We start from the raw sequence: 55,251 nt of genomic DNA, 5'->3' as shown, positions 1-55,251 counted from the left end.
GATCTGGTTGCCGCCGTTGTCCCACCAGTCGGTGACGCCCTGACCGCGTGCGGTGTTGCGGAAGGCGACCATGCGGGAGATCTCGGGCCAGGCGTGCTGGCACTTCCAGCCGTCCGAGTAACAGGCCTTGACCGTACCGCCGTTGGGCGGTCCCGCGTCGCGGTCGGAGAACTCGTACCCGGAGTGGACGTCGGGTGCCCCGTACGGCCAGGCGAGCATGAAGACGTTGGCGAGGGTGTAGTTGGCGCCGTCCTTGTAGCTGAGGGTGTCGCCGCCGCGCTCGGTGTCGTGATTGTCGACGAAGACGGCGGACCTGCCCGAGGTCATGTACCCCCAGCCCTCGCCGTAGTTCTTCAGGTAGGCGAGCTTCTCCTGGGTGAAGACCCGCTTGAGGTCGCGGGCGTACCGGAACTCCTGCACGTCGCCGTTGCCGAGGTACTCGCTCGGCGAGACGGCCTCGCCCGCGCCGAATATGGCCTCCTGCTTCCAGTACACGCCGGGGTCGCTCAGCCGCGCCTTGATGGCGGCGAGGTCCCCTGCCGGCATGTGCTTGGCCGCGTCGATCCGGAATCCGTCGACGCCGAGCGAGAGCAGGTCGTTCAGGTAGGCGGCGATGCGGCTGCGCACGTACTCCTCGCCGGTGTCCAGGTCGGCGAGACCGACCAGTTCGCAGTTCTGTACGTTGCCGCGGTCGCCGTAGTTGTCGATCGGCGACCGGCAGTCGTCCATGTCGGCCCCCGAATAGGTGCCGGGGTAGTCGTACTTGGTGTACGACGAGCCGCCCGTGCCGGTGCCGGACCCTGCGGACATGTGGTTGATCACCGCGTCGGCGACCACCTTGACGCCCGCCGCGTGGCAGGTGTCGACCATGTTCTCGAAGGCCGCGCGGTCACCGAGCCGACCGGCGATCCTGTAGCTGACCGGCTGGTACGAGGTCCACCACTGGCCGCCCTGGATGTGCTCCTGGGGCGGCGAGACCTGCACGAACCCGTAGCCGGAGGGGCCGAGCCGGTCGGTGCACGCCTTGGCGACCGAGTCGAAGCGCCACTCGAAGAGGACCGCGGTGACGTCCTTCTGTCCCGGCGGGGCCGCGTCGGCCCGCGGGGCCGTCGCGAAGAGACTCCCCAGGACACCCACCGCGAGGGCGAGCGTCGCGGCAACAGGTCTGCGGCTTCTGGTCGTTGGACCGGACATGGGGCCTCCAGGGCAGGGCGGGGAGACGATGAGGGGAGTGCAGTTTCTTGCAGATTTAATCTGCAAGAACTTGCGAACCGGGACGGTATGCGTCCCCGGGACCCTGGTCAACCCTTCTCGCAGCGCCCTTGTCAGTGCGCCGCCCGCGCCCGATGACGGCGCACCGCGTCGCGGTTGGCGCACCGGTGGGAGCAGTATCGGCGGCGGCCCGTGCGGGACGTGTCGGCGAAGATCATGGCGCACTCGGTCACGTCGCACCGCCGCAGCCGGTGCATGCCGCGGCCCACCAGGTGCAGTGCGGTGCCGACCGAGAAGAGGGAGAACAGCAGGGCGCCCAGCGGCTGTCGGTCGTCGCGGTAGTGCAGGTGCCAGCCGTCGCCCGCGTGGTCGGTCAGCCGGGGGTAGGCCGCGGCGGCCGCCATCATGCCGTTGACCAACCGGGCGCGCTCGTGCTCGTCGGTGGCGTCGACGACCTTCTCCCAGGCGTCGAGCGCGGCATGGGCGCGGTCCAGGTCGCGCGGCGTGACCGGCCGCTCCAGCGTCAGACCGGCGGCGCGACAGCGGTCCGCGAGCTCCTCGGCGCTGGTCGGACGGTGGTTGGCGAGGTCCGCCGCCAGGTTCACGGCGTCGCCGCCGTAAGGGTTGAGGTGCATGAGCTCATTACATCAGGCTGATCGTCATGACAGAGCCCACCGGACACCTGTCCGCCCCTTCGACGACCGCCCAACTCCCCCGCGACCACAGCGACATACACCGGGCCACGAACGGTGTACGCCAGGCCACGGAGGACGACCTCCAGGAGCTGGTACGCCTACGGGCCCTGCTCTTCGAGGACTTGGGCGGCGAGTACTTCAACCCCGCCTCGGTGGGCGACGACTGGCGTCACGCCCTCGCCGCGGTGCTCAAGCGGAAGCTCGCCGCGGACGACGCGCACATCGTGGTGGTGGACGGCGAACACGGCCTCGCCGCCTGCGGCATCGGCACGGTCGAGCAGTGGTTCCCCGGCCCGCACAACCTCAACGGCCGTGTCGGGCACGTGATCGGCGTCGTCACCGACCCCGCGTACCGCAGGCGCGGGCACAGCCGGGCGGTCATGCGGGCGCTCCTCGACTGGTTCCGCGTGCGGGAGGTCTCCCGCGTGGACCTGTACGCCTCCCACGAGGGTGAACCGCTCTACCGCGACCTGGGGTTCGTCGACCACCCCGACCCCGCGCTGTTCTGGCGCCCGTGAGGGGCGAACGGCCGACGCCGGTGTCCGTGCCCGAGCCGACGTCGGCGACCGCGTACCGCTGGGTCGTCCTCGGCACCGCCACCTTCACCCAGGCCGCCGCGGCGTTCTTCGTGCAGGGGGTCGGCGCGCTGGGCCTCCACTTCCAGCGCGATCTGCACCTCGGCACGGCGCAGCTGGGCCTGCTGCTCTCGGCGGCTCAACTGGTGCCGCTGGTGGGGTTGTTGGCGGCCGGTGAACTGCTCGACCGCTACGGCGAGCGCTGGGTCGTCGGGGCGGGCGCGTGCGTGGTCGGCGCGGGCCTGCTCGTGGGCAGCGCGGCGCCGGGGTACGTCCCGCTGCTCCTGGTGATGCTGGTCGTCGGCGCGGGGTACAGCACCGTCCAGCCCGGCGGCAGCAAGTCGGTGGCGTCGTGGTTCGACCCGTCCCGGCGCGGGCTCGCCATGGGCGTCCGCCAGGCGGGGCTGCCGCTGGGCGCGGCGCTCGCATCGGCCTCGCTGCCCGTCCTCGCCGAGCGGTACGGGCTGCGGTCCGCTCTCGTGGCCGGCGGGCTCGTCGCGCTGCTGGGGGCCGCCGCCTTCATGGCCTTCCACCGCAGGCCGCCCCACCATGCCGCTCGGCCCGCCCGAGGGCCGCGCGTCCCGCTCAGGACGCAGCTCCGCGAGCGGCTGCGAATGGTCCGCGAACCGTCCATGGCGCGGATCATGCTGTCCGGCACCAGCCTGATCTCGGTGCAGTACGGCGTCGGCGTCCTGACCGTGCTGCACCTGCACGGGACGGCGTCTGTGGACGCGGGCACGGCGGCCCTCGTCCTGATGGCCGCGCAGGGGGCGGGCGTGGCGGGGCGCGTCTGCCTGGCGGCCCGGAGCGACCGCGGCACCTCGGGGCGCTACGCCTCCGTCAGGGTGTGCCTCGTCGCCGTGACCGCGGGGATGGCCGCGCTGACGACACCCCTGGGCCACTCCCCCACGGCGGCCTGCGGCATCTTCATCGGGCTCGGCTTCTTCGGGCTCGGCTGGTACGGCCCGTGGGTCGCGTACGTCGCCGAATCGGCCCCGCCGGACAGGACCGGGTTCGCGCTCGGCCTGGCCATGTCCGTCAACCAGGTCGCCATCGTCCTCGTGCCGCCCGCCCTCGGCCTGCTCGTCGACGGCACGCACAGTTTCGCCCCGGCCTGGGGCGTCCTGTCGGCGCTGACGGCGGCGGCGCTCGTCCTGACGTTAGATCCACGGTCACCAGGGCACCCGGGCTCACGTACGCAAGAGCACGCACAGCAGTACGTTTGAGACACGCACGGCAGTATGTGTGGGACATGTACTGCAGTACGTGTGAGACGCGGTTGGCAGCACATGTGAGACACGCACGGCAGTGCGTGTGAGAACGGCCAGGAAAGGGAGATGACCCCCCTCATGCCCATGCGCATCGCATTTCTCGTGGCGCCCGAGGGCGTCGAGCAGATCGAGCTGACCGAGCCCTGGCGGGCCGTGGGCGACGCGGGCGGCGAAGCCGTGCTGGTGTCGACGCGGCCCGGACAGGTGCAGGCCTTCGACCACCTCGACAAGGCGGACACCTTCCCGGTCCAGCAGGTGGTCGACGAGGCCAGGGCGATCGACTTCGACGGGCTCGTGCTGCCCGGCGGCGTCGCCAACCCGGACAACCTGCGCCTCGACGAGCGGGCCGTGGCCTTCGTGAAGGAGTTCTTCCACCTTGGCCTGCCGGTCGCGGCCATCTGTCATGCCCCGTGGGTGCTCGTCGAGGCGGACGTGGTGCGGGGGCGCACGCTGACCTCGTGGCCGAGCCTCCGTACCGACATCCGCAACGCGGGCGGCACCTGGGTGGACGAGCAGGTGACGGTCTGCGCCGACGGCTCCAACACCCTGATCACCAGCCGCAGGCCGGACGACCTCAAGGCGTTCTGCGAGGCGGCCGTCGCGGAGTTCGGCACGTCGACGGACCGGGCGGCACGCTGACCTGGGAGAGGGCGCCGCTCCCTCCCCCGGCACCCCGGGACTCCCGGTCAGCCCGGCAACGGCCGGTCCGTGACCACTTGCTTCATGACCAGCGTCGAGTTCAGGCGCTGGACGCCCGGCAGCTTGGCGAGCGTCTGGTCGTAGAGCTGCTGGAAGGCCGCGAGGTCGGCGGTGGCGACGCGGAGGAGGTAGTCGGGTTCGCCGAACAGCCGCTGGGCCTGGATGACGTGCGGGACGGCCGCCACCGCCGTCTCGAAGGCCTCGACGGTGTCGCCGTCCTCCCAGCGCAGCGTGGCGAAGACGAGGGCCTCGAAGTCCAGGCCGACCGCTGCCGGGTCGACGACGGCGCGGTAGCCGCGGATCGCCCCGGCCCGCTCCAGATCGCGTACCCGCCGGTGGCACGGCGAGACGCTCAGCTTCACGCGCGCGGCCAGCTCGGTGACGGTCAGACGGCCGTCCTGCTGAAGCTCGGTCAGAATTTTCCGGTCCAAGGCATCCATGGAGAAGATTTTCCCCCAGATCATGCCGCCCCCGAGTAATTACGGGAACACTTTCGGGCGGATCATCCCTAGCCTTCCCTCTGCACATCCGAGTGGGACGCAGAGGGAACGATCGATCATGGACACGGGCACGTTGGCGGCATTTCTGGCAGTGGACCTTCTGCTGGTGTTCACGCCGGGGGCCGACTGGGCGTACGCCATCTCGGCCGGACTGCGGGAGCGGTCGCTGGTGCCCGCGGTCGGCGGCCTCGTGGCCGGGTACGCCGGGTACACGCTGCTGGCCGTCGCCGGGCTCGTGGTGATCGTGGCCGGCTCCCCGACGCTGCTCACCGCGCTGACCGTCCTCGGCGCCGCCTATCTGATCTGGCTCGGCGTGAGCGTGCTGCGCCAGCCCGCGGCGCCGCAGGCCTCCGGTGAAGCGCTGGCCGCCTCCCGCTGGCAGATCGCCTTCAAGGGGGCGGGGATCAGCGGCCTCAACCCGAAGGCGCTGCTCCTGTACTTCTCGCTGTTCCCGCAGTTCATCCACCCCGCGGACGGCTGGCCCGTCGCCGCGCAGACCGGACTGTTCGGCGCGCTCCACATGGCCGCCTGCGCGGTGGTCTACCTCGGTGTCGGCGCCCTGGCGGGCGCCGTGCTCAGGACCCGGCCCGCCGCGGCCCGCGCCGTCACCCGCGTCAGCGGTGCCATGATGATCGTCATCGGCGGTTTCCTGCTCGTGGAACGCCTCGCCTGACGCGAGAACGCAACGACGCGAGGCGAGACGTGGAAGAGGTGGCACAGCCAGCGGACGAAGCCGTACGGGCGCGAGCGGCGAGCCGCCCGCCCGGCTCGAAGTCACACAGATAGCCCCGTAGCCCCGGCAGAACGGCTGCTTCGCTTCCACACCGGGGTGACCCCAGTGCCGTCGCCGACAGCGCGGGTGGGTACGCGACCTTCACGCTCCCCCGAGGACAGCTCCGTACTCACCGCCGAGTACAAGATCAACCTCTGCGCCCCGACCGCACCCTGACTGTGCGCCAACCACAGATGGGCACCGCTTGTGGACCGCGGCTCGATGTGAGGGGCATCACGCGTGTCACACGGGCACCGCCTAGGACTTCCCTCCCCCCGAGCACAGGATGTGCCCATGAACATAGGCATGGACGTGGGCATAGCACTGCCCCAATACGGCACGCACGCGCTGCCCCACGCGATCGGCGGGTTCGCCAGGGCCGCGGAGGACGCCGGCTTCGCCTCCCTCTGGACGGGCGACCGTTCCCTGACCCCCGTCGAACCCAGCGACCTGTATCCGGGCCACACGCCCGAGAACCCCTATCCCCCCGAATACAAGACGTTCCTCGACCCGTTGACCGTGCTGACCGTCGCCGCGACGACCACGACCCGGGCGCGCCTCGGCACCAGCACCCTCAACGCCCCCTGGTATCCGCCGATCCTGCTCGCACGCACCCTCACCTCACTGGACCGGATCAGCGGCGGCAGGCTCGACGCGGGGCTCGGCCTGGGCTGGATGCGCGATGAATACACCGCGGTCAACGGGGAGTTCGGCAAGCGGGGTGCGCATCTGGAGGAGATCCTCGACATCCTCGAGGGCTTCTGGACCGAGGAGGAGTTCGAGCACGCGGGTCCGCACTGGACGATCCCCCGTTCGTACGTCGGTCTGCGCCCCGCCCAACAGCCGCGCCCGCCCATCTACTTGGGCGGATTCGGCCGTGCCGCGATGCGCCGCGTGGGGCGGCGGGCCGACGGGTGGGTCGGTGTCGTCATGCCGCCGCAGGTCCACGCCGGACTGTGGGACACGGCCCGGCGCGCCGCCGAGGACGCGGGGCGGGACCCCGACGCACTGCGGCAGATCCTCCGCCACAACCCGTCGCCGGGAGCCACGGCGGAGCAGATCGCCGCCGTCGTCGCCGGGATACGTGACTCCGGCGCGGACGGGGGCTTCATCGATCTGCAGCAGTGCGTGCGCGAGCCGGACGAGGCGCTGGAACTCGGCATCAAGGTCCTCGACCTGCTCCGCTGAATTCGCCCTGGCCACCCGACAGCTCAACACCTCAACGACTCAACGACTCAACGACTCAACAGGCAGATGAACGGCGTCAGTTCGAGGCGCTCGACGACGCCGTTCACCGGTGGGCGGCCAGCACTGCCGCGAGGCCCTCTTGCAGGTCCTTGACGAAATACTCCGGAACTTCCAGCGACGGGAAATGTCCCCCGTGTTCGGGCGACCTCCACCGGACGATCCGCCGGTACCGCTCCTGTGCCCAGGGACGCGGACACTTCTCGATGTCACGGGGGTACATGGTGATCGCCGACGGGACGTCGACCCGAAGTTCGGGGTCCAGCGAGTTGTGGCTCTCGTAGTAGATGCGGGCCGCCGACGCGCCGGTCCGCGTCAGCCAGTACAGGGTGACGTCGTCGAGGATCCTGTCCCGGGAGATCGTCTCGAACGGGCTGTCCTCGGTGTCCGACCACTCGGCGAACTTGTCGAGGATCCAGGCGAGAAGCCCGACCGGAGAGTCGACGAGCGAGTAGCCGATGGTCTGCGGCCGGGTCGCCTGCTGCTTCGCGTACGCCGCGCGGCGGCCCCAGAAATCGCGGGTCTCCTCGGCCCACTCCCGCTCGACCGCGGTCAGCCCGTCCGTGGTCAGACCGGGCGGACCCTCCGCGAACGTGGTGTGGATACCGAGCACGTGCGCCGGGAACCTGCCGCCGAGGACCGTGGTGATGTTGCCTCCCCAGTCGCCGCCGTGGGCCAGGAACGTGCCGTATCCGAGCCTTCCCATCAGCTCCACCCATGCGGCCGCGATCTTCTCGGTTCCCCACCCGGTCGTGGCCGGCTTGTCGCTGTATCCGAAGCCCGGCAGCGACGGGGCCACGACGTGGAACGCCGGCGCGTCCGCGTCGTCCGGATCCGCCAGCTCGTCCACTACGTCGATGAACTCGGCAATGCTGCCCGGCCAGCCGTGCGTCAGGATCAGAGGCGTGGCGTCCGCGCGCGCGGATCGACGGTGCAGGAAGTGGATCCCCAGACCATCGATGGTCGTACGGAACTGGCCGATCCGGTTGAGCCGCTCTTCGAACGACCGCCAGTCGTACCCGGTGCGCCAGTAGTTCACGACGTCGACGAGGTCGGCGAGCGGAACGCCCTGATCCCATCGGCGGGGGCCGGGCGCGGCGCGCCGGACCGTCTCGGCCTCCGGCAGTCGCGCCGCGGCCAGGCGCGCGCGCAGATCGTCGAGGTCGGCGTCCGATGCGCGGACTTCACATGCTTCCACGTCTGCTTGCACGTCCGCTTGCACACCTATTCGCATGTCTGCTTGCACGTCTGCTTGCACGTCTGCTTGCACGTCGCCGGTTGGACGGGACATGAGACCTCCTGGCCGTCGCGGAACCGGCCGCGACCCATCGCGAACCGGCATAGACGGTTCTAGCAGCCCTCCGCGCCACGCGGCAACCGGCTAAGGTGGTTCCATGCGTGCTGCGTTCCCTGACTTCCGCCTCGGTACGGTGCTGGCGACCAGCTTCACGGGGACGCTGTCGGAGCGTCATGGCGACGCCGTGGAGCGCATTCCCGTGCCGCACCGGCTCGTCGACTGGCTGGCGGTGAGCGGTCTCCCCGTGGACTCCTGCACCACTGAACAGCTCGGCCTCGCGCGGGAACTGAGGGAGTCGATCCACGCCGCCGCGACCGCGGCCGCGATCCAGGACGCTCTCCCTGCGGATGCCGTCCAGGTCATCAATGACTTCAGCGCCCAGGGGCGGGCGGCGGCGATCCTCACACCCGAGGGCAAGCGGCGATGGCGGCTCAGCTCGGCCTCCGGCGTGGAAGACGCGCTCGGCGTGATCGCCGCCGACGCGATCAGCATCATCGCAGGCGAACGCGACGGAAAGCTGGCCCTGTGCGCGTCGCCGACCTGCCGGGCCGCCTTCTTCGACACCAGCCGAAGTCGCACCCGCAGATGGTGCGACATGAACACGTGCGGAAATCGCCAGAAGAAGGCGCGGTTCCACGCCAACCAGCGAAAGAACACCGGACCTGCGGAGTGATCGTTCGCGCCGTCCTCTGGTTCATCCAGCAATCACACGGCGAGGACGAATCCGGCGTCGCGCGGACCGCAGCCGCAGCACCTCCCCCACCGCCACACGCCCGGCCAGCATCAGGTGACCGCCGAGCCCCGACCAGGAATTCACGGCTGTGCCGAACATGCCGCAACTGACAGTTCGCCTCCACTCAACCGGTCACGAGGCCCCCGGCCGATGGTGGGCCGTGCTTGAAGCAGACGGCAACCCACCGACTACTTCCCGCGGCCTTGTAGTTGTCCGCGCTCCCACAGCAGGACTGAGCGGAGACATCATCGGCGCACCGCAATCCTGGACGAGGTGATCCGCGGTGTCAGTCTCCTGCCGCGCGTCAGACGGCCCGCGGAGATACCTGCGTCCATGCCCGCCCAGAGCCTCGCCTAGCGGTTCGCCCAACTCGCCGGTTGAGACTTCTCTGGACTTCGCTCGGACGAGGTCGACGAGGTCGGACAACCGCACGACCGGAAGCAGAAACCGCTAAGGACCCCTGCACAGGGAGGAAGCAATGCACAGGAAGCGTTCTCGGAGGTATGCAATCACCTTCTCTGTCCTGACGATTGTGGCAGCCGGAACCTTGGCCGCCACCCCGACGCAGGCACAGACGGGCGCCACCGGAACGAAGCCGGCGCCCAGGAGCTACGAAGTCGACAAGGGGATCAGGTCCCTTGACTCGCCTGTCGGTTACCACGACGTGAAGTGCAAGACCGTCCGGAACCAGAAGTTCTGCTACCAGGACAACCACGACATGCTCTACGTGAAGGACCTCAAGAAGGACGGTTACAGCGGAAACGTCTTCTGGAAGATAGGCAGTCGAAGGGGGCAGTGCATCAACGCATTCGGCAAAGGGACATGGGCCGTCTGCAATAAGTCCTTCAACGACAGGAAACGTATCTACGTCTACAACTACGACCACGGCAAGCGCGGGTTCAAGACGGACGCCTGATCTGCTGCGGCATGCGTGGCTTTCGCGCGTCGGTGGCAGGCACCTCTCAAGGCGGTCGTGTCCTCAGAGGTGATCCCGGTTGGCGTTCTGCGGTGGCCGGGGCCGCCGGGCCGGGGCCACTGGATGAGTCCGGTGGCCCCAGCCGGATGTGGTCAGCGAGCGTCGTTCAGGCGGCTGCTGATCTGCTCGTGGAGGTCGTGCGGCAGGTGGATGGTCCAGCGGTCGGCGGCCTCGGCGGCCAGGTCGCGGCTCCAGCGCCAGCTGTTGCGCGCTGCCGTGCGCACGTCCTGGTCGTGGGCGGCGGCCGTGGTGGCGGCGTAGCGGTGGCGGTCGGTGGCGGGGAGGTCTTGTTCGAGCGCGCGGCTGGGGGTGAGCCAGTGGGCCGTGCTGTTGCGCAGCAGGCGGCAGAGCTGGAGTTGCTGGGGTGCGATGACGGTGTGCAACAGGGCGTGGGCGCGGGCGATTTCGCCGCGGGCCAGGACGTGGGCGAGCATGAGCGTCCAGTTGGCCAGCTCGTCGGTGAGCTGCTGGGCGGTGGTCCCCGGCTCGGGCGGCTGGAAGGTGGCCAGTTGCCGGGCGGCCCGGGTGAGCCGGCCCGTGCGGTCGAGCAGGACGGCGTCGTCGGGGCGGGGCAGGTGCACCACGCCTTGCCAGGTGGAGACTTCGTCGATGCCGGCACCGGCCGGGGTGAGGTGGAACTCGCCGCGCATCAGGTCGTCGAAGACGACGGCGAGGATGCCGTACATGTTGGTGTAGGCGAGCTGGAGCGGGGCGAGGCGCGCCAGGAAGGCGGGGCCGTCGAAGTCGGCGAGGCGGTCGTCCTGAACGTAGAGGTATGCCTCGATGTCGGAATGGGCGTCGGCCTCGCCCGTGGTCCACGAGCCGTAGAGCAGTACACCCTCCAGGCGGTTGTCGGCTTGGGCGAGCTGTCGCAGGCGTGCGATGCGGTCGTCCAGGGCGGAACGGGCAGAGTGAAGGGACATGGTGTGGTCGTGTCTCCTGAGGTGAGCGTGCGGGCACGCTGACGGGGCCCGGCACCTGCCGGGCGGATGTCTGTGGACCGTTCCGGTCCGCTCAGGAGAAGTTGCACATGATCGAAATCATAGGAGATGCGCTCGGCCGCCGAGCCGTCGGCAGCAGATCAGGGTCGCCGCGATACCGGCGAAGGCCAGGAAATACTCGGCCCACCTTCTGGGAGAAGGTATGCCCCGTACCAGGGTTTCAAGTCCCTGAGCCTTTTCCAACCTGTAGAGGAGAGCCGATCGATGCTTGGCAGCTGCGACTGATTGGCCGTTGCTATTGCGGCCGCTGAGGCCGGGCTCACGGACCTGGTGGATGCAGCAGGCTGAACTCCTCTTCGGAGGCGTTGGGGTGGGTTCTCACGTGATTCCCCCGAAGGCGGCTCACGTGCCGGCGCCGGCCTGCTCATGCGGCCTGGACCTGCTGGGCGGCTGATCGGTAAATGCGTAGCGTGTTGCTGCAGGCGTGGGGATACTGCCTCGGTGACCCGTGCCGTACTGCCTCAACAACCGCTTCGGCCTCGCGCGTTGGCGCCCGGAGACCTCGTCGTCATCGCGTCGCTGTCCGGTCCGCTCGACGTCAGGTACGTGCCCGACCTCAAGCGGGCGGTGACCGTGCTTGAGCGGATGGGGTTTCGCGTGCGTCTCGCGCCGCTGCTCGAAACCGGGCGGCACCATTGGTGGAGCGCGGCTCGGCCGCCGGAGATCGCCGAGGAGTTCAACGCTCTTCTGCGTGATCCTGAGGTGCGCGCGATCATCGCGCATGACGGTGGGACGACGGTGCTCGGTTACCTCGACCTGATCGACGACGAGGCGATCACTGCTGACCCCAAGCCGATCCTCGGCTACAGCGATATCTCGCTGCTGCATCTGGTGCTCCATGCGCGCACGGGCCTGGTCGGCTTCCATGCCGATCTGGCCACCCCTGGACTCGGCGGGCACTGGCAGGCCGCGCCCGCGGTGCGCCAAGCGGAGCTTGAGAAGCTCTACTGGGCGCTGTTGTCCGGCCCGGAGGCGATCGGTGCGCTGCCCGTCAGCCCGTCGTGGGAGTGCTGGCGTGCCGGTCGCGCCGAAGGCCGGCTGATCGGCGGGCTGCTCAATCGCATCGTGCTGTCGCAGGCGACCCGTTACGCGCTCCCGCTCGAATGGTTCGACGGCGCGGTGCTGTTCTGGGAGGAGATGGGCGGCCAGGCAGCGCATGTGTGGAGCTATCTGCAGGTGCTGCGGCACCGAGGGATCCTCGATCGGATCTCCGGCATGGTCGTGGGCGTGCCGTGTGCGATCGACGGGCTCGGGACGGACGCTTCCCCGACCCTCCGCGAGATCGTCCTCGACGTCCTCGGCGACCGTGACGTCGCGGTCCTGGGCAACGTCGACTTCGGACATGCCGGCCCGAATCTGCCGATGCCGGTGGGCATCCGCGTCGCCCTTGACGCGCAGCAGCGGACGTTGTCGCTGCTCGAACCGGCGGTGCGGGGCGCTCATGACGATGAACCGGTCAGCTGAGCAACGCGGATCAGTGAGGCTCTTTGCGTCCTCAGGTTGAGACGGCCAGTTCCAAGGTGAGGACGGCTTTGACCAGGTCGGTGATGCGGGTGGTGCTGCACCGAGGTTTGCGCAGGAGCCGCCACGTCTTGAGAGTGGCCATGGCCTGCTCGACGAGTGCGCGGATTTCGGCGTGTGAAGCGAGTTGGGCACAGGTGTGACCGGATCGCAGATGGGCGAGGACGAGCAGTGCCTGCCGTCCGACGGGCAGCCGACGCCATCGGGTACCGCGTTCCCGGCGCCTGGTTCGCAGGCAGGCGGACAGGTAGCGCAGCCTCGCGGTGGAAACATCGGCGCCGCTCGGGTGGACAAGCACGCGGAAGCTCCTGGTCGACAGGTGATCTTAGGCATGAACCCGTCTACCAGGAGCTTTTCCACGTCCCGGCACTGGCCCTGGCCCTGGCCCAACTACCGATCCACCGCGACAGGTTGGAAAAGGCTCCCTGACTGTCGTGCGTGTTCGCGGCGGAGGTACCGACGGGGTTCGGACCCGCCAACCCATTCGGGACCAGACGCTCCACCATCGCCATCACGGCGCCCAACCTCACCATCATGCCGGTCGAGACGACCTCTAAGTGGGCTTTGACGACGTGCGGCACTGACGCCATTCTCGTTCGCGGACCGAGACCGAGAACGAGGCGTACGGTTTCAAGGCCGAAGCCGCCCTCCAGCTCGTCGCTGTGGAGCCGGATGAGGGCAAGATCGCACTGTGCGCCGCGACCAGGTCTCCGAAAGCCCCGTTCGCCGAGCGGGGCCGCTGAAGCCTTGCACGGCCCGTTCGGCTTCGGCAGAAAGGTCTGCACCGCCCTCGCCCGATGCCACATGGCCGATGCGAAGAACTGCTGCGAGCACAGCGAGGCGACTGCCCAGGCTGAAAGAGCCGTTGAGGACACGCAGGAATTCTTCGACGGCGTCTCGTACGAGCTGACGTTCAAGGCGCTGCCGCGGCCCGTCCTGGACGGGCTGGTCAAGCGGTTCCCGCCGACCGAGGCGCAGGCTGAGGAGGGAGAGGCGTGGAATCCGGAGACGTTCCCCGCGGCGCTGATCGCCGCCGCGCACATCGAGTGGGACGACAACGGCCACACGGTGGAGGGCATGAGCGAAGAGGATGCTGGATCCGGCAGGCGGTGGCTTGGGGGGGGGCAGGGACGGTACCTCCTCGTACGCCGCCGTGTGCCAATGGCGGCCAAAGGGATACCCGGACGCACCCTCACGGCACCATGATGTGCTCTAGGCGACACGGGGGTGTCTTCATGTCTGTTCGCTTCGGTTCAGGACTCGTGCGGCTTCCGGGCTGGGCCTTCACGCTTGCCGGATTCGTCCTGGTGGTGGGGCTGTTCTTCGGGGTGCGAGGGCTCGCGTCGCCCGACGGCGGTGCGCAGGGCGGCGGGAACGGCGGTTCCTACGACGGCGGCACGAGCACGGGGGCCGGCGGCGGGGACGGGGGCGGCACGAACGGAAGTGGCGGCTCGGGCGGCGGCGACACGTCGGGCAGTACGTCGGGCAGTACGTCGAACGGCGCGTCGAGCGGCACGTCGGACGGGACTTGGCAGACCGGCGGCGGGGACGGACAGCCGGGCGGGAACGGCAACGGCAACGGCAACGGCAACGGCAACAGTGGGAACGGGAACCGCGGGAGCGGCACGCCGCCCGGCTGGCTTCCGTGGGGGCCGAGGTCACCCAACACCGACGAGGAACTCGAACCGGACAGTGCGTACGACCTGCTTCAGCGAGGCGAGTGCCAAGAGGCGTACGACACGGCCGTCGACCCCGCGAAGCAGACCGGCAACCAGGCGTCGCCGGACTCCTGGAAGGTGATCGAGGGCCTCGGCGGCATCTGCAAGGCCGCGCACGGCGAACGCGGCGGCCTCGACATCGCGGCGAAGGCCGAGAAGGCGCTGCGCGCCTCCGACTACCGGCCGGGGAGCACGGATCAGCTGTGCAAGGACGGGGAGGCCTACGCGGTTCTGCAGCGCTTCGTCGCCTACTACCGGCAGCATCCCGCCGAGAAGGTCGTGCTCCGTCCCTCGACGTCGGGCTCCGGGGCCTGCGCAAGCAAGATCACCGCCCAGGACAACAGCTACGCGCCCGGCACGTCCGCCTACTTCTCCGGAACGTGGCCGGCCGAGCCGAAGACCGTGGAACTGCGCGCCGCGGAGCTGACGGACCCCATCGTCGTGGAGCCGTTCGGTGACGCCGAGGACGAGGCCAGGTGCTGCAAGGACGCGACGATCTCCATCGACCTGCCGGGGCCGGACGGCTACGGCGGCAAGCGTCCGACCGTGATCGACGTGACGCTCGTGACGAAGGAGGGGTCCAGGGTCGTCCAGAAGGCCGCGTTCACCCTCGACTGGTCCGGCATTGAACCACCACCGCCGTCGCCGGACCCGCCATCACCGAACTCGCCCTCCCCGAACTCGCCCTCCCCGAACTCACCGTCACCGGGCCCTTCGGCACCCAGCCCCGGCGCATCCAGCCGTGACGCACTCCCCCGATGAACGAGCCCCGACCCCCGGAGCCGAACCCGTCCCCAGACACGAACACGGGCCCACCCCCCAGCACAGGCCCTGACCCGGATCCGACCCCGACCCCAGCCCCAGATCCCGCACCCGCACCCGCACCCACACCCACACCCACACCCACACCCAACCCTCCCCCCAACCCCGAGCCCAAGTTCGGCTGGGTCGAGATCGTGGGGGCCATTGGGTCGCTCGTGACCCTCCTGACCGCCGTCCTCTTCTACTTCGGCTGGGCCAGCACCGATGCCGAGACCAAGGCGCTCGGTCTGCGGGACACCGTCTTTCACTTCTCCACCAGCGACTATCTGCTCCGCAGCGTCGACGCCCTCTACGTGCCCGCCTGGCTCGCGGCCGGCGTCGCCCTGGGGGTGCTCGGGCTGCACCGCTGGACGACGAGCGAACCGGAACGGCTTGCCCGTGCCGTCCGCGGGCTGCGCCACGCCTGGGCGGTGCCGCTCGTCCTCGTACCCCTGTATCCGCTCGGGCCATGGCTGTTCGACCTGCTGCTGCCGCTCACCGCGATCGCCGCCTTCTCGCTCAACGCGTACGCCCGTACCCGTGAGCGCAGGGACCTGCGGCTGTGGGGGCTCACCCTCTTCATCTGTGTTCTGTCGCTGTTCTGGGCCGTTTCCGCGTACGCGGAGATCGCCGGCCGCGGCCGGGCCGGGCTGACCGAGCGGACCGTGCGCGCCGACTTCCCCGCCGTCGTCGTCTTCAGCAAGAAGGACCTCATGATCCGCGGCGGCGGCAGCTGCTACCGCCGCGTCACCGAGAAGGGCAGTCAGTACGCGTACGAGTACGCGGGGCTGCGCCTCTTCCATGTCTCCGGTGACCGCGTCTTCCTCGTGCCCCGCGACTGGACGCCCGGGAACGGCACGCTCTACGTCCTCAAGGAGGGCGAGGGGCAGCGCGTCGACCTGCTCAGCGGAGCCGTTCACCGGGCGCGGGAATGTCAGGGATAGGAAGTGACAGCGGCGGCTGTCGCGGCTACTGCGCCATCTCGTACGTGCCCGCCAGCGCCTCCACCCGCTCCCAGACACGCGCCGAGCGCGCCTCGTCGACGACCGGACGGCGCACCGCGCCCAGCGCCCAGCTCTGCTGCGCCTCGGTGGCGGAGTCCTTGCCGTGGAGCTCGACGGCGTGCGCGGAGAAGTCTCGTACGAGAACAGCGAAGAGCTCGTCGAGGACGTCCTCGTCCAGGCCGGTCAGCCGCGCCTGCTCCAGGATCAGCTGCCCGTGGACCACCAGCGCGAAGAGCTGGCCGACGGCGAGGAGGAGGTCGAGGTCGCGGCTCTGCTCCTCGTCGGGCGCGGCGGTCCGCACGAACTCGCAGAGCGCGTCGGCCTGTTCGCGCAAGCGGGCGACGTTGGGCAGCTCGGCGAACGCGTCGAACGCGGTGCGCCAGTCGTGGAAGCGGATGGCGCCGAGGCCGCGCGCCGGCCCCTGCCGGAAGAGGAAGTCGTCGTCGGCCGCGTCCAGGCGGGTGGGGACGGGCGCGTACTCAGCAGGGTTGAGCAGGTGGTTGCCCATGAACTTGAGGATCAGGGCGAGGTTCACGTGGACCGTGCCCTCCAGCTTCGGCAGGCCGCGGATCTCGACGGCCGCCTGCGCGAAGTAGTTGTCCTTCTCGAAGCCCTTGGCCGCGATGACGTCCCACATGAGGTCGATGACCTTCTCGCCCTCGGTGGTCACCTTCATCTTCGTCATGGGGTTGAAGAGGAGGTAACGGCGGTCGTCGGGCCCCGCGGAGCGGAAGTAGTCGACGGCGCGGTCGCTGAAGAGCTTCATCCCGACGAGGCGGACGTACGCGTCGGTCAACTCCCGCCGCACGTGCGGGAAGGCGGTGACGGGACGGCCGTACAGGATGCGGTTGTGCGCGTGCGTGACGGCCTCGTACATCGCGTGCTCGCAGATGCCGATCGAGGCGGTGCAGAGGTTGAACTTGCCGACGTTGACGGTGTTGAGGGCGGCGTCGAAGGCGGCACGGCCGGTGTGCAGGACGTCGTCGGCACCGACCGGATAGTTCTCCAGGCGGAACTCGCTCACGTACTTCGACGAGTCGACGACGTTCTTGACCAGGTGGTACGCCTCGTGGCGGCTGTCGGCGGCAAAGAAGACGTAGCCGTCGGGGCCCTCGACGTCGGTGCGGCGGCCGAAGACGGAGACCAGGCCCGCGGCGTTGCCGTTGCCGATGTAGTACTTGGAGCCGGTGGCCCGGAAGCCGCCCTCGCCGTCGGGCTCCAGAAGCATGTCGGTGGAGTAGATGTCGGCGCCGTGGGTCTTCTCGGACAGGCCGAAGGCGAACACCTCGCCCTGGTCGAGGAGTTCGGCCGCGCGGGCACGCGCCACGGCGTTGTCGCTCTGCCAGACCGGGCCGAGGCCGAGGATGGTGACCTGCCACGCGTACCAGTAGTCGAGGCCGTAGAAGCCGAAGATCTCGTTGAGAGCGGCGATGCGGGCGGTGTCCCAGCGCTTGTCCCCGGCGCCTTCGGAACCGTCGGCCGCGGCGGACGGCGTGAGGAAGGTCGCGAACAGGCCCTCCTTGGCGGAGAAGGCGAGGAAGTCCGCGAGCCAGGCGCGGGAGCGGTAGTCCTCGATCAGCCTGCGCTTGCCGCGCGCCTCGAACCAGTCGACGGTCGCGCGCAGCAGCCTGCGCGTCTCGGGGTCGAAGTGCGTGGGGTCGTAGGTGGTCGGGTTGAACAGCAGCGGGTCGGCCACGGCAATGTGCCTTTCCTGGTCGGGAGTTGGGCAGGGGGTGAGGGTGAGGAGTGTGGGGGTGGGGCTGTGTCAGCGCTCGGGGGCGAGGCGGTGGAGGGTGGCGATCACGTCGTCGAGCCAGGCGAGCGTCATCCGTTCGTACGCGATGCCGCCGCGCAGCACGACGTGCTGGAGCTCGCGCCCGGCGTCGGGCGTCGCCCCGGGAAGTTCGGCCTCGGGCCCCGGGAAGTCGCGCCGCTCCCCCGCGAGATAGTGCGCGAGCCGGTCGGCGTGCGCCTGACGGTGCCGCTCCACCTCGCGGATCAGCGCGGCGGGGTCGTCGAAGGCCGCGCCGCGGATCTTGACGGCGAGCTCGTGCCGGACGCTCTCGGGTTCGATCGGCTCGTGCAGCCACGCGGAGAGCGCGGTCCTGCCGGGGGCGGCGACGGAGTACTCCTTCTTGTCCGGCCGGTCCTGTTGGACCACTTCGCGGACGTCGATCCAGCCGTCGCTCTCCATGCGCTTGAGGACGCGGTAGATCTGCTGGTGCGTGGCGGCCCAGAAGTAGCCGATGGACCGGTCGAACCGCCGGGCCAGCTCATAGCCGGAGCCCGGCTTCTCCAGCAGGGAGACGAGGATCGCGTGTTCGAGCGCCATACCCGAATCCTTCTATGCAACTCGTTGCATAGACAAGCGGCGCCGTCCAGGTGAGACGCGGCTCACCTGGACGTTCGTCGACTCGGCCCGGTCGGCCCGGTCCGCTCAGCCCGAAGGCCCGGTGTCCGACGCGGTCAGTTCCGCGCCGCGGGCTCGGCGCCCGCGGGAACCTCGTAGATCTTTCCGTCGACTCCCGAGCGGTAGAGCCTGCCCGCCGAGAAGCCGCGCTCGCCCTGTCCGTAGGTGATCTGCGTGGAGAGGTGCAGCCCCGACTCGACGGCGCAGAGCTTCCCGCCTTCCACCCGCCAGATCTGTCCCGCCGCGTGCGTGGCGACGAGCGGCCGTCCACGGCTGTCGAGGGTGATCCCGTCGGGGAGGGCGAGGGTGTCGGACGGCGCGACGGAGATCCAGCGCTCCGGGTGCGAAGGGTCGTCGACCGGGATCCGGTACAGCCCGGGGGCGACGGTGGTCTGGATGACGTAGACATGCCTGCCGTCCGGGGAGACGGCCACTCCGTTGGGCTGCGGCACCTTGGCCCAGGCGGGGTCGACCCGGCCGTCCGGCGTGACGCGGCCGATGTTCCTGCCGCCCAGGGTCGTGGTGTAGACGGTGCCGTCGGGCGCGAGGGCGATGCCGTCGATGCCGCCGAGTCCCGAGGCGTACGTGGTGACCTTCCCGGATTCCGGATCCACGAGCAGGAGCTTCGAGCTGGGGTGGAAGTCGCCGGTGAGCGAGTGGGCGAGGTCGTTGCCGGTGCCGACGAGAAGCCGGCCGTCGTCACGGACGACGACACCGCCGTTGGCGCCGATGTTCCCGGTGAGCGCCACGGGCTCGCTGCCGGGTGCGCCGATCCGGTACACACGGCCCGTGAAGTACGCGGTGGCGAACATCCGTCCCTGCTGGTCGACGGCGATCGACTCGACCCAGTCCGGAAGGTGGGCCACCTTGGTCGGCGGTGCCGCTTCGGGGGCGTCACAGGCCGGTGCCGCGTGCGCGGGGGCGGCCACCAGCAGGCCCGCGGCCACGGCCACTCCCACCGCCGCCGCGATTCCGCGCCTCGCTCCGCGCGAGGCGGTGCGAGACCTCGAACTCACCCTTGACCGCATCGATTTCCCTCCGTCGTCCATTCCCGCATCCGTCGCTCTGCCCGGCGAAGTATCGGCTCAGGACGGCTCCCGCACCACCCCGCCTCCGCTTCAGCGGTCACGGCTCGGGAACCACGTCGACGTACACGAGCACCGCATGCCGGTCCGGGGGCTCGGGCACCACGGAGGGGGGCCTTGCGGCCGACTCGCCCGGCAGGCGGCCGATCCCGTCACCGGCCAGGCAGGCGGTCCGGGCCGCTTCGGCGTCCAGCGGCCCGAGGTCGGCGCCCCGGTGCCGGACCGTCGGGAGGCGGTCGGGCGCGCACTCCAGGAGGAGCGAGCATCCGGCGCGGCGCAGGTGCAGCACGGCATCTGTTTCGGTCACGGTTCTCCCTCTCGGTCTGCACCGGCGGCGCATGGGGTCGGGCTCTCCGCCGGCCTGTGATGCGGTGCGGCTTCTGGTCTGCCGTGGATCCTTCGCCGGGCCCGCCCCCGCGAACCCCCGTCGCGGCCACCGATTCCAGAAAGGTCCGAACGAAGGTTCACTTCTTGCTCTGAACGGTGGTTCACTTCTTCCATGGCCTATCGCAAGACCCCCACCGAAGTCCGTCGCCTTGCGGCGGCCCGAGAGCGCCTCGTCGACTGCGCGACCGCGGTCGTCGCCGAAGTGGGCTGGTCGCAGGCGTCCGTGACCGCCGTCGCCGACGCGGCGGGGATCGCGGCCGGTTCGGTGTACCAGCACTTCCCCTCCAAGGCGGCGCTCGCCGTGGAGGTGTTCCGGCGGGCCGCGGGGCGCGAGGTCGACGTACTCGGCGAAGTGCTCCACCACCCCGACGGATCGCCGGTCGAGCGGCTCGCCCGCGGCGTCGAGGTCTTCGCCCGCCGCGCCCTGGAGAACCGCGGCCTGGCCCACGCGCTGCTGGCCGCGCCGGCGGAACCGGCCGTCGGGGCCGAGCGGCTGGACTTCCGCCGCCGCTACCGGGCGCTGTTCACCGACGTGCTCCACGAAGGCATGGCCGCCGGGCTGCTGCCCGCGCAGAACGGCGACATCACCGCGGCCGCGCTCACCGGCGCCATCGGCGAGGTCCTCGTCGACCCGCTCGGCGCCCACGACGAGAACGACGTCGACGAGCTCCTGGCCGAGCTCGTCGCCATGGCGCTGCGCTGCGCGGGCGCCCCGCCCGGGACGTCTGCCGGGACGCCGCCGGAGACCCCGCACGCCTGACCCGACCGCCCTTTCCCGATCCACCCTTTCAGGAGGAGGCTCCATGTCCCCCACCGCGACCCATGAAGTGACCAACCAGGCCCCGCCGTTGACCGGTCACGACATCGCCGACGACCCGGTCCTGCTGGAGGGCGTGCGCCGCGAGGGCGCCGACTGGCACCTCGACGACCTGCACCGGATCGGGCGCCGCGCGGGCAGCGAGGAGGTGCGGCGCTGGGCCGACGAGGCCAACCGCCACGAGCCGGAGCTGCGTACCCACGACCGCTACGGCAACCGCGTCGACGAGGTCGACTTCCACCCCGCCTACCACTCCCTGATGGAGATCGCGGTCGGCGAGGGGCTCGCCGGCAGCGCCTGGGCCGACGAGCGGCCGGGCGCCCATGTGGCGCGCGCCGCCGGGTTCATGGTGTGGAGCAGCACCGAGGCCGGGCACGGGTGCCCCGTGTCCATGACGTACGCGGTGGTCCCTGCCCTGCGACACGCGCCCGACCTCGCCAAGACGTACGAACCGCTGCTCACCAGCCGTGTCTACGAGCCCGGACTGCGCGCCCCCGCCGGCAAGCGCGGGCTGCTCGCCGGGATGGGGATGACGGAGAAGCAGGGCGGCACCGACGTCCGCGCCAACACCACCGTCGCCACCGAACAGGCCGACGGCACCTGGCGGTTGAGGGGCCACAAGTGGTTCACCAGCGCGCCGATGAACGACCTCTTCCTCGTGCTCGCGCAGGCCCCCGGCGGGCTCTCCTGCTTCCTGGTCCCCCGTGTCCTGCCGGACGGGAGCCGCAACACCTTCCGCATCCAGCGCCTCAAGGACAAGCTCGGCAACCGCTCCAACGCCAGCGGCGAGCCCGAGTTCGACGACACCGTCGCCTGGCTGGTGGGCCCCGAGGGCAACGGCGTGCGCACCATCATCGAGATGGTGACCATGACGCGCCTGGACTGCGTGCTCGGCTCCGCGGCGGGCACCCGTGCCGCGCTCGCGCAGGCCGCCCACCACGTGCGCCACCGCGCGGTCTTCGGCACCAAGCTCATCGACCAGCCGCTGATGCGGAACGTGATCGCCGACCTCGCCGTGGAGTCCGAGGCGGCCACGACGCTCGCCCTGCGCATGGCGGGGGCCGCCGACCGCGCCCAGCGGGGGGACGACGGTGAGCGCGCGTTCCTGCGGCTCGCCACGGCCGTCGGCAAGTACTGGGTGTGCAAGCGCCAGCCCGCGGCGGTAGCCGAGGCCCTGGAGTGCCTCGGCGGCAACGGTTATGACGAGGCGTCAGGCATGCCGCGCCTGTACCGCGAGGCCCCGCTGAACGGCATCTGGGAGGGCTCGGGCAACGTCAACGCCCTCGACATGCTCCGCGCCCTGGCCCGCGAACCCGCTTCCCTGGAGGCCTTCCGTACGGAGATCGAGGCGGCGGCCGGGGCCGACCGGCGCCTCGACGACGCGTGGCGGGACCTCCGGGGCGAGCTCGTCCTGACCGAGGACGCGCCGCTGCGGGCCCGCCGCGTCATCGAGCGGGCCGCGCTGGTCCTGCAGGGCTCACTCCTCGTGCGGCACGCCCCGGCCCCCGTCGCCGACGCGTTCTGCGCCTCGCGTCTTGCCGGGGACCGCGGCCTCGCCTTCGGCACGCTCTCCGCGGGGACCGACTTCGCGGGGCTTCTGGAGCGGCTGCCCTGCTGAGGTGACCCGGCGCAGAAGGGCGGTTCGCCGTTTCGGGCCGCCCGGCCGGTGCGGGCCACCGGGGCCGTCCCGGCCGTCGGGACCGTCGGGCGGGAGGACGAAGCCGACCTCCGCTCCTCCGCCGTCGGCGCCGGTGGCGAACACGGTGCCGCCGTCGGCCGTGACGATGTCGTGCACGATGGCGAGCCCGAGCCCGGAGCCCGGGGTCGCCTGGGTGCGCGAGCCCCGGTAGAAGCGGTCGAAGACGGCGTCGCGCTCGCCCGGTTCGATGCCGGGGCCCCGGTCGCGCACGGACAGCCGGCGCCCGTCGATGTGCAGGGTGATCGGCGTGTCTTCGGGGCTGAACTTCACCGCGTTGCTCAGGAGGTTGTCGACGCAGCGCTGCACCGCGCGGGGCCTCGCCCGTACGGGGACCGGCCTGTGTGTGGTGACGGAGATGGTGCGTCCGGTCCGGGTCCGGTGGCGGTGCGCGGTGTCCTCGGCCAGGGCCACCAGGTCGACGCGGTCCCGGTCCTCGTCCGTGTAGCGGTCGGTGGCCAGGTCGACGAGTTCGCGCACGAGATCGTCGAGGGCCGCCGTCTCGGTGACCAGGGTGGTGAGGATCTGCTCCTCGTCCTCGGGGTCGAGCCTGCCGCGGGCCCTCTGCAGGAGTTCGGCGCTGCCCCGCACCGAGGTCAGCGGGGTGCGCAGCTCGTGGCTCGCGTCCTGGACGAGTTGCTGCTGCTGTGCGCGCGAGCGGCGCAGCGCCGTGAGCATCGCCTCGAAGCTGCGCGTCAGCTGGCCGATCTCGTCGGATCCGGCGGGCGGCAGCGCGGTGGAGAGATCCCGGGTGGTGGTGATGCGCCCGGTGGTGCGGACCAGCTGGCGGACGGGCCGCAGGATCCGTCCGAGGACGAACCAGCTCAGCAGGGCGGACAGGCCGACGGCGGTCGCGGTGGTCCAGGAGATGCGCCACATGAACGCGTCGTCGACGCGCGCCGCGCGCTCGTAGCTCTGGCCGACCATGACCGCTCCGCCACCGGGCAGCGGCCGGGTCAGAGTTCCGTACTCGGTTCCGGAGACGACGATGTCCGCGCGGCTCTCCCCCCGTCCCGTCCGCGCCACCCGCAGAGCCGCCGCGGAGACCGGCAGCTCGCGGCCGCCCGGTGTCAGCCGACGCACGGCTCCGTGCTCGGACACGACCTGTTCGGTCATGTCCGCACGCGGTGGCGGGGTCAGGTCGGCGGCGAGCAGGGTGACGACCGTGTCCGTGCGGTCGTCGAGCCCGCGCTCGAGTTCGTCGCCGACCAGGGCGCCGACACCGCGGTAGGACATGACGGCCGCCAGGGCCATGGCGAGCGCGGCGGCCGCGACGACAACGGCCGTGATCTTGATACGGAGCATCAGGCGGCCCGGACGGTGTAGCCGACGCTGCGCACGGTGTGGATGAGACGGCTCTCGCCGTCCTGTTCGGTCTTCTGGCGGAGATAGCCGATGTAGACGTCGAGGGACCGGGAGGTGGTGTCGAAGTCGAAGCCCCAGATGCGCTCGTACATCTGGGACCGGGTGAGGACCGTGCCCGGGTGGCACAGGAGCAGTTCGAGGACGTCGAACTCGGTCTTGGTCAGGTCGAGTTCACGCGCGCCGCGGAACGCCTGCCGCGACCCGGGGTCCAGGGTGAGGTCCGCGACGGCCAGGACGCCGCTGTCCTCGGCCGGTTCGGTGCGCCGGAGCAACGCGCGTATGCGGGCGAAGAGTTCCTCGGTCGCGAACGGCTTGGCCAGGTAGTCGTCGGCGCCCGCGTCCAGGCCCGCGACCCGGTCGCCGACCTCATGACGCGCCGTCAGGACCAGGATGGGCATCCGGTCGCCGCGTCTGCGCAGCATCCGGCACAGGCCGAGGCCGTCGAGGCCCGGCATGACCACGTCCACCACCGCCAGGTCGGGCCGCTCCTGTTCGAGGAGGCCGAGGGCCTCCAGGCCGTCGGCGGCCGTGAGCACCCGGTAGCCCTCGAAGCGCAGCAGCTGGTCCAGGGTGCTGCGCACACCCGGATCGTCCTCGACGACCAACACCGTCCTGCGGTGCCCCGTTTCCTCAGTCATGTGATCATTTTCGCCGGTGGTGGACGCGGTCACGGCACCGGCCCGTCAGTGGTGCGCGGAGGCGTTCACGGGCGCCACGGCGATCGGCGGCAGGGTGCGCAGGCAGGACGTGTCGCCCGGCTTGCCGGTGCGCAGGAACCGGGTGGTCACCCCGAGGACGCAGCCGCTCTCCTGCAGCTCGGGCACGTGCCCGGTGTTGCGCACCGAGAAGAACCGGCTGTCGCGGAACGCCTCGGCCGCCTTCTTCCCGTCCTCGACGGTCGTGTTGGAGTCGAGGTCACCGGAGAGCACGAGGACCGGGACGTCGGGCAGCCTCAGCTTGGTGGGCTGCGGGTCCGGGGTGTTCTCGCGCGGCCAGCCGATGCAGGCGTCCCCGCCGTCCGTGGGCCCCTCGGCGAATCCCCTGGCGCTGAACACGCCGTGCTCACCGGGGCCGGCGGACTTCAGCGCGGCGCGGTACTGGCGCCACCGCTCGGACAGCGGCGCGTCCTTCTTCCAGGCCTTGCGGTAGTCGTTGCAGACGACCGCGACGTACGGCGCCTGGTCCTCCTCGCCGGCCGTGGCGCCCTCCTTCTGGATCAGCGTCCGCAGCGGCGCGGTATCGCCCTTGGCGAAGCGGTTCAGGGCGCGGGGCAGGTCGCCGAGGAGGGAGCTCCCTGCCGGGTCGAGCCCCACTTCGCGGCTGGCCGACTCGTACATCAGGTTGGCCAGCTTGCCCTCGGTGAACCGCGCGGTGTATGTGCCGTGTTCGGTGGTGATCGGCACGGTCATGGGCCGGGCCCGCAGCCGGGACGCCGTGGTGGCCAGGTCCTTGACGGCCTGCTTCCCGTCGCACGCCTCGGCGGTGCCGCGCTCGCAGACGCGGCGCAGCGTCTGGGACACCGCCTGGGCGCTGGACCGCGCCAGCGGGTCGATGGCGTGCGGGTAGGCGCCGGACAGCACGACGGACCGCACGCGCTCCGGGTGGCGCGAGGCGTACACCGGCATCAGGTACGTGCCGTACGACAGTCCGTAGAGGGAGAGTTGGGGCGCGCCGATCCTGGCCCGGATCGCGTCGATGTCGTCGGCGGTGGCCGCGGTCGTGTACGCGGCGGCCTTCGGCCCGAGGTTCTCGCCGCACCGCTCGACGGCGGCCCGCTGCTGGGCCCGCGTGCCGAAGCGGTACTCGGCGTCGGTGACGCCGCAGGGGATCCGCTCGGAGCGACCGGTGCCGCGCGGGTCGACGAGGAGCAGGTCGTGGTCCTTCAGGAGGTCGCCCAGGGCGTACGCGAAGCGGTCGGCCCGGTCGATCGCGACCTCGCCGGGGCCGCCCGGGTTGACGGCGACGGTGCCCCTGGCGGCGCCGGGTGCGCTGTGCCGTACGACCGCGTAGCTCACCTCGGTCGTGCCGAGTCCCGGCTTCCCCGCGACCAACGGGCGGTCCACCGTGCCGCAGTCGACGCGGTGTCCCGGCACCGTCACCGTCGCGCACCACTCCGGGGCCGCGGGGCCCCTGTCGGGTGCGGCCTCTGCCGTCGTCGGCAGTGCCGCTGCCAGCAGCGCCACCATGCCCACGGCAAGCCCCGCGTGCTTCGCCGTCCTCTTGTTGCTCATACCCACTCCTTCGTCTCTCGGGTGCGAGTACGACTGTGGCGGGCACGTTTCACAGGCTCGGCAGAGCAGCGGCAAAGGTACGTAAGAAAGGAAAAGAGGCGGTGGCGGTGCGGGGCCGCGGCGGGCGGCGGGCGGCGGGCGGCGATTCGTTCGGTCGACTTGCTCAAGTGACTGAGTCGCTATGATGCGCGTATGGCTCATGTGACCGCGGCGGAGCGCCGCCCCCAGCTGATCGAAGCGGCCATCGTCCTCATGAGCAGGGAGGGCGTCGCCGCCGGAAGCACCCGCGCCATCGCCGCGGAGCTCGGCGTCGCGCAGGCGACGGTCCACTACACCTTCGGCACGAAGGAGGACCTGTACCGGGCCGTCATGGAGCAGCTGACCCAGGACCTGGTCAGGCAGGTCGAGGAGTCGGCGCCCGTGGACGCGGGCTTCGAGGAGACGCTCGCGGCCATGGTCACCGCCCTGTGGCGCACGGTGCGCGACCAGCCGGCCGCCCACCAGCTCCTGACCGAGCTGAACATGCTGGCGCTGCGGACACCGAAGCTGCGCGACGTCTTGGACAGCCACTACCGCGAGGTGGTGGTCGTGACGGCCCGACTGGTGAGCGAGGCGGCCGAGCGCACGGGGCACGAGCTCGCCGTGCCCGCGCCGACCGTCGCCCGGTTCTTCCTCGCGTCCTTCGAAGGGCTCACCCTGCAGCACCTGACCCTGCCCGACGAAGAGGCCGAACTGCACGGGCTGCGGGCCCTGGTGGCGGGCATCGTCGCGCTGGCGAGCGGCACGCTGGATCCCGTACCGCTGCCGGAACTCTGACCGCCTCCGTACCGCTCAGCCGCCACTCAGCCTCTGCTCAGCCCGTCCAGACGTCCTCGACGTACGTGCCCGACTCGACGAGAGCGGACAGCCACGTGGCCGCTTCCTCGTCTCCCGCACCCGTGTGCTCGCGGTAGACGGCCATGAAGGCTTCGCGCACGGCCGGGGCCATGCGGTGGCCGTCGCCGCAGACGCGGATCAGTCCGCCGGACTCCAGGACGCCCCAGATCTCGGCGCTCTCCCGGGCGATGCGGTCCTGCACGTAGCGCACGCCGTCTTCGGGCGCCCGGGAGAAGGCGGGGCGCATGCTGACGGCGCCGGCCGCCTCCGCCCGCTCGAACTCCTCGCGGTGGAGGTAGTCGACGTCCGGGTGATCGCAGCCGAAGTAGCAGAGCAGCGTGGCGGTGGAGCCGCCGTGCAGGCGGTCGAGGACGGCTCCGCGGAAGGGCGCGAGGCCCGTACCCGCGGCGACGAGCACGGCCGGGGTCGCGTCGTCCCCCGACAGGCCCCCGGGCAGGCGGAAGGCGTCGCCGCACGGCAGGACCCTGGCCTGGACGCTGTCACCGGCCCGCAGGCCCTGGACGTAGTGCGAGGCGATGCCCTCGAAGGTGCCGGCTCCCGCACGGTGCGGCGCGACGAGCAGGGACACCATCAACTCCGCCTCGCCGGGAGCCGCCTGCGCGGAGGACGAGATCGAGTAGTGGCGCGGGCGCAGGACCGGCAGCATCTCCAGGAAGCGCTCGAACGGCAGCTCGCAGGAGCGGTGGTCCTCCAGCAGGTCCAGGAGGCTCCGCCCCGCGGTGGTGACCTGCTCGCGGAACGTCTCGGGCTCCGCGGCGGCCAGTGCGGCCAGGGACTTCTTCTCGGGCGGGCATGCGGTGTGCTCGGCGAGGAGGGCCACGTGCTCCGGGACCGCCGGGTGCTGGAGTTCCACGAAGTCGGTGAGCAGGCGGCGCAGGGTCAGCGGCCGGTCGACGGGGAGGGCGCCCCGGCTGCGGCGGCGTGCGCGCAGGCGGACCGTGCGGTCGAGGTCCAGGCCGAACCGGTCGGCGGCCCGCCCGACGAGCGCCTCGGGGTTGCGCGGCAGGACGGCCAGGTGGTCGCCGGTGCGGTAGGTGACGCCGTCCGGAAGCCGCAGCTTGAGGTAGCGCTTGGAGCGGCCCAACGCGTGCTCCATGTCGACGAGTTCGTACGCGTCGAGGACCTCCATGGCCTGTACGCCGTGCCGCGCGGCGAGGTCGCCGGTCACGGAGTCGGCGGCGTCGGTGAGTTCGTACAGCCCCTGGTCGCCCGGCCCCTGGTCGTCCGGCCCCTGGTCGCCGTCGAGCCCTTGGCCGCCCGGCGCCCGGCCGGTCCGCGGCTCGCGACGGGCGTCGGCCGCGTCGCCCTCCTCGGCCTCGCCGTACCGGTCGAGCAGGGCCGTCCACAGGTCGGCGCTCCAGCGGTCCACGGTCCCCGCGAAGTCCCCGGAGGCGTCCGCGGCGCCGCGCTCCAGGAGCGGGGTGGCCCCGGCCGCGCGGAGCCGCTCGTCGATGAGCGTCGGCACGCGCTGGTAGGTGGCGGCCCAGTTGCGGTCGCCGACGCCGAGTACCGCGTACCGGAGTCCGTCGAGCGAGCCGGGCCGCAGATCTTCCAGCCGGGCGACGAAGCGGGCGGCGTCGTCGGTGGGACGGCCGTTGTAGGAGGCGGCCACGATCACCACGGGGCCGTCCGCGTCCCCCAGCGCACCGGCGTGTTCGTCGAGTGAGGCGACCGCGGTGGTGAACCCGTGCGTGTCCCCGTCGGCGGCCAGGTCGTGGGCGATGCCCGCGCAGGTGCCCAGGTTGGAGCCGTGCAGGACCGTGAGCGCGGTGGCGGTGGTGATGCCAGTGGCAGTGGCGGTGGCTCGTCGGGGGGCGGGCCCGTCCCTGTCGGTGAGCGCGGGCGCACCGCTCATGCCGGCGGGCGGTCGGCGCTCTTCGGAGGTGCGCCGGGCGAGCTTCAGGGTGAGCCCGCCGGGCTTGATGGTGAGCGACTGCTGGATGCTCAACCGGTAGTCGGCGTGGTCGATCAGGCGGTAGCGGTGGACCAGCAGGCCAAGGAGCAGGGTGGCCTCGTGCAGCGCGAACTGCCGCCCGATGCAGGCACGTTCACCGCTGCCGAAGGGCTTGAAGAGGTGGACGGGCCGGGCCGCGTCGCGCTCGGGCGCGAACCGGTCGGGGTCGAACAGCTCGACGTTGTCGCCCCAGGCGGGGTCGCGGTGCAGCGCCGGGGTGAGCACCATCAGCGTCTCGCCCTCGAGCACCGGATAGGCGCCGCCGATGACGGTGTCCTCGATCGGCTCCACGGCGAAGGCGGGCGCGGTCGGCCACAACCGCAGGCTCTCGTTGAGCACTTGGCGGATGTACGTCAGCTTGCCGATGTCCCCGTAGTCGGGGTCGGGCGCGTCCGTGTCGCCCCAGAGCGCGTCGACCTCCGCCTGGGCGCGGGCCAGCACCTCGGGGTGCTTGGTCAGGTAGTACAGGGCGAACGACAGGGCTCCGCTGGTGGTCTCGTGCCCCGCGATGAGGAACGTGATCACTTGGTTGCGGATGTTCACGTCGTCCAGCGGCTCGCCGGACGCGTCGCGGGTGTGCAGCATGCGGCCCAGCAGATCGTCGGTGCCGGTGTCACCGGACGCCCTGCGGCGCCTGATCACCTCGTCGACCAGGTCCGCCATGAGTACGGCGTCCGCGCGGAACCGCTCGGCCTGCTTCCACTTGAAGAGCTCCGTGCCCGGGATCGACTCGCCCTTGGCCTGGGTGAAGGCGAGCGCCCGCCCCATCGCCTCGACGAAGGGGTGCGCGTCGTCGCGCCGGAAGGACTCGAAGTCGTACCCGAACCCGCAGAGCCCGATGGTGTCGAAGGTCAGCCGGGTCATGTCCTCGGGTACGTCGACCGGCCCGCCGCCGACGGCCCCGTCCCACTTGGCGATCAGCGACCGGGCGACCCGGAGCATGGTCGCGTGGTAGCCGCGCATGGCGCCCAGCGAGAACGCCGGCATCAGGATGTCGTGCGCCTTCTGCCAGTTGGCCTCGTGGTGGAAGGCGGTGAAGAGGCCGTCACCCGCGATCTGCCGGATCTCGACCAGGTCCGGGTGCACGTTCTTGCGGAACCGGCTCTCGTCCGCGAGTTCGGCCACCAGGTCCAGGCCGCCCACGACCACGAACTCGGTGCCGAAGACGCGGACCCGGTACACCGGACCCAACTCCTTGACCTCCTTCATCAGATGGACGAGGCCGTCGGCGCCCTTCGGGACGTCCAGGGCGTGACCGATCAAGGGGAGCGCCGGACGCTCGGGGATCGCTGTGGTCTTGGTCGCGGTGGTCTTCGTCGCGGAGGTCGCCGTGATCGTGGACGCGTGGGTCATGAGCCCGCCTTTCGTGCCGCACCAGCAGTCGCTTGCCCAGCACGTTATCGCCCGACATTGTCAGGTGACAATGTCGGGCGATTGTGTCGATCGACACGACCGTACGACTCAACCAGGCGAGCACCGGACGCGTCGCCCGCCGCAGTCGTCCACCTCGGCGGCCATCACAAGAGGCCACGGTCGACCTGGACGCGCCGGCCCGGCTCACGACGGCGGTCCACGAAAGTCCGCCCGCACAGAGCCTCGTGGAACCGGATCAACTGCCTACGGGGAGCTGGCCGCCGCCTTCCCCTCAGGCGTGGCGGTACGCGGAGGGCGAGCGCCCCACGGCGTGCCGGAACCGGGTGGAGAAGTACAGCGGGTCGCGGTACCCGACCTGCCGGGCGACCTCGCCGACCGGCAGCGACGACAGCCGCAGGAGCCGGCACGCCACATCCATGCGGCGCGCCTCGACGTGCGCCATGACGCTCGTCCCGAACTGCGCGGTGAACAGCCGGGAGAGGCGTGACTCCGACAGTCCCGCGACGCGCGCCAGGGACCGCACGGTGTGCGGCTCGGCAAGCCGGTTGCTCAGATGCTCGAGCACGGCGAGGAGCCGGGGATCCATCCGCTCACCGCGGGGATTCTGCGTGTCGCACCACAGCAGCGCCTCCTCCACGGCGTTGGCCCCGAAGAGCGCGGCGTTCGCGAAGGCGCCGTCGCCCAGGGACACGGCTCGCCCCAGCGCCCCGGCCACACGGTCGGCGAGCGGATCCGGCAGCAGCACGCGCCCCACGCCGGGCGCGACCCGCGGCCAGTCCAGCAGGGCAAGCCACTCGGGCCGCGGCTGGACATGCGCCCACAGCAGCAGCCAGGCCCCCGCGGCGGAATCGGTGCCGTAGTCATGGGGCGTACCCGGTGCGATGGCGACGAAGGACTTCCCCTCGGCGTGCACGTCGGCCGCTCCCTCGCTCCTGATCCGCCCGCGCCCTCGGCAGGTGAACAGGAGCAGCCAGTCCTCCGTGCCGCCCCGCCGCACGGTCCGGTACGCGTGACCGGCCGCGAGCCGGCCGGCGACGACCCGGTCGTCGGCGGTGGCGACGACTTCCGGAGGCGTACGGGCTCCGCGCCCCGCGGCAGCATCTCCCATGTGAACTCCTCGAAGTCCGATTCCCGGCCGGGAAACCGGCGAACACGATGGAGACCATGAAGCTCCCCACGACGCACATGGCACTCCACCCGGCGCCCCCGTCGCAACGGCCCGACCGCTACGCCGCCGACGGAGTGATCCAGGTCGACGCCCTGCTCGCGCCCTCCGAGGCCGACGCGATCCGCTCGGCGTTCATGGACCAGGTCGTACGGGACCGCGACAGCCTGGGCGCGAGGGACGGCCTGGCCGAGGACGACGTCCTGGCCCGATACCCCCGCTTCATGCAGCCGCACCGGCGCCCCGACTTGGCGGTCGGGTCGATCGCCCGCCGTCTGATGACCGACAGCCGCGTCCTGGACATCGTCACCGAACTCGTCGGCCCGGCCTTCGGCGCGCAGTCGATGTTCTACTTCAAGCCGCCCTCCGCGCGCGGCCAGGCGCCGCACCAGGACAACTACTTCCTCCGCGCCCGCCCGGAGACGTGTCTCGCCGTCTGGATCGCCGTCGACGACTGCGACGCCGCGAACGGCGCGCTGTCCGTCGTCCCCGGCTCGCACACCATGGCGGTGGTGTGCCCCGAACCGGCCGACGGCCAGGCGTCGTTCACCACCGGCCTGGTGCGCCCGCCCGAGGGCATGGCGGCCGTACAGACCGTGATGCGCCCCGGCGACGCCCTGTTCTTCCACGGAAGCCTGGTGCACGGCTCGCTCCCCAACACCACGCGGGACCGCTTCCGCAGGGCGCTCATCTTCCACTACGTCCCGCAGACCTCCGTGGAAGTCGCCCGTTGGTACCTGCCGTTGGTCGCTCCGGACGGCTCCGAGGTGCGCGTCCCCAAGGCGGTGGGCGGAGGGCCGTGCGGGGAGGGCAGGGAGGCCGGGTCGGGCTGAGACCCGGCGGACCTCGTCAGGGTTCCTGCCGCCAACCGGTGCTGTCCGGGCACGCCGTGGAAGAGGTCCCGTACGCGAAGCGAAGGAAGTGCTTCAGCGCGGGCGTGAAGGTGTCGAAGTCGTGCCCGCCGGGGCCCGAGCAGTACCGGTGGGGGACGCCCTTCTGCTTGAGCGTCGCATGGAACGCGTTGTTCCAGGCGTACGGATCCTCGCCCCTCCCCGCGTAGAGCGCCAGCCTGCCCCCGTACGACTGGTACGTGGCAGGGCTGTTCTCCGCGACCTGGGCGGGGTTGAAGGCGGGCCAGGTGGACTGCGGCCCGAAGACGAGCTCGGTGCGCTGCAGCGCATTGGGGTTACCGGGGAACAGGTACTTCCAGTAGTTCCCCGCGTCGCTCCCGGAGCCGTGCCACCAGAAGCGGGCTCCATAGGTGGTGGTGCCGTTGTTGACGATCTGCTGGTGGTCGGGGCGGCGAAGGTCGGAACCACCGGAGAACGCGCCAACGGCACTGAAGAGGCCGGGGTGTTGGGCGGCGTACTTCAGCGCGCCGTACCCACCCATGGACACGCCTGCCACGGCCCGCTGCCCGGAGGTGGCGAAGTGCGCGTCGATCCACGGCACCAGCTGCTTGATGTGGAAGGTCTCCCAGAGCGGGGCGACATTGCCGTAGGTGTGTCCGTGCCAGTCGGAGTAGAAGCCGACCTTGCCCCCTTCGGGCATCACCACGATCCCCTTGAACCCGGCCTCGGCCACGCTCTGGGTGATGTTGCCGCCGCCGCTCGACCACTGTTCGTAGTCCGCGGCACCGCCGTGCAGCAGATACAGCACGGGGTAGCGGGCCGACGGGTCGTAGCCCGCGGGCAGATGGACGCGCACCCGCACCGGTTTCCGCACCGGGTCGATCTGCGGCGCTCCGGGTCCACGCGGAGTGAACAGCGCGCCACTGGTGAACTCCGCCTCACAGAGCAGCCCGTCGGGCGACGCCTTCCAGTACCGCATGTCCAGCCCGTTCGAGTCCCCCGCCCCGATGTCCGGACAGCCGACGGCCACGGAGGCTGCGGCGACGGCGGGAACGGGCGCCCCCACAAGTCCCGCGCCGACTACCAGAGTTGCCGCTGCCAGCCAGGCCTTGACGGATCTGGACCACTGCATGGTCCCCCCCCATTGCTTCGACGACTCATTCGACGGCCACCGGTATAACACGGGCTTTCCGAGGTTTGTACGGTGACGTCATGCCGACCGGATCCGCCTCCGACCCCGCCCTCACCCATCCCGTACGTACGCACCTCACCACTCCCGACGGCAGGCGCCTCTCGTACCTCGACTTCGGGCCCGGCGGAGGGCGACCGCTGCTCGCCCTGCACGGGCATCTCGGGGAAGGTGCCGAATTCACGGCGCTCGCCGCCGCGTTGGGGCGCGACGGGTGGCGGGTCATCGCGCCTGATCAGCGAGGGCACGGGGACTCCGACCGGGCGGCGCGGTACGACCGGGACGGGTACGTCGGCGATCTGCGTCTCCTGCTCGCCCACATCGGTGTCGGCCGGCGCGCCGTCCCCGTCGTCGGGCACTCCCTCGGCGCCATCAACGGCTACCACCTGGCCGCCGACCGGCCCGGCGCCGTCGGCGTCCTGGTCAACATCGACGGTCCCGCGTACCTGCCCCGCGTCGACCCCGCCCCGCTGTCCTTCCTCCTCGGCCTGCCGTACACCGCCCCCACCCGCGAGGAACTCCTCGCCGCCTGCGGCCCCTTGGCGCCCCTGCTGGCAGGCGGCATCCGGCCGCACCCCGACGGTCGGCGTCTCGGGTGCCATCCCGCGGACATGGTCGACTCGGACACCCGCGTGCTCGGCGACCACTGGCCGCAGTGGCTGGGCACCGACTGCCCCGCGCTGCTCCTGCACGGCACCGCCAGCACCGTGCTGCCCACCGCCCAGGCCCGCGAGATGGCCGCCCGCCGCGCTTGCACGACGCTGGTCGAGCTGGACGCCGACCACTGGGTTCATCTGCGGCGGCCCGAGGAGACGGCGGCGGCGATCCGACGGTTCCTTGCTGTCAGTGCGTGAGCCGGGGTTCCGTACGGGAGTCAGGGATCCGTACGGGAGTCAGGGATCCGTACGGGAGCCGGGGCCCCGTCGGGTCACGGCGCGGCGACGTCGAGCACCAGCTTGCCCGTTGTCTTCGCCGCCTCGATCCGGCGATGCGCTTCGGCCGCTCGCTCCAGGGGCAACGCCTCCACTTGCACCCGCAGTTCACCCTTGCCCACGGCCTCGACAGCGCGGCGCAGCGCCCGCCCCGCCTCCGCGGGATACTCGCCGGCGAAGGCGGCCAGGTTGAAGCCGGAGACCGTTCTGTTGGTGAACCACAGCTCGTTGGCGGGGATGCCGACGTCCTCGGCGCCCGAGGCGTTGCCCATGACCACCAGGCGGCCCATGGGGGCCAGCAGGTCGAGACCGGCTCTGCGGGCCTGGCCCCCGACCATGTCGACCACGACGTCGAACTCACCCACGTCAGCCACCCGCTCGCGCAGGATCACCTCGTCGTACCCGAAGGTCTTGGCGGCATCGATCTTGTCGGCTCCGCCCACCGCACCGACGACGTAACCCGCGCCCAACAGGCGCGCGACCTGGCCGAGTTGGCTGCCCACGCCGCCCGCCGCGGCGTGCACCAGGACGCTCTCGCCGGGGGCGAGGCGAGCCACCCGGTCGAGCACCAGGAAGGCGGTCGTGCTGTTGGACGGCAGGGCCGCGGCCGTGTCCATGCCGATGGACAGGCCGTCCAGCGGTGCGACCAGGTCGGCCGAGGTGACGGCCACCTCGGCGTAGCCGCCGGAGTCCACGACCGTCAGGGCCGCGACCGGCTGCCCGGGCCGCAGGCCCTCCACGCCCTCGCCGACGGTACGGACGCGCCCGGCGACCTCGATCCCGGGCACGAAGGGCAACGGCACGTCGACCACGCCGCGCCGGTGGAGGATCTCGGCGAAGTTCGCCCCCGCGTAGGCGACGTCGACGGAGACCTGGCCCGGGCCGGGGGCCGGGATCGGCACGGCGTCGAGCCGCAGCACCTCGGCGCCGCCGAACTCGGGAATGGTCACGGCCTTCATGTACGGGTCGTTGCTGTGCATGGCGACGATCCTGCGGCGTCACCGGCGGCCCGGGCAGTGCCCACTCATCCTGGGTGTGCCACCACCAGGCTGAGCCGCACTGCTCGTCGCCCGCCCTCAGCCGGGCTTCTCCGTGGCGTCGGCCGTGGCGGCCCCGATGCGGTTGTAGATCCGCGCCGCCCGCCTCAAGTCGGTCATCGCCGCCTCCAGATCCCCCATGAGGACCTGGCTGCGCGCCGCTCCCTCCAGCGCGGTGGCCTCGTCGAGCGGGCTGCCCGCCCTGCGGGCGAGTTCGAGGGCCCTGCGGTGGGCCGCGAGGCCCTCGCCCGCGCTCGCCGCGGCGGTACGGAGAGCGCCCAGGCTGTTCCAGACCTCGGCCTCGCCCTGGGGATCTCCGACGCTCTGGAAGATGTCGAGGGCCTGTTCGTAGAGGTCGGCCGCGATGCCGTACTCACCGGCGGCGAAGTGGGTGCGCCCCAGGTCGTGGAGGGCGTTGCACCGCCCGTGGGGGTAGCCGATCTCCTCGAACAGGGCCAGCGCGCGCCGGTGGAGTTCCGCGGCGGTCGCGTGGTCGCCGGTCGCGTACCGCACGCGCCCGAGGTTGTTCAGGCCGTTGGCCCGGCCGTGCCGGTCCCCCAGCTCCTCGAACAGCTCCAGCGCGCGCTCGTGCAGTGAGGCCGCATCGGCGTACTCACCCATCACGTACCGCACGCGCCCGAGGTTGTTCAGGCCGTTGGCCTGGCCGTGCCGGTCCCCCAGCTCCTCGAAGAGCGCGAGCGCCCGCTCGTGCAGGGACGTGGCCAGGGTGTACTCCCCCGTCACGAAGCGCACACGCCCCAGGTCCTGAAGGGCGTTGGCCTGGCCGTGGCGGTCACCGAGGTCCTCGAACAACTCAAGTGCGCGCTCGTGGAAGGCGGTTGCCGCCACGTAGTCGCCCGTCATGTAGCGGACGAAGCCGAGGTTCAGCTGGGTGCTGCTCTGGCCTCGCCGGTCGCCGAGCGCGTCGAAGAGCGCGAGGGCGCGTTCGCTGAAGTCGGCCGACGCGGCGTAGTCCGCCGTCATGAACCTGACGCGGCCGAGGCCGTGCAGGGCGTTGGCCTGGCCGCGCCGGTCGCCGAGGTCCTCGAACAGCTCAAGTGCGCGCTCGTGGAAGGCGGTTGCCGCCACGTAGTCGTCGGCGATGGCGCGGACGCGGCCCAGGCTGTGGAGCACCTTGGCCTGCCCGGGGCGGTCGTCGACCTCCTCGAACAGCGCGAGCGCGCGTTCGTGGAAGTCGGTCGCCACCGCGAAGTCGCCCGTCACGTACCGCACGAAGCCGAGTTCGTCGAGGGCGTGCGCCTCCCCGGGCAGGTCCCCGTTCAGCCGGGCCGCCTCGACGGCCCGTTCGTGCAGCGCCACCGCCTGCGGCCAAGGGCCTTCACGGAGCAGGAAGGGAGCCATCGCGGCGGTGAGGCCGACGACCTGTTCGGGCCTTCCGTGGTCCGCCGCGTGATCGAGGCAGGCCAGGACGTTGGCCCGCTCCGTGCGCAGCCAGGTGAGCGCCTTGTGCGCGCTCGGCAGCTCGGGGGTGCCCGGGCCGCGCGCCGAGATGACCTCCTCGGCCGACTCGACGGTCCGCTGGTAGTACGCGACGAGGCGCGCGACGGCCGCGTTCCGGTCGGCGGCGGCGTCCTCAGAGGCACAGCGGCTGGCGGCGAACTCGCGCAGCAGGCCGTGGAGGCTGTACCGGCGGGGAGCTATCTCCTCCAGCAGATGGTCGGTGTACAGCGCTTCGAGGCCGTCGCGCGCCTGGGCGTCGGTGATGCCGTCGAGGGCGGACGCGGCGCGGGCGTCGATGTCCGGTCCCGGATGCAGGCCGAGGCGGCGGAACAGCCGCCGCCTGGCCGGGGGCAGATCCCGGTAGGAGAGCGTGAAGGCCGCGTCGACGGCACGCTTGCCCGCGACCAGGTGCGGCAGCCGGTCCGCGGTGGCCGTGAACTCGGCCGCGAGGTCGTCCAGGGTCCAGGTGGGGCGGTGGGAGAGCCGCCCCGCGAGCAGCACGATCGCCAGGGGCAGACAGCCGCAGAGCTCCACGATGGTGTCGACGACCCCGGTCTCGGCGGTGGGTTCGGCGCCGGCCGCGCCGTGCGCGGTGCGGTGCGCGAGGCGGCTGAACAGCGTCCTCGCCTCGTCGCGGGAGAGCGTCTTGAGGGACCAGGGCTTGCCTCCGTCGAGGGCGACCAGCCTGCTGCGGCTGGTCACCAGGGCGAGGCAGCCCGTTCCGCCGGGCAGCAGCGGCTCGATCTGGTCGGTGTCCGCGGCGTCGTCCAGGACGAGCAGGACGCGGCGCCCCGCCAACCGGTCGCGCCACAGCCCGCTTCGCCCGTCCAAGGAGGCGGGCAGGCCGCGGGGGTCGATGCCCAGGCCTGCCAGCAGAGTGGCGAGTACGTCCAGCGGGTCGGCGGCCGCCTGTTCCGGTGCGTGGGCACGCAGGTCGACGAAGAACTGCCCGTCGGGGAACTGGTGGGCGAGCAGGTGCGCCGCCCGCGTGACGAAGGCCGTCTTGCCGACGCCCGCCATTCCGTCGACGGTGTGGATCCTGGCCCCGCCCGACGCGGTGGCCCCCAGCAGTTGCCCCAACTCCTCGTCGCGACCGGTGAAGTAGAGCGCGTCCCTGCGCAGTCCGTGGATGACGGAGGGGCGCACCGGGGCCGCCACCTCGTGCACGTGCGTGGTCCTGTGGACGTCGCGGCCCGCCTGGTTGGTCTCCCCCGCGCCCTCGGTCGTCGCCCGCTGCCGCACCGCGGGCGGCGGCGGATCGCCGGCACCGGTCATGGAGAGCCGGGAGGGGTGTAGTGCGCGTCCCGCCCCGCCTGGATGCTGACGCCGCCGGACACCGTGGCGCGCTGTTCGACGGAGCGCGCGGGGGCGGGTCCGGCCTCGTCGAGCGCGGGGCCGAGGTGGTGGTCGAGCAGATACCGGAGCTCCGCGGTCAACCCGGCGTCCTGGCCGACCAGTTGGTGCAGCCGCATGCGCCAGAGCGCGACGAGGGCCGCTTCGACGTCCTCGTCGCCCCGGCTGCGGGCGTCCAGCACCTGCCCTCTGAGTTCGTCGAGCCCCGTGGCGACGGATTCGGCCTCGTCGGGACGCGGGCGGCGCCACAGCGCGACCACCGCGTCGCGGATCCGCCCCCAGGCGTCCGTGGCCATCGCCCCCACCAGAGCGGTACCCGCCGCCACCGTCACCGGATCCATCTCCCACCCCCAGCGGAGCAGCCTCGCTTCCCACTGTAGAAGGCCGGGGTCGGGCAGGGGAGGAAGACGGGCAGATGGGGACGGGGAACGCGGCCAACTCACCACCTCGACGAACCACCACCTCGCGGCCAACCATCACCTCGACGAACCACCACGTCGGCGAACCAGCACCGCGGCCAACCACCACCGCGGCGATACGCCGTACCGGACGGCTCGCCGTGAGGCCGAGCGTCAGGCTCGCTGGGCCCGGTCGTACACCTTCTCGGCCGTGGCCTTGAAGACCTCTCCGTACATCTTGGTCGGCTCAAGGGAGTCCAGCGCGCTGTTGACCGAGACCAGTACGCCCTTGCCGGTGGTGGCGTCGAAGTCGGCGAGCCACGGGCCGCCGCTGGAGCCGCCGCTCATGTCGCAGGGGATGGCCTGGGTGCCGTCCTCCTTCTTCGCCGTGCCGACGCAGCGCAGAAGCTCCTCGCCGCGCTGCGGCCGGGTGGCGGAGTAGCCGAAGGAGGAGACGGTGCCGCCGACGGGCCGGTTGAAGGCGATGTCCGTGCCGCCCACGACGTCGGTGAGCTTCTTGCCGCTCTTGTCGGCGTCGACGGTCAGCGCGGACATGTCGTTGACCGAGTCGGTCTCCCAGGTGCGCGGGGTCGCGGCCTGGCGGACCGCGAACGCGCCGTACGGCGCCTTCCCCTTGTGGTAGGCGGGGACGAAGACCATCGAGATGTTGGTGTTGTACGGGGACGACCCCCGGCGCACGCAGTGCGCCGCGGTCATCACGGTGGAGCGGTTGCCGCTCTTGACGGCGGTGGCCGTGCACCAGGTGTCGGCGCCGCTCGCGTTGACGAAGAAGAGCCGCCCCACGGTCTTCAGCGAAGTACCCCGCCACGGCTTGGCCTTCGGGCCGGTCGGGCCGAGGTCGACGGACTTGCCCACGGCCGTCATACGGGCGGGCGTCCAGTAGGCGAGGGCTTCCTTGCGCTCGGCGGAGGTGTACTTCAGGACGGAGACCGGGTCGGCGGCGGCACGGGCCTCGCCTGCCGCGGCCGTCACCGCGACCTGGGCGGTGAGGGCGAGGGCCATCCCGGCCACGGCGAGTCCCGTGACACGGCCGTGCGAACGCCGGGTCACGGAAGCGGTTGTCTCAGTCATGGTCGATGTCTCCTCGGTAACAGCACGCAACGGGCGGGGATTTCGGCCCCGCACCGCAAGAGAGGGCAACCGCGGGTTCGGTTGGCGCTGTCGACGTTCTGTGACACATCGCGGCGCGCCACGAGGGCGGCGGTGACCACCGCGGCCGTTCGTCGGGACGGCCCCGGAATGCCGCGGCAGGACCGCCTCCCCCGGAGACTCAATTTTCAACCCCAAGCTTTTTCGCCGCCTTGGTTGTTTTCGCCACTCAGGGCAGGCTTTCGTTTTCAGGCGAAAACAAGTAGCTTCCATGCCACGGCACGCCCCAAGTCCCTTTGCGTACCGGGTAAACCCGCGGAGGCGTCCGCGGGCTAAGAGCAATTTCAGCGGCACCCTTTTCCCGCAGCGCCGCACACCCAGAAATTCGACAAGCGGCGACCGAAATCCGTGCGTCGTTTTTTTCGAACCGACGACTCGACGACTCAATGACTCGACGAACCGGCGAGGAGAAGAAGGGCCGATGACCACAGACACAGGCGCTCAGGGCAGCGTGCCCCGCTGGCTGCTCGCGCAGATGCGGCCCTTCAGGCCGCACATCGCCCTGTTCCTGCTGGGCAGCCTGACCTGGCAGGCCCTGACCGCGGCGATCCCCCTGGTCACCGGTCTCGCCTTCGACGCCGTCCTCGACCAGGACGACGGCGCGCCCGACTTCAGTGCCTTCCACACCGTCGTCGCCGGACTCCTCGCGCTCGTGGTCGTCCGTGCGCTGGGCGGCATCATGTCCACCTACTGCCTGGAGTCCTTCGCCAGCGGCCTCGAACGCGACGCGCGCGCCCAGGTCTTCGCCGGTCTGCTCCGCAAGAGCCAGGGCTACTTCAACCGGCGGCGGGTCGGCGACCTCTCCGCCCGCGCCACCGGCGACACGGGGGCGCTGAACCTGATGGTGTCGCCCGGCTTCGACCTGGCCGTCGACCTCGCGCTGAACATCCTGATGCCGATCGTCTTCATCGCCCTGGTGGATCCGCGGCTGCTGCTGTCCCCCGGCATCTTCGTCCTGCTGTTCGCCGTGGCCCTCGCCGAGCACGGGCGGCGCCTCGAACCCGTGTCGGACCTCGCGCGGGAACGCTTCGGCGCCATGACGGCCCAGGCCTCGGAGAGCATCGCCGGGATCGAGGTGGTGGGGTCGACCGGCGGAGCCGACCAGGAACGTGCCCGGTTCGCCGAACTGGCCGCGGCCTGCCGGGACGCCTCCGTACGCCAGGTCCGCACGCAGGCACTCACTTTTCCCCCGCTGCTGCTGTCCCTCGCCACCGTCGGCGCTCTGGTGCACTCCGTGCTCCTGCTGCGCGCGGGTTCCCTGAGCATCGGCGAACTCGTCGCCGTACTGGGGCTGATGGGAACTCTCAGGGCCCCCACCCAGCTGGCGTCCTTCAGTCTCGGGCTCATCCACCTCGGCATGGCGGGGGCACAGCGCATCAAGGAGGTCGTCGACGATCCCGAGGGCGAGGACGAGCTCAGTGGTCACCACGTCGCGCCCGTCATCGGCGAAGTCGCCATGGAGAACGTCACGTTCGGCTACGAACCGGGCAGGCCGGTGCTGCGTGACGTGTCGTTCCGCGTGGCCCCCGGCACCACCGTGGCCGTCGTCGGCGCCACGGGCAGCGGCAAGACCACCCTGCTCCATCTGCTGAACCGCACCCACACGCCGGACGAGGGGCGCGTCCTGATCGACGGCGTCGCCACCACCGACTGGGACATCGGGTCGCTGCGCTCGCGGGTCTCACTCATCGAGCAGGACGCGGTGCTGTTCTCCCGCACCCTCGCGGAGAACATCGGCATCGGCTCGGACCACGCCGCCGACCGCGCCCGCATCGAAGCGGCGGCCCGGATCGCCCAGGCGCACGACTTCATCATGGCGACCGACAACGGCTACGACACCGTCGTCGCCGAACGCGGCGTCACGCTCTCCGGCGGTCAGCGCCAACGCGTCGCGATCGCCCGCGCGTTGGTCGCCGATCCCCGGATCCTCGCCGTGGACGACGCGACCAGCGCCGTCGACAGCGCCACCGAGTACGAGGTGCGGCGCGCCATGCGACAGGCCTCGGCCGGACGCACCACGTTCCTGGTCACCCCGAGGCTCTCCCACATCCGCACCGCCGACCACATCCTCGTCCTGGACGCCGGCCGGATCGTCGACCAGGGCAGCCACGATCAGCTCCTGCGGGGCTGTCCCCTCTACCGCCGGATCTTCGCGCCCTACCTGGGCGAGCCGGCGGCCGCCGGTCCCAACTCCGCGGGCGCCGAGCAGGAGAACCCTGATGGCACGTCCGGAGGAGGAGAACCACTGATGGCACGCCCGAAGGAAGAGAACCGCTGATGGCGCATCTACTGGAGGGCATCGAGCCGGCCGCCCACGACCGCCGCTACGGCGACCGCGAGCTGGCCCACCGTATCGCTCCGTACTTCCGCGGCAGGGGCGGGGCGGTGGCCTTCGTGACCATCGCCGTGATCGTCGCCGCGACGGCGGGCAGCGCCGTACCCCTGTTGCTGGCCAGGACCGTGGACTCGGCCCTGGCGGACGACGGCGGCGGCACCTTGGCCCTGCTCGTCACGGCCGTCCTCGGCGCGGGCATCGCCGCCTGGCTGCTGACGCTTCTTCAGGAGCGCGCCACCGGAACGCTGGCCGGTGATGTGGGGCTCGCACTCAGGGAGCAGGCGTTCGCCGCGGCCCTGCGCCAGGACATGGCGTTCCACGACGTCCACCCCAGCGGTGCGGTGGTCAGCCGCGTCACCAACGACACGCAGGCGCTGGCGACCCTGATCAGCCTGGTGCTCGGCCTGCTCGGCCAGGTACTGATGATCGTGGTCCTGTTGACCGCCCTCTTCCTGATCAATGTGCCGCTGGCCCTGGTGACGGCTCTGGTGGCCGCGGTCGTCGTCGCCGTCAGCCTCGCCTTCCGGCGCGCGGCGCGCAGTGCTTCGCTGCGGCAGCAGCAGGCGCTCGCCGAGGTCGACGGGTACGTCCAGGAGACGCTGCGGGGCATCGCCGTGGCCCGCAACCACGGCCACCAGAAGGCTGCGCTGGCCGGGCTGCATGAGGTCAACCACCGTTGGTTCCGGGCCAGTTTGCGGCTCAACCGACTGTTCAGCGGGATCTTTCCGCTGCTGATCTCCCTCACGGGCCTCGGCACGGTCGCCGTGGTCCTGGTGGGCGGGCACGGCGTCGACGCGGGCTCCGTGTCGGCGGGCGAGTGGGTGCTCTTCCTGGAGGCCCTCGCGCTGTTCTGGTCGCCGCTGACCGGCATCGCCTCCTTCTGGAGCCAGCTCCAGCAGGGGCTGGCCGCGGGAGAGCGGGTCTTCGCGCTCGTCGACCGCGAGTCGACGGTGCGTCAGCGCGACCGGATCCCCGTGCCACGGTTGCGCGGCCACATCGCCCTGCGCGACGTCCACTTCGGATACGACGCCGATCACCCCGTACTCAAGGGCGTGAGCCTCACCGTCCCCGCGGGCCGCACCGTGGCGCTGGTCGGCCGCACCGGGGCCGGCAAGTCCAGCGTGGCGCGGCTGATCATGCGCGCGTACGAGTTCCAGAAGGGGAGCATCGAAGTCGACGGCCTGGACGTGCGGACCGTGGACCTGGAGCGGTACCGGCGCTGTCTCGGCGTGGTGACGCAGACGCCGTTCCTCTTCTCCGGGACGGTGGCGGACAACATCGCCCGTGGCCGACCGGGTGCCGGGCGGGACGAGGTCGAGGCCGCCGCGCGCGCGGTCGCGGGCGGCGACTGGCTGGAGCAGCTCGCGCAGGGCCTCGACACCCCCACCGACGAGGGAGGGCGCAACCTCTCCACCGGCCAGCGGCAGATCGTCGCCCTTGCCCGGGTCTTCCTCCAGGACGCCCCCGTGCTGATCCTCGACGAAGCGACCGCCGGCATCGACCCTCTGACGGAGGCCCAGATCCAGGAGGGCATCGAGGCACTCGCCGCGGACCGCACGGCCGTCGTCGTCGCCCACCGCCTGTCCACCGTCCGCAGGGCGGACACGATCGTCGTCGTCGACGACGGCCGGATCATCGAGCAGGGCGACCACGCGACCCTGCTGGCCCGCGACGGAGCGTACCGCCGCCTCTACGACCGCTGCTTCCGGCACCAACAGCCGGACGACGACCCCGCCGCGGACCATGAAGGCTCCCGACGATGACGGCGACGCAGGCCATGAGCTGAGCCATGTGGTCGACCGCTGCCAACTGGGCGTCGGCGCCCGCCTTTCGCAGACCTTCGAGCCGACCTTCGACCTGTCGCTCTTCGACCTCTTCGGCGCCTGGGGCTCCGGCGCGACGGTGGCCGTCCCCGGCTCCGACGACCTGCTCGCCCCGGACCGCTTCGTGGCCCGCGAGCGGCTGACCCACTGGTTCTCCGTGCCGTCGGTGACCGCCATCGCGCGACGGCTGCGCGGCCTCGCCCCCGACAGCATGCCGTCGCTGCGCTGGAGCCTGTTCCGCGGCGAGCCGCTCCCCGTCGCCCGGGCCCGCGCCTGGCAGCGGGCGGCGCCGCACAGTGTCATCGAGAACCTCCACGGCCCCACCGAACTCACGCGGACGAGGGCGAGCTGTTCGTCCGCGGCGTCCAGTGCCTTCCCGGCTGTCTGGCCCCGCGGGACGACGTCGGCCGCTTCGTCCGCCACGAGCACGGCCGCACCGGCGTCTTCGAGTCGCCCCACCCCCCTCCGGACGAGCTGTGGTACCGCATCGGCGACCTGGCCCGCCGGACCGAGAACGGCCTGGTGCATCTGGGCGGGCTCGACCACCAGGTGAGGATCCGCGGCCAACCGGTCGAACTCGGCGAGATCGAGGCGGCGTTGCGTGCGATCCCCGGAGTGCAGGAGGCCATGGCGCTGGCGCACACCGTCAGCGGCCTGACCTCGGGCCTGGCCCCTGACCTCCTGCGCGGCACCGCGCGCACCCACATCGACGGGTTCGTCGAGGGGACCCTCACCGCTCCCGGCACGTCATGCAGGGCAGGACAGGGCAGGACAGGACAGGACAACTGATCACACCCCGCCGAACCGTACGAAGCCGGTGAAGCGTGGCGAGAACGAGGGCGTGAGCTGATCGCGCAGCGCCTCCCGGATCCCTGCGGCCACATCCTCGTCCGGCTCACCGAACACCTCGAAGTGCTCCACCGTGCAGTGCTCCATCACGTCCTGGATGTACGGATCCGACAGCTTCCAGTGTTCGCGGACGGAGTCCGAGTCCCGGTAGAGCTGGAAGCTGTGCGCGAGGAGCCGCTCCTCGTCGACGAAGACCTCCACCATGAGCTGGGGCCCGTGCTGTTCGACGAAGTTCACCGCCCGGTCTATGGCACTGCGGAATCCCTCCAGGTGCCCTTCAGTGATGCGCATGGTGTTACGGAAGAGGAGAAAGTTGCTGTCTGGTGTGTTCATGGCTCGACTCTCACACCTCAACCGCACTTCACATCAAGCCTTTTGCTCAGATTCAGAGGCAGGTGAACCCGGCACCCCTGACTGACCGGCCACCTGACCGCCCGGCCGCCTGACCGCCCGGCCGCCTGGCCACGCCCGACGCGCCGGACAATCGGCCTCAGCCGATGACAGCCTGCATCTCCCGCTGGATGATCTCCTGGAACGGCACGTCGTCGTAGTTGCCGAGGATGACACCGACCCAACCGGTGTCGGGGTAGATGTTCCAACTGGCGAAGCTGCCGGGGTTGACGCCGGCGCGCCCGTTCACCCACTGCCCGCCGACCAGGCTCACCGGCATCATGTACGTCGCGAACGACGCGTCGGCGGGGGCGCCCCGGCCGTGCCGCAGGCCGCCGCCCTGCGGGGCAAGGGGGAACTTCGCCCCGGTGAACAGCTCGGCGTAGGGCCGGTCCAGGACCGTGCCGTCGCCCAGCGCGTGCGCGAACCGGACCAGATCCGGCGCGGTGGCGAAGCCGCCGTCCCCGGGAAAATCGATGAAGCTGCGGGCCGGGTTCTTGCCCAGTTGGTACGGGTCCGGGCTGCCCTTGTCCAGGTTGCGGACGGCGTCCACCCGGCTGCCGTCGGCCTGCCGCATGTACGAGTGCGCGATGTGCGGGTCGGTGAGCCACTGCGGTCTGGTGTAGAACGCCGTGCCGGTCATGCCGCACCGCTTGAAGATGTGTTCCTCGACGTAGTCCCAGTACGTCGTGCCGGTCACGGCCTCCACGACCAGCGCGGGGATGGCGACCTCGGCACCGGCGTGGTCGGTGGGGGTGCCGGGCGGGGCCACCGGCTTCGCCTCCCGGGCCCACCGCTCGTAGAACTCGCGCACCTCCTCCCGACTCCGGAAGACGCGTTGCAGGTCCTCCTCCGGCGTGTTCAGCCCGGAGGTGCCGGAGAGCAGATGGTGGAGGGTCACCTTCTCGGCGATCTCCTTGGCAAAGCCCTTCAGATACGTGCCCACCGTGTCCGAAAGCCTCAACTCGCCCCGCTGCGCCAGCTGCAGGACGGCCACCGCGCCGAACGGCTTGCCCGCCGAGGAGAGGTTGAACGCGGTGCCCTCGTGGTTGCGGATCCCCTTCTCCTTGTCGGCCATGCCATAGCTGCGCGACAGCACCGTCCGGCCCCGGTGCGACAGCAGCACGACACCGGAGAACTTGTCCTCGGCGGCCAGCTTCGCCACGTACCGGTCGTAGGCCCCGCCGGGGCGAGCATCCGGCGGGACGGCGCGGGAATCAGCCGGGTCCGGGGCGGCGTGACCGGGGTGGGCGCCCACCAACTGGCCACCGGCCGCCGCCACTCCGGCAACCGTCAGCCCGCCCCACCCGAGCAACCGCCGCCGTCCAACGCCACGTACGGAACTCGAGTCCATGATCACGCCCCTCCCCGGTCGACGGCCACCGCATGTACGCGGTGGCCCGTGCCTCCACTCAAGACGGCGGACCGTTGCGGTGACGTATGCGCTTTTCGATACGCCCGCGATACACCCCGGGCCGGTCTCTTCGGCGAACACTCCGAACGTCAGGCGTCCAGCCGCTCCTCCAGGCGGACGGTCACGGTGTCCCCTTCCTTCTTGCCGATCGCCTTGCGCACTTCCGCCTTCACCGGCAGCTTGTGCGTGCCGTCTCCCAGAGCCATGAACGAACTCTGGAACGGATGACCGTCGATCGTGCCCCGGACCTTCACCAGGCCGCGGGTGCCGAAGAACTCGGCCGACTCGGGCCACACGACGTAGGTCCAGCCGCCCTTGTTCGGGCTTTTCCGCAAGGTCGCGGTGAACTGCTTGTCCATATCCGATACCGCCTGTTCAGGAATTTTCGACGAGAACGAGGTCGTTGCCGTCCGGGTCACGCATCCGTGAATCCCGGCCTTTCCCCGGAATTCACCAGGTAAGACGGAGGCGGGCAAGGAAACTCATCGCTCGCCGCGAAGATCGACCGGGCGGGGCCGCTCATCATGCTCGTCGACGGGGCGAACGTCGCCTGACGGGGTCCGGCTGATCACCCGCTTGGTACCGACGCGGACGCGGTATCGTTCCCGGGCCGCGAAGTCCTCCGGTCCCCGCACCGTCGGGTGCCCGATCCGATTTCGGCGCAGAGGTGGCGCCGGCCTTCAGGCCCGGCTGAGCCGCCACGGAGGCAGCTCCGGGGAAACGTGAACCGTCATACCGGACGGTATTGACGCCCCCTCCGCCAGCCGCACACGATGACCTGCATGCGTTTCCTGCGCCGCGTCCGCCACGATCTCAGCCGGGGCGAGAACCTGGAGATCTATACGACGGCCCTGCTCTCCGTGACCTTGGCGGTACTCGGAGCTCTCGACATCGCCGACGGCAAAGTGCTGGCCGCGGCCACGCTCGCCACCCTGGCCCTGCTCGCCGGCGGGCTGCTCGGCAGCCGCAGGCAGGTGTCGGAGTTGGCGGCGCAGGTCCGCTCCCGCATGGCGGGAGAGGTCTCGGCGGAGGACTTCCTGTCCCACGACAAGCCTGACCTCATCGAGCAGGTACGGGGCGCGCAGGACATCAGGGTCGTGGGGGTCACGCTGTCGCGGACCCTGCGGAACCTGGTCGATGAGTTGCAGCGCCGTGCCGCCGCGGGAGCGACCGTCAAGGTGGCGCTGATCGACGCGACCACCTCCGCCCCGGCGGAGGCAGCTCGTCGCAGCACCCTCTGCGACCGGCCGACCGTCTTCGAGAATCGGCTGCGCCCGTCCGTCGACCTGCTTCGAGAGCTGGTGGAGGCCCCCGGGGCGGACGGAAGGGTCGCCGTTCGCTTCCTGCCGTTCGTCCCTGCCTTCGGCCTCGTACTGCTTGATCCGCAACGGCCCCACGGACGTATCCACGTCGACATCTACTCCCACAGCTCTGCTTCCGGAGACGCCGTGTTCACGGTGCTGCCAGACCGTGACGGCCACTGGTACCAGCACTTTCAGAACGAGTTCGATCGCATCTGGGAATTCGGACGGCCGGCTGACGCCTCGGACGGCTTTCCGCCGACTCCACCCGCGTGAACGTTTCAAGGCGCCGGGTGATCGAGCGGACGAGCCCCGCCGGGTCACCGGCCCCCTTCTCCAGAAGTGAGGCCGCCACCGTGGGCATCGACGTGCAGGTGGCGACTGGCTCGGCTCCTCCTTCTCGGCCTTCTCAGCGCAGTTGCTCGGCCAGTCCGACGATGATGCCCTCGGGGCCGCGGACATAGCAGAGCAGGTGGCTGTCCTCGAACCGGGCGATCTCACCCACGAGTTCGGCGCCGTGAGGGCGCAGGCGGGCGACGGTGTCCTCGAGGTCGTCGACGGCGAACATGACGCGGTGCGTGCCCAGAATGTTGTGCGGCCGGTCGCGCGGCCCGGCACTGATCGCTGCGGGGCTGCGGTACGTGGACAGCTCGATCCGGCTGTGCCCGTCCGGGGTCCGGATCATCGCGATGTCACAGTGGACGCCGTCGAGTCCGGTGCACTGGTCGGCGACGAGACCCTGGACCTCCGCCCTGCCCTCCAGCTCCATGCCGAGTTCCACGAAGAACGCGATGGCGGCATCCATGTCCTCGACGACGATGCCGACGTTGTCCATCCGCTGAATCGCCATGCTGGTCGCTCCTTCTCCCTTGTACGGCCGGTGGTGGCCGCCGTACGGCCGGTGGTGGCCGCTGATGTCCCTGGGACGGAGCCCGCGGCACGTTCTCGACATCCACACACCGTCAGAACTCCGAAGGATCAGGCTCGCACCTCGACGTCGCCGCCACAGCCCCTTCGCGTCGTCGCCCTGCTCCCTCAAGGGTCCGAGAGGGACCGCGGTGCCGCGGTTCCGGATACTCAGGGAGGAACATCGCTAGGGGAGGAACATCACCGCCGGGAAGGCTGGGGACGGCCCGTCGAGCAGGTGCCCCCGACGGTGGCGCAGGTGCTCGTCGAAGAACGCGAGCGGGTACGCCTGCTGGATCTTCACCGCCTGGTCGGGATCGAGGGTGCCGATCACATCCTCGAGCTGCTGTCTGCTCCATCCGAGCAGCTTCGCCACCTGTGGGAACAGCGCCTCATTGTCGCCGTACGAGATGTGGACGGCACCCCTGGCGTGGATGTTCAGCCGCGGGCCCCGCAGGTGCGACCAGAATGCGGCGACCTCGGGATGCGTGGCCTGGGTGAACTCGGCGGACATCATCATGAACGGCCGGTCCACGTCTCCGGCCAGCGGCGGCTTCATCTGCATCGGGCCGTCGAGGCTCAGCCCGGCCCGGATGCGCTCGTCCGCGAGCATGGCGCAGGCGGTGGCCGTCCCGCCCTTCGACCAGCCGAACGCACCCATGCGCCGCGGGTCGAGCGAGCCGAGCAGCCCGGTCGGCAGCTCCTTGCGGTCGACGTCGGGATTGCACCCGGCGGCGAGCCGCTCGACGCAGTCGAGGACGAACCGCAGGTCGGCGGCGAAGTCTCCGGGCAGCGTCGGCGCCTGCTCGTCGTCGATCGGGACGGCGATCCGGCCGTCGGGGAACTCGCTGTACGTGTCGTACTGGTGGGCCACCGTCACTGCCGCGTATCCGTGGCTGGCGAGCTCCTGGACCATGACGGTGTGGTCGCCCTGGTGGCTGTGCGCGCCGTGCGAGAAGACGACCACGGGCAGCCGTCGGCCCGATCGCCGCACCGGAGCGCCCACGTGGCCGGCAGAGAGCGGACCCCGGGCGGCCAGATCGCTCAACCCGGCGTCGGCGAGGAAGGCCCGAAGCGCCCCGGCCGGCATCCAGGGCGCCACGGGATACCGCTGGACGTCCCGCGCGGGGTACCAGACGGTGGCCATCAGCTCGCGGAAGTGCCCGGGGCCCGCGATGCCGTCCGGACGCGACCGGTCGACGAGGTGCAGTTGGACCGTGCCCACCGGGTGCGGACCGGTCGGCGCGGGCAGCATGAGCCGCGTCGCGTCCGAACCGGCCGCGTCCGGTTCGGCCCGCGCGGGGCCGGCAACGGCGGCAAGCGGCACGGCGGCCCCCGCGGCCAGCGCGGCTCCCAACACGCTGCGGCGCGTCGTGCCCTTCCGGCGGGTGAACGGTGTGGTGGTCATGAGGCCTCCCGTGCCGACGGGTCGTCAAGCGTGCCGCGACGGCCTGTCCGTGGGCACACGGGAACGCTGTCACGTGCTCCTCCCGCACAGCATTGGCCCACCGTTCGATTTCTCGCGAAGGCATTGGCCCACGGGTTTACGCCCTGGGGCTCATGCGGTCGGCGGCGCTTCACCGGACCCAACCGACCGACAGGGATGGGCAATTACCCACCCGAACCAGTCGGCGTGTAGGGCCGGATGGCCACCGTGACATCCATGTCGAAGGTGTTCGCCCCCGCCGTGGACGGCAGGCCCAGGGCCCGGTCGAGCGCGCGGCCCAGGGGGCCACAGCCACTGGTGCGCGGGGCGGCGAACTCCGCGTCCTGAGCCCCGAAGGCGACAACCAAGGGGTCCTTGGATATCACCCGGGTGGGATCGGTGTCCTTGAGCACCAGGTGGACCGCGTCCTCATCGCCGCCCACCGAGCAACGCGACAACGGCGGAGCCGGCAGCCCGCGCGGCGGACCTATGGCGAACTTGATGTCGAACTCTCCACGACGGGTGTCGTCGGACAGGAAGTCCGAGTATCCGCCGTACTGCGGGGTCAGGATCAACGGGGTGCCTCCCACCCGGATCGGCGCGGCGGTCATCTCCCCGAAGACCTGGCGGAATTCACCGTCCACACGGCCTTCCGCGAAGGAGATCTTCATCGGTTCGGTGAGCGGCTCGTCGACGGCCCCCATACGCAGATGCCCCGTGGCATGCATGACCTCGCAGCGCCAGGTCCCGGGGTCCGCGCCCGTCGGCAGCTCATCGGCGGTCGGGCAGGCGGAGAAGTCGAACTCCGGAAGACCCGCGGCCCGTTCACCTGCCTGCGCGGGCGCGGCGCCCAGGGCGGATCCGGCAAGCAGCACCCCCGCGGCAGCACTTGTGATGCGGCGAACTGCTCGGCTCGAGAACACTCGGTTCGGCGTCATGCGTCAAGCATTGCAGACCTTCCTCTGCAGAGAAAGGTCTGCAGAGGAATCGCTGCCACTTCGATAGACTGCCGCCATGACACAAGAGCGGAGAGCGGAAGCCGCGGGGCGGCGCACGGTCGACAGTCCCGAGGTGCTCAAGGCCCTCTCGCACCCCCTGCGCCTGCGCATCCTGCGCCACCTCGGCGCGGCGGGCCCGGCCACCTCGACCACCCTGGCCGCCGCCCTCGGCGAGAACACCGGGACACTCAGCTATCACCTGCGCATGCTGGAGCGCAGCGGCCTCATCGAGGACATCCCCGAGCGCTCCACCGGGCGTGAGCGCTGGTGGCGCGGGGTGCGCGGCCTCGACATCCGCAGACCGCCCCAGGGTGAACTGACGGAGGCCGAGCGCGCCCTGTCGGCCGAGCTGGACCGGATGAGGATGGAGGAGGACGTCGAACTCGCCCGGCAGTTCACCGCGGGGCAGGCGGAGTCCGAAGGCTGGATGCGGGGTTCACGCAGCCTCACCCACCTCACGAAGGGTGAGCTGGACGCGTTCCATGACGACTATCTGGCCCTGCTCGCGCGCTATGCCCGTGGGCCCGAGGATGCCCCCGCCGACGCACGCCCCGTACTCCTCCGCTGGTTCGGCCTGCCCGCCGACTGACCGGAGGCGGCCCGACGAACTGCCTGATCGACCAGGCACACAGGCATACGCCGGGTGCCGCGTCTCACCGGGTGAACCCACCCCCACCAGAACCTCAGAGGGGGCTCGTCGGCCGCGCCCGGTCCCGGATGCGTTCCCGCCGGGTACTCCGGGCAGGGTCCAGGACAGCAGGGGCGACTGGCGACTGGAGCCTGTCCGTCCGACGGTTCCTGCCGGGGGCGCGGGTTCTGGCACGCACGTCTGCGGACGCACATCCGCGGCGTTGTCGTCCCTGGCCTGCGAAGAAGAGGACCTGCCGAGATCAACCGGCCTGGCCCGTCGGACGGACTCCGGGCAGGGCAGGGTCGTCGCGGTGGGCGCTGGGGCTCACGCCGCGTATGCGTTTGAACGCGGTGCTGAAGCCGAACGCGTCCGCGTACCCCACCCGGCGGGCCACGGCGGCGACCGTCGCACCCGGTTCCAGGAGGAGGTCGGCGGCAAGGGCCATGCGCCACTCGGTGAGATAGGCGAGCGGCGACTGGCCCAGGACGGCGCGGAACCGGGTGACGAGCGTCGTCCGTGAGGTCCGCACAGTCGCCGCCAGGGAAGCGAGCGTCCAAGGGTGGGCCGGATCGGCGTGCAGCGCGCGCAGTGCCGGGCCCGCGATGTCGTCGCCCAACGCCCGGTACCAGTCCGGCTGCTGGTTGCCCGGCTGCTCGAACCAGACGCGCAGCAGGGCGACGAGCAGCCAGTCCAGGAAGCGGTCGGTGACGACCTGCACGCCGGGCAGTTTGAGGGCGCGGCTGAACTCCTTCTCGATGTACGCCCGTAGGTGGAAGGAGTCCTCGCAGTCCGGCACGAGGGCGACCGGCGGCAGCGCGCGGATGAGGCGCTGCGATAGGACGCCTCGGGCGCGATACGCACCGGCGGCGAACAGGGCGGCCGCGTCGGCGGTGGCGGGAGTGGCATCGCGCACGGCGGAGAGGCGCTGCAGCGGGGCGTGGGTGGCGAAGTCCCGTACGACATCGGGCGAATGGCCGCTCTGCCCGTCGGGAGCGTCCGTGCAGAGGAAGGGCTCGGGGCCGCGGACGACGGCCGATACGCCGGGCTCGACCGGGATGGGGCGGCCGTCCGGGAGGCCGGGGCGACTGATCCAGAGGCGGCCGCGGACGGGCAGGACGAGAGTGAGGGCGGCTCCATGGGGGAAGCGCATCGCCCACGGCGGTGACAGCTCGGAGCAGCCGAAGACGGCGCCCTCTGCTCGGAGGCCGCGGAGCATGTCGTCGAACGGGTCCATATCGCAAGGCTAGGGCGCCCGTTGGGGCGATAGGTCTCGTTCACGGGCGGATCAGGGATACCTCGGGGTCCTTCTCAGGGGTGGCTGGGGGGCTCGGGAGCTCGGGAGCTCGGGGCATTTCAGCGGCGGAGCCGGTCCGGTCCATGGGACATGCATGGCGTTCCGTCACCCATGTCCCAGCGCCTGGGCCCCGGCTTGACTCAGGGGCATGAAGAACACGAACGCCGGACCATCCGCCCCCAGCTGCAAGCACGTTCACGTAGAGCCGGTCACGGGAGCGTGGTCGTGATGGCGGTCGCTTCCGTACACAGGACCGATACGTCCCCGCGGGCACGCCGGTCCGTGGCCGCCATGAGCGCGGGTGTGCTGCTGAGCATCGGGGCGATGGCGGTGCTGACCGTGGTCCTGCTGCTCACGGACGTCCTGCCGGACCACATCAGGGACGCGTACCCCGACTACACACCGGCCCAGGTGAGTTCGGGCCGTACGACCCTGGCGGCGTACCTGTACGTCAACTGGGCCCTGTGGGCCTCGCTGTGGATGTGGACGGTACGCCTCGTCCGCGGCGGCTCCCGGCGCGCGCGGGCCGCCGTGCTGACCGTGTTCTTCTGCGAGACCGCGGTCGCACTCACGAACCTGCTGGTCAAGGACGGTTCCGGAGTCAGGGCCTTTCCGCTGCTGCTCGGGGTGGTGGGCCTGCTGCCCTGCCTCGCGGGCGCGACGGCGGCGGTGCTGACGTGGCGGCTCAGGGCCGGGAGCAGGCCTTCTTGACCACGTGTCTGCGCAGGGGCGTCCGCGCGTCCCCCGACGGACGGATCACCCACCGCACCCGTACTGCGGGAGCAACCCGCGGGCCGCTGAGCCTGTGGCGGGAACAGGCCAGCGAACCCGCGGGGCAGCGGACGTCAGGCCACGGTGCCGCTTTCCTTGATGACGACCTCGGTGCTCAGAGCACCGCTGCGGGAGCCGAGCCCCTCGATCTGCTTGACGAGCTCCTCGCCCTCGACGACCTCGCCGAAGACGACGTGCTTGCCGTCCAGCCAGGGCGTGACGACGGTCGTCACGAAGAACTGGGAGCCGTTGGTGTTCGGGCCACGGTTGGCCATCGACAGCAGGAACGGCCGGTCGTGCTTGAGGGAGAAGTTCTCGTCGGCGAAGGTGGCGCCGAAGATGCTCTTGCCACCGATGCCGGTGCCGTGCGTGAAGTCGCCGCCCTGGAGCATGAAGTCCGGGATGACGCGGTGGAAGGCCGAACCGGCGTAGCCGTAGCCGTGCTGGCCGGTGGCGAGCTCGCGGAAGTTGCGCGCGGTCTCGGGAACGACGTCGTCGAAAAGCCGGAAGACGATGCGTCCGGCGTCCTTGCCGTCGATGGTGATATCGAAAAAGACGTTCTGCATGACCCCATTCTGACCGACCCCGCTTCGTCGCCCGATCCCACCCCACCGGAGAGGCCTCCGAGCCGGACCCTCCCGCCCCGCCTCCACCACCACGGCCGGTCTGCGGCCGGGTGGGTCGCCCGTATCCACGCGCAGAATCTCTGGATCCGCTCAGCTGTTGAGGTACAGCATCTTGACTCCTCGCAAGCCCTTAGGCTGGCTTGGTGGTGGACAAGGACAGCCAGGATTTCCGCGAGGTACTCGTCGTGCTGCGTGCCGATGCCGGGCCGGCCGAACGTACCGCGCTGGCGGCACGCCATACCGTCGTCCAGGAGCTGCCACCGCGCCTGATGCTGTTGGAATCGGGCGACGGGCTGGAGGGGCTGCCTTATGTTGCCGGCGTGTTCGCACAGGGCCTTCCGCCGGCGGAGACACTTGCGGAACTCGGCGCCGAAGAGCGGCTGTTCGTCACCGCGTGGGCGGAGCGAGGCGTCCGGAAGTCCCGCCCCGGCGAGGGGCGGGACTGGGATGCCACTGGCTTCGAGCCGCCGGATGCGCCGGATCTCACTGGGCCCCGCTGACCATCGGACTCACAGGACTCGGAGCGGTCCATTCCATTGGAAGCCAGGGCCTGAGTCCCGTCAGAAGACGTACAGGTGACCGCCGGCCGTCGCCGCCAGCTCCAGATTGCCCGGCGACCCGAAATTGCTCTGGATCAACGACACACCATCAACTCGACCCAACCGCTGCCCGATCACCCCACTGCTCGACCACGG

Annotated in this window: 50 protein-coding genes and 2 pseudogenes (1 of these 52 only partly in view); 24 read left to right on the top strand and 28 right to left on the bottom strand. The window is 71.0% G+C overall.

The window, feature by feature from the left end; all coding sequences use genetic code 11:
• Together ACZ4D5_RS39000 and ACZ4D5_RS38995 are read right to left on the bottom strand one after the other, a co-directional pair.
• Positions 1 to 1,194: pseudogene (locus ACZ4D5_RS39000) on the bottom strand (alpha-amylase); its annotated part reaches 207 nt to the left of the window's first position; the annotation flags it as partial.
• Between the two features lie 131 nt (positions 1,195 to 1,325).
• On the bottom strand, positions 1,326 to 1,847 hold the full coding sequence (locus ACZ4D5_RS38995) for a CGNR zinc finger domain-containing protein (protein WP_467777229.1): 522 nt from the start codon (positions 1,845 to 1,847) through the stop codon (positions 1,326 to 1,328).
• Between the two features lie 26 nt (positions 1,848 to 1,873).
• Between ACZ4D5_RS38995 and ACZ4D5_RS38990 the strand changes: the two genes are divergently transcribed.
• The 3 genes from ACZ4D5_RS38990 to ACZ4D5_RS38980 all read left to right on the top strand — a co-directional run bounded on the left by ACZ4D5_RS38990 (position 1,874) and on the right by ACZ4D5_RS38980 (position 4,392).
• Complete coding sequence (locus tag ACZ4D5_RS38990) at positions 1,874 to 2,425, top strand: GNAT family N-acetyltransferase (RefSeq protein WP_467777228.1); 552 nt, start codon at positions 1,874 to 1,876, stop codon at positions 2,423 to 2,425.
• Positions 2,422 to 3,708, top strand: coding sequence for an MFS transporter (locus ACZ4D5_RS38985; protein ID WP_467777227.1), 1,287 nt, complete (start codon positions 2,422 to 2,424; stop codon positions 3,706 to 3,708). Before ACZ4D5_RS38990 ends, ACZ4D5_RS38985 begins: the two co-directional genes overlap by 4 nt.
• Positions 3,709 to 3,837: 129 nt before the next feature.
• A complete protein-coding gene (locus ACZ4D5_RS38980; protein ID WP_467777226.1) occupies positions 3,838 to 4,392 on the top strand; it encodes a type 1 glutamine amidotransferase domain-containing protein in 555 nt (184 codons plus the stop codon).
• Positions 4,393 to 4,439: 47 nt separating this feature from the next.
• Here the strand turns inward: ACZ4D5_RS38980 and ACZ4D5_RS38975 are convergent, their stop codons facing one another.
• Entirely contained in the window at positions 4,440 to 4,892 is a 453-nt protein-coding gene (locus tag ACZ4D5_RS38975; protein WP_467777225.1) for an Lrp/AsnC family transcriptional regulator, read from the bottom strand.
• A gap of 118 nt (positions 4,893 to 5,010) precedes the next feature.
• Between ACZ4D5_RS38975 and ACZ4D5_RS38970 the strand changes: the two genes are divergently transcribed.
• Positions 5,011 to 5,625 carry a LysE family translocator gene (locus ACZ4D5_RS38970; protein ID WP_467777224.1) on the top strand — a complete coding sequence of 205 codons (615 nt, stop codon included), beginning with the start codon at positions 5,011 to 5,013 and terminating at the stop codon, positions 5,623 to 5,625.
• A gap of 405 nt (positions 5,626 to 6,030) precedes the next feature.
• Complete coding sequence (locus ACZ4D5_RS38965; RefSeq protein WP_467777281.1) at positions 6,031 to 6,912, top strand: TIGR03619 family F420-dependent LLM class oxidoreductase; 882 nt, start codon at positions 6,031 to 6,033, stop codon at positions 6,910 to 6,912.
• A gap of 103 nt (positions 6,913 to 7,015) precedes the next feature.
• Here ACZ4D5_RS38965 and ACZ4D5_RS38960 read toward each other — a convergent pair whose 3' ends face one another.
• Entirely contained in the window at positions 7,016 to 8,203 is a 1,188-nt protein-coding gene (locus ACZ4D5_RS38960; protein ID WP_467777223.1) for an epoxide hydrolase family protein, read from the bottom strand.
• Between the two features lie 160 nt (positions 8,204 to 8,363).
• Here ACZ4D5_RS38960 and ACZ4D5_RS38955 point away from each other — a divergent pair, with 160 nt between their 5' ends.
• Both ACZ4D5_RS38955 and ACZ4D5_RS38950 read left to right on the top strand, forming a co-directional pair.
• On the top strand, positions 8,364 to 8,939 hold the full coding sequence (locus ACZ4D5_RS38955) for a CGNR zinc finger domain-containing protein (RefSeq protein ID WP_467777222.1): 576 nt from the start codon (positions 8,364 to 8,366) through the stop codon (positions 8,937 to 8,939).
• Positions 8,940 to 9,477: 538 nt separating this feature from the next.
• On the top strand, positions 9,478 to 9,915 hold the full coding sequence (locus ACZ4D5_RS38950) for a hypothetical protein (protein ID WP_467777221.1): 438 nt from the start codon (positions 9,478 to 9,480) through the stop codon (positions 9,913 to 9,915).
• Positions 9,916 to 10,067: 152 nt separating this feature from the next.
• On the opposite strand, the gene ACZ4D5_RS38945 is transcribed toward ACZ4D5_RS38950, so the two are convergent.
• Complete coding sequence (locus ACZ4D5_RS38945; RefSeq protein ID WP_467777220.1) at positions 10,068 to 10,898, bottom strand: nucleotidyltransferase domain-containing protein; 831 nt, start codon at positions 10,896 to 10,898, stop codon at positions 10,068 to 10,070.
• 519 nt (positions 10,899 to 11,417) lie between these two features.
• Here ACZ4D5_RS38945 and ACZ4D5_RS38940 point away from each other — a divergent pair.
• Positions 11,418 to 12,440 (top strand): S66 peptidase family protein, encoded by a 1,023-nt coding sequence (locus tag ACZ4D5_RS38940; RefSeq protein ID WP_467777219.1) that lies wholly within the window; start codon positions 11,418 to 11,420, stop codon positions 12,438 to 12,440.
• A gap of 31 nt (positions 12,441 to 12,471) precedes the next feature.
• On the opposite strand, the gene ACZ4D5_RS38935 is transcribed toward ACZ4D5_RS38940, so the two are convergent.
• Complete coding sequence (locus tag ACZ4D5_RS38935) at positions 12,472 to 12,795, bottom strand: hypothetical protein (RefSeq protein WP_467777218.1); 324 nt, start codon at positions 12,793 to 12,795, stop codon at positions 12,472 to 12,474.
• A 506-nt stretch (positions 12,796 to 13,301) separates the two neighbouring features.
• Here ACZ4D5_RS38935 and ACZ4D5_RS38930 point away from each other — a divergent pair.
• From ACZ4D5_RS38930 to ACZ4D5_RS38920, 3 genes are all read left to right on the top strand, one after another.
• Positions 13,302 to 13,703: a hypothetical protein gene (locus ACZ4D5_RS38930; protein ID WP_467777217.1), complete on the top strand. Its 402-nt coding sequence runs from the start codon at positions 13,302 to 13,304 to the stop codon at positions 13,701 to 13,703.
• Positions 13,704 to 13,732: 29 nt separating this feature from the next.
• Positions 13,733 to 14,977, top strand: a complete 1,245-nt coding sequence (locus ACZ4D5_RS38925; protein WP_467777216.1) for a hypothetical protein — start codon at positions 13,733 to 13,735, stop codon at positions 14,975 to 14,977.
• A gap of 215 nt (positions 14,978 to 15,192) precedes the next feature.
• Positions 15,193 to 15,960 (top strand): hypothetical protein, encoded by a 768-nt coding sequence (locus tag ACZ4D5_RS38920; RefSeq protein WP_467777215.1) that lies wholly within the window; start codon positions 15,193 to 15,195, stop codon positions 15,958 to 15,960.
• Positions 15,961 to 15,985: 25 nt separating this feature from the next.
• Here the strand turns inward: ACZ4D5_RS38920 and ACZ4D5_RS38915 are convergent, their stop codons facing one another.
• The 4 genes from ACZ4D5_RS38915 to ACZ4D5_RS38900 form a co-directional block, all read right to left on the bottom strand.
• Positions 15,986 to 17,716, bottom strand: coding sequence for an acyl-CoA dehydrogenase family protein (locus ACZ4D5_RS38915; RefSeq protein ID WP_467777214.1), 1,731 nt, complete (start codon positions 17,714 to 17,716; stop codon positions 15,986 to 15,988).
• 69 nt (positions 17,717 to 17,785) lie between these two features.
• On the bottom strand, positions 17,786 to 18,352 hold the full coding sequence (locus ACZ4D5_RS38910) for a PadR family transcriptional regulator (protein ID WP_467777213.1): 567 nt from the start codon (positions 18,350 to 18,352) through the stop codon (positions 17,786 to 17,788).
• A gap of 134 nt (positions 18,353 to 18,486) precedes the next feature.
• Positions 18,487 to 19,377 (bottom strand): SMP-30/gluconolactonase/LRE family protein, encoded by an 891-nt coding sequence (locus tag ACZ4D5_RS38905; RefSeq protein ID WP_467777212.1) that lies wholly within the window; start codon positions 19,375 to 19,377, stop codon positions 18,487 to 18,489.
• 178 nt (positions 19,378 to 19,555) lie between these two features.
• Entirely contained in the window at positions 19,556 to 19,822 is a 267-nt protein-coding gene (locus ACZ4D5_RS38900; protein WP_467777211.1) for a hypothetical protein, read from the bottom strand.
• A gap of 192 nt (positions 19,823 to 20,014) precedes the next feature.
• Here ACZ4D5_RS38900 and ACZ4D5_RS38895 point away from each other — a divergent pair, with 192 nt between their 5' ends.
• Together ACZ4D5_RS38895 and ACZ4D5_RS38890 are read left to right on the top strand one after the other, a co-directional pair.
• Entirely contained in the window at positions 20,015 to 20,662 is a 648-nt protein-coding gene (locus ACZ4D5_RS38895) for a TetR/AcrR family transcriptional regulator (RefSeq protein ID WP_467777210.1), read from the top strand.
• A gap of 43 nt (positions 20,663 to 20,705) precedes the next feature.
• Entirely contained in the window at positions 20,706 to 22,337 is a 1,632-nt protein-coding gene (locus ACZ4D5_RS38890) for an acyl-CoA dehydrogenase family protein (protein ID WP_467777209.1), read from the top strand.
• Between the two features lie 99 nt (positions 22,338 to 22,436).
• Here the strand turns inward: ACZ4D5_RS38890 and ACZ4D5_RS38885 are convergent.
• The 3 genes and pseudogenes from ACZ4D5_RS38885 to ACZ4D5_RS38875 form a co-directional block, all read right to left on the bottom strand.
• Positions 22,437 to 23,294, bottom strand: a pseudogene (locus ACZ4D5_RS38885) (sensor histidine kinase); the annotation flags it as partial.
• Positions 23,295 to 23,719: 425 nt separating this feature from the next.
• Positions 23,720 to 24,418, bottom strand: coding sequence for a response regulator transcription factor (locus tag ACZ4D5_RS38880; RefSeq protein ID WP_467777208.1), 699 nt, complete (start codon positions 24,416 to 24,418; stop codon positions 23,720 to 23,722).
• A 45-nt stretch (positions 24,419 to 24,463) separates the two neighbouring features.
• Complete coding sequence (locus tag ACZ4D5_RS38875; RefSeq protein WP_467777207.1) at positions 24,464 to 26,011, bottom strand: alpha/beta fold hydrolase; 1,548 nt, start codon at positions 26,009 to 26,011, stop codon at positions 24,464 to 24,466.
• A 192-nt stretch (positions 26,012 to 26,203) separates the two neighbouring features.
• Between ACZ4D5_RS38875 and ACZ4D5_RS38870 the strand changes: the two genes are divergently transcribed.
• Positions 26,204 to 26,827 carry a TetR/AcrR family transcriptional regulator gene (locus ACZ4D5_RS38870; RefSeq protein WP_467777206.1) on the top strand — a complete coding sequence of 208 codons (624 nt, stop codon included), beginning with the start codon at positions 26,204 to 26,206 and terminating at the stop codon, positions 26,825 to 26,827.
• Between the two features lie 37 nt (positions 26,828 to 26,864).
• Here the strand turns inward: ACZ4D5_RS38870 and ACZ4D5_RS38865 are convergent, their stop codons facing one another.
• Positions 26,865 to 30,215, bottom strand: a complete 3,351-nt coding sequence (locus ACZ4D5_RS38865) for a bifunctional cytochrome P450/NADPH--P450 reductase (RefSeq protein ID WP_467777205.1) — start codon at positions 30,213 to 30,215, stop codon at positions 26,865 to 26,867.
• Positions 30,216 to 30,507: 292 nt separating this feature from the next.
• The gene (locus tag ACZ4D5_RS38860; RefSeq protein ID WP_467777204.1) at positions 30,508 to 31,344 is read right to left on the bottom strand and encodes a helix-turn-helix domain-containing protein; all 837 of its coding nucleotides are present in this window, start codon (positions 31,342 to 31,344) and stop codon (positions 30,508 to 30,510) included.
• Positions 31,345 to 31,400: 56 nt separating this feature from the next.
• Between ACZ4D5_RS38860 and ACZ4D5_RS38855 the strand changes: the two genes are divergently transcribed.
• A complete protein-coding gene (locus ACZ4D5_RS38855) occupies positions 31,401 to 32,234 on the top strand; it encodes a phytanoyl-CoA dioxygenase family protein (protein WP_467777203.1) in 834 nt (277 codons plus the stop codon).
• Positions 32,235 to 32,250: 16 nt separating this feature from the next.
• Here the strand turns inward: ACZ4D5_RS38855 and ACZ4D5_RS38850 are convergent, their stop codons facing one another.
• A complete protein-coding gene (locus ACZ4D5_RS38850) occupies positions 32,251 to 33,384 on the bottom strand; it encodes an alpha/beta hydrolase (protein ID WP_467777202.1) in 1,134 nt (377 codons plus the stop codon).
• Positions 33,385 to 33,464: 80 nt separating this feature from the next.
• Here ACZ4D5_RS38850 and ACZ4D5_RS38845 point away from each other — a divergent pair, with 80 nt between their 5' ends.
• A complete protein-coding gene (locus ACZ4D5_RS38845) occupies positions 33,465 to 34,295 on the top strand; it encodes an alpha/beta fold hydrolase (protein ID WP_467777201.1) in 831 nt (276 codons plus the stop codon).
• A 74-nt stretch (positions 34,296 to 34,369) separates the two neighbouring features.
• Here the strand turns inward: ACZ4D5_RS38845 and ACZ4D5_RS38840 are convergent, their stop codons facing one another.
• From ACZ4D5_RS38840 to ACZ4D5_RS38825, 4 genes are all read right to left on the bottom strand, one after another.
• Complete coding sequence (locus ACZ4D5_RS38840) at positions 34,370 to 35,353, bottom strand: quinone oxidoreductase family protein (RefSeq protein ID WP_467777200.1); 984 nt, start codon at positions 35,351 to 35,353, stop codon at positions 34,370 to 34,372.
• Between the two features lie 96 nt (positions 35,354 to 35,449).
• A complete protein-coding gene (locus ACZ4D5_RS38835; RefSeq protein WP_467777199.1) occupies positions 35,450 to 38,146 on the bottom strand; it encodes a tetratricopeptide repeat protein in 2,697 nt (898 codons plus the stop codon).
• Positions 38,143 to 38,565 (bottom strand): hypothetical protein, encoded by a 423-nt coding sequence (locus tag ACZ4D5_RS38830; RefSeq protein WP_467777198.1) that lies wholly within the window; start codon positions 38,563 to 38,565, stop codon positions 38,143 to 38,145. The genes ACZ4D5_RS38835 and ACZ4D5_RS38830 overlap by 4 nt, the downstream gene beginning before the upstream one ends.
• A gap of 231 nt (positions 38,566 to 38,796) precedes the next feature.
• Positions 38,797 to 39,714 (bottom strand): trypsin-like serine peptidase, encoded by a 918-nt coding sequence (locus ACZ4D5_RS38825; RefSeq protein ID WP_467777197.1) that lies wholly within the window; start codon positions 39,712 to 39,714, stop codon positions 38,797 to 38,799.
• A gap of 499 nt (positions 39,715 to 40,213) precedes the next feature.
• Between ACZ4D5_RS38825 and ACZ4D5_RS38820 the strand changes: the two genes are divergently transcribed.
• Genes ACZ4D5_RS38820 through ACZ4D5_RS38805 form a run of 4 tightly spaced genes read left to right on the top strand, consistent with a single transcriptional unit; the run spans position 40,214 to position 44,739 of the window.
• Positions 40,214 to 42,070, top strand: a complete 1,857-nt coding sequence (locus ACZ4D5_RS38820; RefSeq protein WP_467777196.1) for an ABC transporter ATP-binding protein — start codon at positions 40,214 to 40,216, stop codon at positions 42,068 to 42,070.
• A complete protein-coding gene (locus tag ACZ4D5_RS38815) occupies positions 42,070 to 43,890 on the top strand; it encodes an ABC transporter ATP-binding protein (protein WP_467777195.1) in 1,821 nt (606 codons plus the stop codon). The genes ACZ4D5_RS38820 and ACZ4D5_RS38815 overlap by 1 nt, the downstream gene beginning before the upstream one ends.
• Positions 43,871 to 44,503, top strand: a complete 633-nt coding sequence (locus ACZ4D5_RS38810) for an AMP-binding protein (RefSeq protein ID WP_467777194.1) — start codon at positions 43,871 to 43,873, stop codon at positions 44,501 to 44,503. Before ACZ4D5_RS38815 ends, ACZ4D5_RS38810 begins: the two co-directional genes overlap by 20 nt.
• A complete protein-coding gene (locus ACZ4D5_RS38805; RefSeq protein ID WP_467777193.1) occupies positions 44,473 to 44,739 on the top strand; it encodes a hypothetical protein in 267 nt (88 codons plus the stop codon). The genes ACZ4D5_RS38810 and ACZ4D5_RS38805 overlap by 31 nt, the downstream gene beginning before the upstream one ends.
• On the opposite strand, the gene ACZ4D5_RS38800 is transcribed toward ACZ4D5_RS38805, so the two are convergent.
• The 3 genes from ACZ4D5_RS38800 to ACZ4D5_RS38790 all read right to left on the bottom strand — a co-directional run bounded on the left by ACZ4D5_RS38800 (position 44,740) and on the right by ACZ4D5_RS38790 (position 46,962).
• Positions 44,740 to 45,132 (bottom strand): hypothetical protein, encoded by a 393-nt coding sequence (locus ACZ4D5_RS38800; protein WP_467777192.1) that lies wholly within the window; start codon positions 45,130 to 45,132, stop codon positions 44,740 to 44,742.
• Between the two features lie 157 nt (positions 45,133 to 45,289).
• Positions 45,290 to 46,471, bottom strand: coding sequence for a serine hydrolase domain-containing protein (locus ACZ4D5_RS38795; protein ID WP_467777191.1), 1,182 nt, complete (start codon positions 46,469 to 46,471; stop codon positions 45,290 to 45,292).
• A gap of 221 nt (positions 46,472 to 46,692) precedes the next feature.
• Complete coding sequence (locus ACZ4D5_RS38790; protein ID WP_467777280.1) at positions 46,693 to 46,962, bottom strand: DUF1905 domain-containing protein; 270 nt, start codon at positions 46,960 to 46,962, stop codon at positions 46,693 to 46,695.
• Between the two features lie 423 nt (positions 46,963 to 47,385).
• Between ACZ4D5_RS38790 and ACZ4D5_RS38785 the strand changes: the two genes are divergently transcribed.
• On the top strand, positions 47,386 to 48,180 hold the full coding sequence (locus ACZ4D5_RS38785; RefSeq protein WP_467777190.1) for a hypothetical protein: 795 nt from the start codon (positions 47,386 to 47,388) through the stop codon (positions 48,178 to 48,180).
• Positions 48,181 to 48,313: 133 nt separating this feature from the next.
• On the opposite strand, the gene ACZ4D5_RS38780 is transcribed toward ACZ4D5_RS38785, so the two are convergent.
• The 3 genes from ACZ4D5_RS38780 to ACZ4D5_RS38770 all read right to left on the bottom strand — a co-directional run bounded on the left by ACZ4D5_RS38780 (position 48,314) and on the right by ACZ4D5_RS38770 (position 51,111).
• Positions 48,314 to 48,754, bottom strand: coding sequence for a VOC family protein (locus tag ACZ4D5_RS38780; protein ID WP_467777189.1), 441 nt, complete (start codon positions 48,752 to 48,754; stop codon positions 48,314 to 48,316).
• 243 nt (positions 48,755 to 48,997) lie between these two features.
• Entirely contained in the window at positions 48,998 to 50,218 is a 1,221-nt protein-coding gene (locus tag ACZ4D5_RS38775; RefSeq protein ID WP_467777188.1) for an alpha/beta hydrolase family protein, read from the bottom strand.
• Between the two features lie 203 nt (positions 50,219 to 50,421).
• Complete coding sequence (locus ACZ4D5_RS38770) at positions 50,422 to 51,111, bottom strand: hypothetical protein (protein WP_467777187.1); 690 nt, start codon at positions 51,109 to 51,111, stop codon at positions 50,422 to 50,424.
• A 139-nt stretch (positions 51,112 to 51,250) separates the two neighbouring features.
• Between ACZ4D5_RS38770 and ACZ4D5_RS38765 the strand changes: the two genes are divergently transcribed.
• Positions 51,251 to 51,823 carry an ArsR/SmtB family transcription factor gene (locus ACZ4D5_RS38765; RefSeq protein ID WP_467777186.1) on the top strand — a complete coding sequence of 191 codons (573 nt, stop codon included), beginning with the start codon at positions 51,251 to 51,253 and terminating at the stop codon, positions 51,821 to 51,823.
• A gap of 301 nt (positions 51,824 to 52,124) precedes the next feature.
• Here the strand turns inward: ACZ4D5_RS38765 and ACZ4D5_RS38760 are convergent, their stop codons facing one another.
• Positions 52,125 to 53,099: an AraC family transcriptional regulator gene (locus tag ACZ4D5_RS38760; protein WP_467777185.1), complete on the bottom strand. Its 975-nt coding sequence runs from the start codon at positions 53,097 to 53,099 to the stop codon at positions 52,125 to 52,127.
• Positions 53,100 to 53,450: 351 nt separating this feature from the next.
• Between ACZ4D5_RS38760 and ACZ4D5_RS38755 the strand changes: the two genes are divergently transcribed.
• Complete coding sequence (locus tag ACZ4D5_RS38755) at positions 53,451 to 53,870, top strand: hypothetical protein (RefSeq protein WP_467777184.1); 420 nt, start codon at positions 53,451 to 53,453, stop codon at positions 53,868 to 53,870.
• 134 nt (positions 53,871 to 54,004) lie between these two features.
• On the opposite strand, the gene ACZ4D5_RS38750 is transcribed toward ACZ4D5_RS38755, so the two are convergent.
• Positions 54,005 to 54,496: a peptidylprolyl isomerase gene (locus ACZ4D5_RS38750; protein ID WP_467777183.1), complete on the bottom strand. Its 492-nt coding sequence runs from the start codon at positions 54,494 to 54,496 to the stop codon at positions 54,005 to 54,007.
• 203 nt (positions 54,497 to 54,699) lie between these two features.
• Between ACZ4D5_RS38750 and ACZ4D5_RS38745 the strand changes: the two genes are divergently transcribed.
• Entirely contained in the window at positions 54,700 to 55,056 is a 357-nt protein-coding gene (locus ACZ4D5_RS38745) for a hypothetical protein (protein ID WP_467777182.1), read from the top strand.
• Positions 55,057 to 55,251: the final 195 nt, after the last annotated feature.

This window comes from Streptomyces sp. NPDC025651, assembly GCF_055558735.1.
The sequence above is the reverse complement of the archived record's forward strand: the minus strand, read 5'-3'. Positions and strand labels throughout refer to the sequence as shown.

Excerpts from the sequence above, each read along its gene's own strand:
- ACZ4D5_RS38965 (WP_467777281.1), top strand. The coding sequence starts at position 6,031 with ATGGACGTGGGCATAGCACTGCCCCAATACGGCACGCACGCGCTGCCC.
- ACZ4D5_RS38840 (WP_467777200.1), bottom strand. The coding sequence starts at position 35,353 with ATGCACAGCAACGACCCGTACATGAAGGCCGTGACCATTCCCGAGTTC.
- ACZ4D5_RS38910 (WP_467777213.1), bottom strand. The coding sequence starts at position 18,352 with ATGGCGCTCGAACACGCGATCCTCGTCTCCCTGCTGGAGAAGCCGGGC.
- ACZ4D5_RS38835 (WP_467777199.1), bottom strand. The coding sequence starts at position 38,146 with ATGACCGGTGCCGGCGATCCGCCGCCGCCCGCGGTGCGGCAGCGGGCG.
- ACZ4D5_RS38750 (WP_467777183.1), bottom strand. The coding sequence starts at position 54,496 with ATGCAGAACGTCTTTTTCGATATCACCATCGACGGCAAGGACGCCGGA.
- ACZ4D5_RS38760 (WP_467777185.1), bottom strand. The coding sequence starts at position 53,099 with ATGGACCCGTTCGACGACATGCTCCGCGGCCTCCGAGCAGAGGGCGCC.
- ACZ4D5_RS38790 (WP_467777280.1), bottom strand. The coding sequence starts at position 46,962 with ATGGACAAGCAGTTCACCGCGACCTTGCGGAAAAGCCCGAACAAGGGC.
- ACZ4D5_RS38945 (WP_467777220.1), bottom strand. The coding sequence starts at position 10,898 with ATGTCCCTTCACTCTGCCCGTTCCGCCCTGGACGACCGCATCGCACGC.
- ACZ4D5_RS38765 (WP_467777186.1), top strand. The coding sequence starts at position 51,251 with ATGACACAAGAGCGGAGAGCGGAAGCCGCGGGGCGGCGCACGGTCGAC.
- ACZ4D5_RS38895 (WP_467777210.1), top strand. The coding sequence starts at position 20,015 with ATGGCCTATCGCAAGACCCCCACCGAAGTCCGTCGCCTTGCGGCGGCC.
- ACZ4D5_RS38870 (WP_467777206.1), top strand. The coding sequence starts at position 26,204 with ATGGCTCATGTGACCGCGGCGGAGCGCCGCCCCCAGCTGATCGAAGCG.
- ACZ4D5_RS38930 (WP_467777217.1), top strand. The coding sequence starts at position 13,302 with ATGGCCGATGCGAAGAACTGCTGCGAGCACAGCGAGGCGACTGCCCAG.
- ACZ4D5_RS38845 (WP_467777201.1), top strand. The coding sequence starts at position 33,465 with ATGCCGACCGGATCCGCCTCCGACCCCGCCCTCACCCATCCCGTACGT.
- ACZ4D5_RS38800 (WP_467777192.1), bottom strand. The coding sequence starts at position 45,132 with ATGAACACACCAGACAGCAACTTTCTCCTCTTCCGTAACACCATGCGC.
- ACZ4D5_RS38990 (WP_467777228.1), top strand. The coding sequence starts at position 1,874 with ATGACAGAGCCCACCGGACACCTGTCCGCCCCTTCGACGACCGCCCAA.
- ACZ4D5_RS38995 (WP_467777229.1), bottom strand. The coding sequence starts at position 1,847 with ATGCACCTCAACCCTTACGGCGGCGACGCCGTGAACCTGGCGGCGGAC.
- ACZ4D5_RS38860 (WP_467777204.1), bottom strand. The coding sequence starts at position 31,344 with ATGGGAGATGCTGCCGCGGGGCGCGGAGCCCGTACGCCTCCGGAAGTC.
- ACZ4D5_RS38810 (WP_467777194.1), top strand. The coding sequence starts at position 43,871 with ATGAAGGCTCCCGACGATGACGGCGACGCAGGCCATGAGCTGAGCCAT.
- ACZ4D5_RS38925 (WP_467777216.1), top strand. The coding sequence starts at position 13,733 with ATGTCTGTTCGCTTCGGTTCAGGACTCGTGCGGCTTCCGGGCTGGGCC.
- ACZ4D5_RS38780 (WP_467777189.1), bottom strand. The coding sequence starts at position 48,754 with ATGGCGATTCAGCGGATGGACAACGTCGGCATCGTCGTCGAGGACATG.
- ACZ4D5_RS38950 (WP_467777221.1), top strand. The coding sequence starts at position 9,478 with ATGCACAGGAAGCGTTCTCGGAGGTATGCAATCACCTTCTCTGTCCTG.
- ACZ4D5_RS38775 (WP_467777188.1), bottom strand. The coding sequence starts at position 50,218 with ATGACCACCACACCGTTCACCCGCCGGAAGGGCACGACGCGCCGCAGC.
- ACZ4D5_RS38785 (WP_467777190.1), top strand. The coding sequence starts at position 47,386 with ATGCGTTTCCTGCGCCGCGTCCGCCACGATCTCAGCCGGGGCGAGAAC.
- ACZ4D5_RS38755 (WP_467777184.1), top strand. The coding sequence starts at position 53,451 with ATGAGCGCGGGTGTGCTGCTGAGCATCGGGGCGATGGCGGTGCTGACC.
- ACZ4D5_RS38825 (WP_467777197.1), bottom strand. The coding sequence starts at position 39,714 with ATGACTGAGACAACCGCTTCCGTGACCCGGCGTTCGCACGGCCGTGTC.
- ACZ4D5_RS38865 (WP_467777205.1), bottom strand. The coding sequence starts at position 30,215 with ATGACCCACGCGTCCACGATCACGGCGACCTCCGCGACGAAGACCACC.
- ACZ4D5_RS38960 (WP_467777223.1), bottom strand. The coding sequence starts at position 8,203 with ATGCGAATAGGTGTGCAAGCGGACGTGCAAGCAGACGTGGAAGCATGT.
- ACZ4D5_RS38880 (WP_467777208.1), bottom strand. The coding sequence starts at position 24,418 with ATGACTGAGGAAACGGGGCACCGCAGGACGGTGTTGGTCGTCGAGGAC.
- ACZ4D5_RS38855 (WP_467777203.1), top strand. The coding sequence starts at position 31,401 with ATGAAGCTCCCCACGACGCACATGGCACTCCACCCGGCGCCCCCGTCG.
- ACZ4D5_RS38815 (WP_467777195.1), top strand. The coding sequence starts at position 42,070 with ATGGCGCATCTACTGGAGGGCATCGAGCCGGCCGCCCACGACCGCCGC.
- ACZ4D5_RS38890 (WP_467777209.1), top strand. The coding sequence starts at position 20,706 with ATGTCCCCCACCGCGACCCATGAAGTGACCAACCAGGCCCCGCCGTTG.
- ACZ4D5_RS38955 (WP_467777222.1), top strand. The coding sequence starts at position 8,364 with ATGCGTGCTGCGTTCCCTGACTTCCGCCTCGGTACGGTGCTGGCGACC.
- ACZ4D5_RS38850 (WP_467777202.1), bottom strand. The coding sequence starts at position 33,384 with ATGCAGTGGTCCAGATCCGTCAAGGCCTGGCTGGCAGCGGCAACTCTG.
- ACZ4D5_RS38820 (WP_467777196.1), top strand. The coding sequence starts at position 40,214 with ATGACCACAGACACAGGCGCTCAGGGCAGCGTGCCCCGCTGGCTGCTC.
- ACZ4D5_RS38875 (WP_467777207.1), bottom strand. The coding sequence starts at position 26,011 with ATGAGCAACAAGAGGACGGCGAAGCACGCGGGGCTTGCCGTGGGCATG.
- ACZ4D5_RS38830 (WP_467777198.1), bottom strand. The coding sequence starts at position 38,565 with ATGGATCCGGTGACGGTGGCGGCGGGTACCGCTCTGGTGGGGGCGATG.
- ACZ4D5_RS38980 (WP_467777226.1), top strand. The coding sequence starts at position 3,838 with ATGCGCATCGCATTTCTCGTGGCGCCCGAGGGCGTCGAGCAGATCGAG.
- ACZ4D5_RS38975 (WP_467777225.1), bottom strand. The coding sequence starts at position 4,892 with ATGGATGCCTTGGACCGGAAAATTCTGACCGAGCTTCAGCAGGACGGC.
- ACZ4D5_RS38970 (WP_467777224.1), top strand. The coding sequence starts at position 5,011 with ATGGACACGGGCACGTTGGCGGCATTTCTGGCAGTGGACCTTCTGCTG.